Source organism: Clostridium sp. MF28 (genome assembly GCF_002969175.1).
GTDB classification, from domain to species: domain Bacteria; phylum Bacillota; class Clostridia; order Clostridiales; family Clostridiaceae; genus Clostridium; species Clostridium beijerinckii.
This window is the reverse complement of the sequence record NZ_CP014331.1, coordinates 2,016,618-2,074,288: the sequence shown is the minus strand read 5'-3', so window position 1 is coordinate 2,074,288 and position 57,671 is coordinate 2,016,618. Positions and strand designations below refer to the sequence as shown.

48 protein-coding genes, 3 pseudogenes and 1 other annotated feature (2 of these 52 cut by a window edge) are annotated in these 57,671 nt (G+C 29.1%); of the genes and pseudogenes, 48 read left to right on the top strand and 3 right to left on the bottom strand.

What is annotated here, in order from left to right; genetic code table 11:
- The 16 genes and pseudogenes from AXY43_RS09240 to AXY43_RS09170 all read left to right on the top strand — a co-directional run.
- Window positions 1–561: the 3' portion of an AzlC family ABC transporter permease gene (locus tag AXY43_RS09240; protein ID WP_105411441.1), read on the top strand. It extends 174 nt beyond the left edge of the window; the window shows 561 of its 735 coding nt (coding positions 175–735); the start codon falls outside the window, past its left edge; the stop codon is at window positions 559–561.
- Entirely contained in the window at window positions 558–878 is a 321-nt protein-coding gene (locus AXY43_RS09235; protein WP_012060333.1) for an AzlD domain-containing protein, read from the top strand. Before AXY43_RS09240 ends, AXY43_RS09235 begins: the two co-directional genes overlap by 4 nt.
- 124 nt (window positions 879–1,002) lie before the next feature.
- Window positions 1,003–2,247 (top strand): sensor histidine kinase, encoded by a 1,245-nt coding sequence (locus tag AXY43_RS09230; protein ID WP_241414913.1) that lies wholly within the window; start codon window positions 1,003–1,005, stop codon window positions 2,245–2,247.
- A 27-nt stretch (window positions 2,248–2,274) separates the two neighbouring features.
- Window positions 2,275–3,165: a response regulator gene (locus AXY43_RS09225; RefSeq protein WP_023973149.1), complete on the top strand. Its 891-nt coding sequence runs from the start codon at window positions 2,275–2,277 to the stop codon at window positions 3,163–3,165.
- 275 nt (window positions 3,166–3,440) lie between these two features.
- Entirely contained in the window at window positions 3,441–4,163 is a 723-nt protein-coding gene (locus tag AXY43_RS09220) for an amino acid ABC transporter ATP-binding protein (protein WP_012060330.1), read from the top strand.
- Between the two features lie 84 nt (window positions 4,164–4,247).
- Entirely contained in the window at window positions 4,248–5,060 is an 813-nt protein-coding gene (locus tag AXY43_RS09215; RefSeq protein ID WP_105411439.1) for a transporter substrate-binding domain-containing protein, read from the top strand.
- Window positions 5,060–5,788: an amino acid ABC transporter permease gene (locus AXY43_RS09210; protein ID WP_012060328.1), complete on the top strand. Its 729-nt coding sequence runs from the start codon at window positions 5,060–5,062 to the stop codon at window positions 5,786–5,788. Before AXY43_RS09215 ends, AXY43_RS09210 begins: the two co-directional genes overlap by 1 nt.
- A 2-nt stretch (window positions 5,789–5,790) precedes the next feature.
- Window positions 5,791–6,423 carry an amino acid ABC transporter permease gene (locus AXY43_RS09205; protein WP_012060327.1) on the top strand — a complete coding sequence of 211 codons (633 nt, stop codon included), beginning with the start codon at window positions 5,791–5,793 and terminating at the stop codon, window positions 6,421–6,423.
- Window positions 6,424–6,791: 368 nt separating this feature from the next.
- A complete protein-coding gene (locus AXY43_RS09200) occupies window positions 6,792–7,463 on the top strand; it encodes a response regulator transcription factor (protein ID WP_012060326.1) in 672 nt (223 codons plus the stop codon).
- A complete protein-coding gene (locus AXY43_RS09195; protein ID WP_023973147.1) occupies window positions 7,460–8,473 on the top strand; it encodes a sensor histidine kinase in 1,014 nt (337 codons plus the stop codon). Before AXY43_RS09200 ends, AXY43_RS09195 begins: the two co-directional genes overlap by 4 nt.
- Window positions 8,474–8,853: 380 nt before the next feature.
- The gene (locus AXY43_RS09190; RefSeq protein WP_017211416.1) at window positions 8,854–9,621 is read left to right on the top strand and encodes an ABC transporter ATP-binding protein; all 768 of its coding nucleotides are present in this window, start codon (window positions 8,854–8,856) and stop codon (window positions 9,619–9,621) included.
- Entirely contained in the window at window positions 9,611–10,486 is an 876-nt protein-coding gene (locus AXY43_RS27835; RefSeq protein WP_243099198.1) for an FtsX-like permease family protein, read from the top strand. The genes AXY43_RS09190 and AXY43_RS27835 overlap by 11 nt, the downstream gene beginning before the upstream one ends.
- Window positions 10,483–11,637, top strand: coding sequence for an ABC transporter permease (locus AXY43_RS27830; protein WP_243099197.1), 1,155 nt, complete (start codon window positions 10,483–10,485; stop codon window positions 11,635–11,637). Before AXY43_RS27835 ends, AXY43_RS27830 begins: the two co-directional genes overlap by 4 nt.
- A gap of 145 nt (window positions 11,638–11,782) precedes the next feature.
- Window positions 11,783–13,564: a sensor domain-containing diguanylate cyclase/phosphohydrolase gene (locus tag AXY43_RS09180; protein ID WP_039768342.1), complete on the top strand. Its 1,782-nt coding sequence runs from the start codon at window positions 11,783–11,785 to the stop codon at window positions 13,562–13,564.
- A gap of 501 nt (window positions 13,565–14,065) precedes the next feature.
- The gene (locus AXY43_RS09175; protein ID WP_012060321.1) at window positions 14,066–14,449 is read left to right on the top strand and encodes a GerW family sporulation protein; all 384 of its coding nucleotides are present in this window, start codon (window positions 14,066–14,068) and stop codon (window positions 14,447–14,449) included.
- A 73-nt stretch (window positions 14,450–14,522) separates the two neighbouring features.
- A pseudogene (locus tag AXY43_RS09170) lies at window positions 14,523–15,215 on the top strand (HD-GYP domain-containing protein); the annotation flags it as partial.
- Between the two features lie 181 nt (window positions 15,216–15,396).
- On the opposite strand, the gene AXY43_RS09165 reads toward AXY43_RS09170, so the two are convergent.
- Window positions 15,397–16,161, bottom strand: coding sequence for a MerR family transcriptional regulator (locus AXY43_RS09165; protein WP_023973144.1), 765 nt, complete (start codon window positions 16,159–16,161; stop codon window positions 15,397–15,399).
- A 216-nt stretch (window positions 16,162–16,377) separates the two neighbouring features.
- Here AXY43_RS09165 and AXY43_RS09160 point away from each other — a divergent pair, with 216 nt between their 5' ends.
- The 26 genes and pseudogenes from AXY43_RS09160 (at window position 16,378) to AXY43_RS09045 (ending at window position 47,050) form a co-directional block, all read left to right on the top strand.
- A complete protein-coding gene (locus tag AXY43_RS09160) occupies window positions 16,378–18,090 on the top strand; it encodes a methyl-accepting chemotaxis protein (protein WP_039768340.1) in 1,713 nt (570 codons plus the stop codon).
- Between the two features lie 213 nt (window positions 18,091–18,303).
- The gene (htpG, locus tag AXY43_RS09155) at window positions 18,304–20,238 is read left to right on the top strand and encodes a molecular chaperone HtpG (protein ID WP_039768338.1); all 1,935 of its coding nucleotides are present in this window, start codon (window positions 18,304–18,306) and stop codon (window positions 20,236–20,238) included.
- A gap of 249 nt (window positions 20,239–20,487) precedes the next feature.
- Window positions 20,488–22,956, top strand: coding sequence for a helix-turn-helix transcriptional regulator (locus AXY43_RS09150; RefSeq protein ID WP_105411438.1), 2,469 nt, complete (start codon window positions 20,488–20,490; stop codon window positions 22,954–22,956).
- A gap of 199 nt (window positions 22,957–23,155) precedes the next feature.
- Window positions 23,156–23,419: a PTS transporter subunit EIIB gene (locus AXY43_RS09145; protein ID WP_012060315.1), complete on the top strand. Its 264-nt coding sequence runs from the start codon at window positions 23,156–23,158 to the stop codon at window positions 23,417–23,419.
- 208 nt (window positions 23,420–23,627) lie between these two features.
- Window positions 23,628–23,765: a six-cysteine ranthipeptide SCIFF gene (gene scfA / locus AXY43_RS09140; RefSeq protein WP_003371542.1), complete on the top strand. Its 138-nt coding sequence runs from the start codon at window positions 23,628–23,630 to the stop codon at window positions 23,763–23,765.
- Between the two features lie 61 nt (window positions 23,766–23,826).
- Window positions 23,827–25,188, top strand: a complete 1,362-nt coding sequence (gene scfB, locus AXY43_RS09135) for a thioether cross-link-forming SCIFF peptide maturase (protein ID WP_039768325.1) — start codon at window positions 23,827–23,829, stop codon at window positions 25,186–25,188.
- Between the two features lie 366 nt (window positions 25,189–25,554).
- Window positions 25,555–26,799, top strand: a complete 1,245-nt coding sequence (locus AXY43_RS09130; RefSeq protein ID WP_023973139.1) for a M16 family metallopeptidase — start codon at window positions 25,555–25,557, stop codon at window positions 26,797–26,799.
- Between the two features lie 14 nt (window positions 26,800–26,813).
- Window positions 26,814–27,833: a threonine aldolase family protein gene (locus AXY43_RS09125; RefSeq protein WP_105411437.1), complete on the top strand. Its 1,020-nt coding sequence runs from the start codon at window positions 26,814–26,816 to the stop codon at window positions 27,831–27,833.
- A gap of 549 nt (window positions 27,834–28,382) precedes the next feature.
- A complete protein-coding gene (locus AXY43_RS09120; RefSeq protein ID WP_039768320.1) occupies window positions 28,383–29,810 on the top strand; it encodes an aminotransferase class I/II-fold pyridoxal phosphate-dependent enzyme in 1,428 nt (475 codons plus the stop codon).
- A gap of 124 nt (window positions 29,811–29,934) precedes the next feature.
- Complete coding sequence (locus AXY43_RS09115; protein WP_039768318.1) at window positions 29,935–30,234, top strand: ATP-dependent Clp protease adaptor ClpS; 300 nt, start codon at window positions 29,935–29,937, stop codon at window positions 30,232–30,234.
- A 3-nt stretch (window positions 30,235–30,237) separates the two neighbouring features.
- Complete coding sequence (gene clpA / locus AXY43_RS09110; RefSeq protein WP_023973135.1) at window positions 30,238–32,514, top strand: ATP-dependent Clp protease ATP-binding subunit ClpA; 2,277 nt, start codon at window positions 30,238–30,240, stop codon at window positions 32,512–32,514.
- A gap of 242 nt (window positions 32,515–32,756) precedes the next feature.
- Window positions 32,757–32,912 carry a zinc-ribbon domain-containing protein gene (locus AXY43_RS09105; protein ID WP_012060308.1) on the top strand — a complete coding sequence of 52 codons (156 nt, stop codon included), beginning with the start codon at window positions 32,757–32,759 and terminating at the stop codon, window positions 32,910–32,912.
- A 288-nt stretch (window positions 32,913–33,200) separates the two neighbouring features.
- Window positions 33,201–33,467: a binding site (T-box leader), on the top strand.
- Between the two features lie 55 nt (window positions 33,468–33,522).
- Window positions 33,523–34,002 carry an Lrp/AsnC family transcriptional regulator gene (locus AXY43_RS09100; protein ID WP_012060307.1) on the top strand — a complete coding sequence of 160 codons (480 nt, stop codon included), beginning with the start codon at window positions 33,523–33,525 and terminating at the stop codon, window positions 34,000–34,002.
- Window positions 33,999–35,171 carry an aminotransferase class I/II-fold pyridoxal phosphate-dependent enzyme gene (locus tag AXY43_RS09095; protein ID WP_012060306.1) on the top strand — a complete coding sequence of 391 codons (1,173 nt, stop codon included), beginning with the start codon at window positions 33,999–34,001 and terminating at the stop codon, window positions 35,169–35,171. Before AXY43_RS09100 ends, AXY43_RS09095 begins: the two co-directional genes overlap by 4 nt.
- A gap of 159 nt (window positions 35,172–35,330) precedes the next feature.
- A complete protein-coding gene (locus AXY43_RS27825) occupies window positions 35,331–35,567 on the top strand; it encodes a hypothetical protein (RefSeq protein WP_146145456.1) in 237 nt (78 codons plus the stop codon).
- Window positions 35,568–35,592: 25 nt separating this feature from the next.
- Window positions 35,593–36,609, top strand: coding sequence for a LacI family DNA-binding transcriptional regulator (locus AXY43_RS09090; RefSeq protein ID WP_017210104.1), 1,017 nt, complete (start codon window positions 35,593–35,595; stop codon window positions 36,607–36,609).
- A 258-nt stretch (window positions 36,610–36,867) separates the two neighbouring features.
- The gene (locus AXY43_RS09085) at window positions 36,868–37,926 is read left to right on the top strand and encodes a BMP family lipoprotein (protein ID WP_023973133.1); all 1,059 of its coding nucleotides are present in this window, start codon (window positions 36,868–36,870) and stop codon (window positions 37,924–37,926) included.
- 194 nt (window positions 37,927–38,120) lie between these two features.
- Window positions 38,121–39,671, top strand: a complete 1,551-nt coding sequence (locus AXY43_RS09080; protein WP_023973132.1) for an ABC transporter ATP-binding protein — start codon at window positions 38,121–38,123, stop codon at window positions 39,669–39,671.
- The gene (locus AXY43_RS09075) at window positions 39,646–40,773 is read left to right on the top strand and encodes an ABC transporter permease (protein ID WP_023973131.1); all 1,128 of its coding nucleotides are present in this window, start codon (window positions 39,646–39,648) and stop codon (window positions 40,771–40,773) included. The genes AXY43_RS09080 and AXY43_RS09075 overlap by 26 nt, the downstream gene beginning before the upstream one ends.
- Window positions 40,763–41,647, top strand: coding sequence for an ABC transporter permease (locus tag AXY43_RS09070; protein ID WP_023973130.1), 885 nt, complete (start codon window positions 40,763–40,765; stop codon window positions 41,645–41,647). Before AXY43_RS09075 ends, AXY43_RS09070 begins: the two co-directional genes overlap by 11 nt.
- Before the next feature lie 211 nt (window positions 41,648–41,858).
- Window positions 41,859–42,509: a deoxyribose-phosphate aldolase gene (deoC, locus tag AXY43_RS09065; protein WP_023973129.1), complete on the top strand. Its 651-nt coding sequence runs from the start codon at window positions 41,859–41,861 to the stop codon at window positions 42,507–42,509.
- Window positions 42,510–42,583: 74 nt separating this feature from the next.
- A pseudogene (gene deoD / locus AXY43_RS09060) lies at window positions 42,584–43,296 on the top strand (purine-nucleoside phosphorylase).
- 394 nt (window positions 43,297–43,690) lie between these two features.
- Window positions 43,691–44,038 carry an arsenate reductase family protein gene (locus AXY43_RS09055; RefSeq protein WP_023973128.1) on the top strand — a complete coding sequence of 116 codons (348 nt, stop codon included), beginning with the start codon at window positions 43,691–43,693 and terminating at the stop codon, window positions 44,036–44,038.
- 117 nt (window positions 44,039–44,155) lie between these two features.
- Window positions 44,156–44,314, top strand: a complete 159-nt coding sequence (locus AXY43_RS27820; protein ID WP_023973127.1) for a hypothetical protein — start codon at window positions 44,156–44,158, stop codon at window positions 44,312–44,314.
- Window positions 44,315–44,655: 341 nt separating this feature from the next.
- Window positions 44,656–45,722 (top strand): annotated as a pseudogene (locus AXY43_RS09050) (HD-GYP domain-containing protein).
- A 299-nt stretch (window positions 45,723–46,021) separates the two neighbouring features.
- Window positions 46,022–47,050 (top strand): alpha/beta fold hydrolase, encoded by a 1,029-nt coding sequence (locus AXY43_RS09045; protein WP_105411436.1) that lies wholly within the window; start codon window positions 46,022–46,024, stop codon window positions 47,048–47,050.
- Window positions 47,051–47,120: 70 nt separating this feature from the next.
- Here AXY43_RS09045 and AXY43_RS09040 read toward each other — a convergent pair whose 3' ends face one another.
- Entirely contained in the window at window positions 47,121–47,594 is a 474-nt protein-coding gene (locus AXY43_RS09040) for a hypothetical protein (protein WP_017209115.1), read from the bottom strand.
- A gap of 259 nt (window positions 47,595–47,853) precedes the next feature.
- On the opposite strand from AXY43_RS09040, the gene AXY43_RS09035 reads away from it, so the two are divergent.
- The 5 genes from AXY43_RS09035 to AXY43_RS09015 all read left to right on the top strand — a co-directional run bounded on the left by AXY43_RS09035 (window position 47,854) and on the right by AXY43_RS09015 (window position 55,603).
- Window positions 47,854–49,197, top strand: a complete 1,344-nt coding sequence (locus tag AXY43_RS09035; RefSeq protein ID WP_039771554.1) for an alpha-amylase family glycosyl hydrolase — start codon at window positions 47,854–47,856, stop codon at window positions 49,195–49,197.
- 99 nt (window positions 49,198–49,296) lie between these two features.
- Window positions 49,297–51,270, top strand: a complete 1,974-nt coding sequence (gene pulA / locus AXY43_RS09030; protein ID WP_105411435.1) for a type I pullulanase — start codon at window positions 49,297–49,299, stop codon at window positions 51,268–51,270.
- A 28-nt stretch (window positions 51,271–51,298) separates the two neighbouring features.
- On the top strand, window positions 51,299–52,069 hold the full coding sequence (locus AXY43_RS09025; protein ID WP_023973123.1) for a DUF4931 domain-containing protein: 771 nt from the start codon (window positions 51,299–51,301) through the stop codon (window positions 52,067–52,069).
- 233 nt (window positions 52,070–52,302) lie between these two features.
- Window positions 52,303–54,018, top strand: coding sequence for a ribonuclease J (locus AXY43_RS09020; protein ID WP_023973122.1), 1,716 nt, complete (start codon window positions 52,303–52,305; stop codon window positions 54,016–54,018).
- Window positions 54,019–54,427: 409 nt separating this feature from the next.
- The gene (locus AXY43_RS09015) at window positions 54,428–55,603 is read left to right on the top strand and encodes a DegT/DnrJ/EryC1/StrS family aminotransferase (RefSeq protein ID WP_041899261.1); all 1,176 of its coding nucleotides are present in this window, start codon (window positions 54,428–54,430) and stop codon (window positions 55,601–55,603) included.
- Between the two features lie 95 nt (window positions 55,604–55,698).
- Here the strand turns inward: AXY43_RS09015 and AXY43_RS09010 are convergent, their stop codons facing one another.
- Window positions 55,699–56,520, bottom strand: a complete 822-nt coding sequence (locus AXY43_RS09010) for a FlxA-like family protein (protein WP_041899259.1) — start codon at window positions 56,518–56,520, stop codon at window positions 55,699–55,701.
- A 189-nt stretch (window positions 56,521–56,709) separates the two neighbouring features.
- Here AXY43_RS09010 and AXY43_RS09005 point away from each other — a divergent pair, with 189 nt between their 5' ends.
- Window positions 56,710–57,671, top strand: the 5' portion of a protein-coding gene (locus AXY43_RS09005; protein ID WP_170816495.1) for a MerR family transcriptional regulator. Its footprint extends 199 nt past the window's final position; 962 of the gene's 1,161 nt are visible here — the first part of the coding sequence; its start codon is at window positions 56,710–56,712; its stop codon lies beyond the right edge, outside the window.

Sequence of the window (57,671 nt, the reverse complement as noted above, 5' to 3'; positions counted from 1 at the left end):
GGGATGAGTGCTTTTATATATGGAGGATCATCGCAATTTATAGCTTCGAGTATGATTTTATCATCCTCACCAATACCTAGTATAATATTTACTATTTTCTTTGTTAACTTTAGACATTTGTTTATGAGTGCGTCAGTAGCTCCATATTTCAAAGAAAATTCAGTCTTAAAAAACTTTTTTATAGGGATGCTTTTAACAGATGAAACTTTTGTAGTTGCATCAGCAGAGGGGTTGAGGAATAAGAAAATTAATAATTTATGGATTACGGGTTTAAACATTACTGCATATATAAATTGGATTCTTGCAACAGGAATTGGCGTTCTTATTGGCGGTTTTATTCCAGATTATAAGGCTTTAGGGTTAGACTTTGCATTAACAGCCATGTTTATAGGATTGCTAATTTCATCTGTAAAAGGAAATGTAAAGATAAGAAAAGCTTTAATAATTATTATTGTATCTTCCATAGTGTTAATAGTAAGTGCAATATATGTATCTACTAGTATTGGCATTATTATATCAGCAATTGCTGGTGCTTTAATTGGGGTGGTGATTAAAGAATGAATTCTTATGTATGGAGTGTTATCATAGGTGGTTGTATTGTAACTATGTTGCCGAGAGTTTTACCAATAACTATATTATCAAAGATAAAATTAAATAAGAAAGTGGAAGAGTTTTTGACATATATACCTATATCTATACTAGCTTCATTAATAGTGGCAGAACTTTTTATTACCGATAATAAATTTTTACTTCAAGGAAAATCTCCAGAATTGCTTGCTACAATACCAACAATACTGATTGCTCTTAAGAAAAATAATTTATTATTAACAGTATTAACAGGAGTTATTTCAATAGCAATTTTAAGATTAATATTTTAATTCGTAAAAACTTGAATTGACTTGATGATAATCTAAGCGTATTATTTTCTATAAATAAATTATAGAACAATAATGGATTTTCTTATATGGTGAAGGAACAAATATAATGATGTATAAAATTAAAATGACAGAGAGAACTAAGATTTGTTTAAAGAATAGTGTATTATTTTCTGTTTTGATAAGTATTTTTGCGCAAATATATATTTATCCATTTAATAGCAGGTTTGTTTTGGGAGTTGGAGTCATTGTAATTGGGCTTATATTTTCTACATCGGAAAATATATATCCTGTTTTAATTGGAATAATCGCAGGAACTATAACTGCCTCTATTCGTAGCATTGGATTATTAATGTCATCTTCTAACTATTCAAATGATATTATAATGCAGTTTATGCCGGCAGCTATTTTTTATATTATTTATGGTATTTTAGGAACTATATTTCCACTAACTAGGAGGAATAAGTCTATAATACATTTATACTTGTCATTAATAAGCTTTGATATAATATGCAACACAGCAGAAATACTTGTTAGAAATATGTTTTCTATATCAACTATAAAAGTTATTATAGTAACAGCACTTGTTAGAGCATTTATACAATGTTCAGCTTTTTTAATATATAAATATCAAAAATTATATATTAAGACACTAGAGCATCAAAAACGTTATGCTGAATTAAATTTAATGGTGTCAAAAATATATGCGGAGGCTTTTTATTTACAAAAATCAACAAATGATTTAAATACTATAATGAGGGAAGCTTACAATTTGTATGAAATGAATAAGGATAAAGAAGAATTTTCAGTTAAGGCGTTATCACTTGCACAAAATGCTCATGAAATCCGTAAAAATAATGACCGGGTTCTTAGAGGAATCAATCAATTAGTACAAAATGTTGAGAAGGCGGAGTACATGTCTATGTCAGAGATTTTCTGCATAATATCTGATAATACAAAAAGACAAATAGATAATGTAAATTCTAATATATTTATAAAATTCAAGCTAGAAGAAGATTATTCGATAAAAAGATATTATGATATATTTGCTATTCTAAATAATTTAATTATTAACGCAATTGAGGCATGCAGTGGCGATAATATGATAAATGTTATTGGGGAAATTTCGCAAAAAGAATTACTACTTGATGTTTCAGATAATGGGACAGGTATTGATAAAGATGTACTTCCGTATATATTTAATATAGGATTTTCAACAAAATTCAATGAGGAGACAGGGGCGATGTCTACGGGGATTGGGTTATGTCATGTAAAAAATCTTTTAGAGAATTTGGGAGGAAGTATAGAAGTTGAAAGTGATATTGATAGGGGCACTAAGTTTTTAGTGAAAATACCGTTATCTAGTATATAAATTATTTTCATAATAAGGGGGCTATTTATGGAAACAACGTTTGTTATTATTGATGATGATATGGCAGTATGTAAAATATTAGAGCAAGCAATTAAAAAAAATAACTTTGGAAAAGTATTATCCATTTTAACGACAGGAAAAGATGCCAAAGATCAAATAATGAAATTAAAACCTGATATCGTATTAATTGATTTGCTACTACCAGAAGTAGATGGAATTGAAATTGTGAAAAGGACATTTAACAGTGGATATACTGGTAAGATCATAATGTTATCCCAGGTTGAAGAAGGAAAAATGATTTCAAATGCTTACAAAAGCGGAATACTTTTCTATATTAACAAGCCAATTAATATGATTGAAACAATTAGCATTATTAATAATGCTAAAAAACAGATTGAATTAGAAAAATCTATATCAATGATTAAAAGTGTAGTTTTTGAGGGCAATATTGAGAAAGATAAAAAAGTTGAGAATGAAGCGGAAATTTATTCTCAGGAAGAAAAGCTATTGCGCATATTTTCTGATATTAACATTATTGGCACCGCAGGAATAGAAGAATTAAAACTCGTAATACTGAATATCATTAATAAAAAGAAAATGAATCCATCTAAACCTTATCAGCTAAAAGAGATTTATATGGATGTGGCACGAGTTCTATATGGAGATTCATTAGCAGCTATTAATTGCAGATCTATGGAGCAACGTATAAGAAGAACTATTATGAAGGCTATGGATTCAATAGCTAGTTTGGGAAGTGAAGATAGCGATAATAGCATATATAGAGAATATTCAGCATCACTTTTTGAGATAAAGCAGGTTAAACAGGAAATCAAGCATTTAAAAAATCCAATATACAGTCAAGGAAAAATAAATACAAAAAAATTTATTGAGGGTATATTAATAAAAATTCTAGGTTAACACATATATAAACTACAGAAAACTACAGAAAACACAGTATGTTAAAATTCATTGACTAGTGAAATGGAAAAATATATAATTTAATAAAGATTTAAAAAAGCAATGGAGCTTTGGTATATATGCCAGGGCTCCTTTTTGTATTTTAAAATTTACAGAGTCGAAATTACTATTGAAATAGAAATATTAGATAAACATAATCATCGAAAAAAATTAATAAAGCAAAAGTTGATTGATTTCTATTGAGTTAATATTGTGCCAAAATAGGGGGAGAATAAATGATTAAATTAGAGAATATAGTCAAGAACTTTGGAGATACTCATGTTTTGAAAAATGTGAATTTAAATATAAATGAAGGTGAAAAATTGGTCGTAATAGGGCCGAGTGGATCGGGAAAATCTACTTTGATTAGATGTATGAATTATCTTGAGGAGCCGACATCTGGGAAAGTAGTCATAGACGAATATGATTTAAGTCTGAAAAAAGATTTAGCTAAAGTTAGACAATCTACTGCAATGGTTTTTCAACAATTTAACTTATATCCGCATATGACAGTGCTTGAGAATCTTACTTTAGCACCAATAAAACTTCAAAAGGTAAGTAAAAAAGAAGCAGAGGAATCTGGATTGAAGTATTTAGAAAAAGTGGGATTAAAGGAAAAGGCCGATGCTTACCCAAATCAATTATCAGGAGGACAACAGCAAAGGGTAGCGATAGCAAGAGCACTTAATATGCATCCTAAAATAATGTTATTTGACGAACCAACATCGGCGTTAGATCCTGAAATGATACAAGAGGTATTGGATGTACTAATAGGATTATCTAAGGAAAATATAACAATGGTTGTAGTAACTCATGAAATGGGTTTTGCAAAGCAAGTTGCGGATAGAATTGTATTCATGGATGGAGGACAGATTATTGAAGAGGCTCATCCGGAAGAATTTTTTTCAAATCCTAAGAATGATAGGGCTAAAGCGTTCTTAAATAAAATTATAAGATAAGAAACATAATTCACAGTGTATAACGCATAATTAATGAAAAACTTCTACGAAGTTTTAAAAAAATTTAAATAGGGGGATAAATATATGAAATTGAGAAAATTATTTTTAGCGTTAGGATTAGGTGTATGTATGATGATGGCTGGATGTAGCTCATCAACACCAACAAATACAGGAGGAAATACTGCGGAAGCAAAAGAAATACAAGCAATAAAAGATAGAGGCGTATTAAAGGTTGGGGTAAAAGTTGATGTACCTAAATATGGTTACAAAAATCCACAGACAGGTGAAATGGAAGGTTTAGAAATTGATTTATCAAAAGCAATAGCGAAAAAAATATTAGGAGATGAAAGTAAAGTTGAATTTCAAGGGGTTACAGCTAAAACAAGAGGACCACTTCTTGATAATGGAGAAATAGATATGGTTGCTGCTACATTTACTATAACTGATGAAAGAAAAAAGAGTTATAATTTTTCAGATCCATATATAAAGGATGGCGTTGGATTACTTGTTAAGAAAAGCCTTGGTGCGTCTTCACTTAAAGATTTAGATGGAAAGACTATTGGAGTTACTCAAAGTGCTACAACTAAAACTGCGCTTCAAAAAGAAGCAGAAAAGGAAGGAATAACTCTTAAGTTTTCTGAGCTTGGTGGATATCCTGAACTTAAGGCAGCATTAGATTCAGGCAGAATAGATTGTTTTGCAGTTGATGCATCTATTTTGAATGGTTATGTTGATGATTCAACAGTAATATTAAATGATAGATATGATCCTCAAGAATATGGTATTGCAACTAAAAAAGATAATACTGAACTTGCGAAGGAAGTAAATGAAGTTATAAATGATATGAAGAGTTCAGGTGAAATAGATAAATTAATTGCAAAGTGGGATATTAAGTAATGAACGGACCTTTTGCAATATTTAAGTGGGAAGCACTTTTTAAAGATTTTAATATATTTCTTGAGGGATTCTTAACAACACTTGAAGTATCAATACTAGGGCTTATACTTGCCTTAATGCTTGGAATTATTTTTGGAGTACTTTCTACAAGCAAAATAAAAATTTTTAAGGTAATAAATAGAATATATGTAGAGGTGATTCAGAATACACCTCTTGTAATTCAGGTATTCTTTCTATTTAATGGATTACCATATATAAAGGTGGTATTACCGGTGTTTTTAATTGGAATACTTGGAGTAGGTGTATACCATGGAGCATATATATCAGAAGTTGTGAGAACTGGTATAACATCAATACCAAAAGGACAATTTGAGGCTGCAAAATCTCAAGGATTTTCTCATACTCAAACTATGAGGTATATAATATTACCTCAAACTGTAAAGATTATAATACCACCACTTGCGAATCAACTGGTAAATCTAATAAAGAATACTTCAGTATTAGCTATGATTGCAGGTGGAGATCTAATGTATACAGCTGACTCTTGGTCAAGTGCCAATATGTACTATGGACCAGCGTATGTTATAACTGGAGCATTATATTTTATAATGTGTTATCCATTAGCAATGATTTCAAGAAAGCTTGAACTTAGAGAGAAAAAGAAAGCATTAGTTGATATTGAAGATTCTATAACAGAACAATCCGTTGCAACAGAGGGAGGGCTATAATAATGTCAAGTGTATTTAATCAAGCAAATATGATGTTTCTTTTACAAGGAATGAAATTAACCCTAATTATAGCCATTATATCAATTGTATTGAGTATGTTTTTTGGAATAATTCTTGCCATATCAAGAAATTTCTCTAAGGGAATTATGGGGAGAATTGCAACAATATATATAGAGACATTTAGAAATACGCCTAATTTACTATGGATATTATCTATTAGGTTTTTGGTTCCAATAAAACCGATGTATTCAGGAATCTTATCTTTTACTTTATTTACTTCGGCGGTTATGGCAGAAATATTTAGAGGAGGAATGAATTCTGTAAGTAGAGGTCAATATGAGGCAGCATATTCTCAAGGTTTTACGAAGTTCCAAACATTAAGATATATAATACTACCTCAAAGCTTTAGGCGCTGCATTCCAACAGTTCTATCCCAATCAATTACGGTAATAAAAGATACATCTTTTCTATGGGCTGTTGGTATAGAAGAATTTACAGGAAAAGGTATGATTCTTATGGGAAGTTTTGTTTCATCATCTCAGATATTTTTATTGTTTGGAGCTATAGCTGCAACATATTTCATAATAAATTTTACAATATCGTGTTGCGTTAGAACAATTAAAACAGAGTACTAGATATAACCTAATTAATAGATTTGCAAATGTCTAACTTTAAATCTAGATTTATGAGTTCTAGTGAAGATATGAACTTAAAACTTTAGAAAATTTGCAAGTATTTTTTCTGATAAGTCAAAACCTTAAATTGAATAGAGATATAATTTTAGAGAATAATTTAAATTAGTCATTTAAATTATTCTCTTCTATTATTTGTATGCAAATAATGAAAACTATACTAAATAAATTAGTGCTTAGTATACATTTTTGTTATTAGGAATTTTATGCTAGAATTAGAAATAACTAAAATAAGATCTGATAATAAATTAAAGGTATTTTACAGATTATATTTAATTAACGATGAAGCAATAATTTTAAGGAGGATGTATATGCCTAAAATCATGATAATAGAAGATAATGAGAATATAAAAAAAGAGCTTGTAGAGTTTTTAAAAAGATATGGTTATGAAGCTTATGCACCAGCTAATTTTGAAAATATAGTAAAAGTAGCACTAAAGGATGAACCGGATTTAATTCTGTTAGATATAAATCTTCCATATTATGATGGCTATTATATCTGTAAGGAAATAAGGAAAGAAAAGAATATACCTATAATAATAGTAACTAGCAGAGATAGCGAGATGGATGAGATTATGAGTATGAATCTTGGGGCGGATGATTTTGTAACAAAGCCTTATAATACGCAAATACTTCTTGCAAGGATAACTGCTGTATTAAGAAGAACTCTAGGGAATAATTCAATTTCTGAGATAGTTGAACACAATGGTTTAAAGTTAAATGTCTCTAATGGAAGCGTGATATTTGGAGATGAAAAGATTGATCTTACTAAGAATGAATTTAGGATATTACTTTGCCTTATGAAAAATAAAGAGTGCATAGTTAGCAGAGAAGATCTAATGGATTATTTGTGGAATTCGGATCTTTATATTGACGATAATACTTTGTCGGTGAATGTTACTAGATTAAGAAAAAAACTTCAGGAAATTGGATTTAAAGATGGAATAGAGACTAAGAGAGGAATTGGTTATATATTACTATGAATATAAAGGAATATTCTATTTCAAAGCTGCCATACATAATAATTAATCTAATAATATACTCTTTATTTGCAGCTATAATGAGCATAGCTAAAACACCAGTTGTAATACTATTTGTAGTTTTTATTATTTGGTTTTTACCACTATCAATATATATAATCATTGAGTTTATAGCGAAAAAAAAATTCTATGATGATATTGTGGGAGTTAGTGGCAAATTAGATAAAAAGTATTTATTACCTGAAGTAATAAAAAGTCCAAATTATTATGAAGGAAAAGTTATTTATGAAGTGTTAAGCGATAGTAATAGGGATATGCATGAGCATGTTAACTTCTATAAAAATCTTCAAAAGGAGTATAGAGAGTACATAGAAACTTGGGTTCATGAGGTAAAAACACCAATATCATCTGCACGATTAATTGTAGAAAACAGCAATATTAATGAAAAGAAACCATTGGAAGATGAACTTAAGAAAATTGAAGAATATATAAATCAGGCTCTTTATTACTCGAGAAGTACAGATGTTAAGAATGATTATATTGTTAAAGAATTTGAAATAAAGAACATAATTCAGGAGGTTATTAGAAACAACAGGCGTGATTTTATTAGCAAAAAGATTTCAGTAAGTATTGATAATATTTATGGGGCAGTGGTTACGGATCCAAAGTGGGTAAAGTTTATTATAAATCAGATTATTATCAATTCAATAAAATATAGTAAAGATAAAAATGGAGAAGTGGAAATTTACACAAGTAAAGGTAAAGAGAATATAATATTAACTATTGAAGATAATGGTATAGGTATTTCAAAAAATGATTTAAATAGAGTCTTTGATAAAGGTTTTACAGGGGAAAATGGAAGAGTATATGGAAAGTCCACAGGAATAGGATTGTATTTATGTAAAAAGCTATGTGAAAAGCTAGGACTCGGGATAACTTTAGATTCAATAGCTGGCAAAGGAACTAAAGTTAACATAATATTCCCTATTGGAGGGTTTATGAGTTTTAAGTAAGACATGTGAAAGAAAATAATGATTCCAAAATGTCATAATTATTTTTCAGTAGGTAAATTGCCAGAGTAGTCTAATATAGGTTTATCAGAATTTTATGTATTTCTAAATTATATAAGACAGAAAGTCTAGGAGATTGGTTCCTAGGCTATTTTTGATAGTAGAAATAAAAATGTTTTATAAATGATATTCATTATTTGCAGTTTTTAATTAAATTCAATTAATATTTCAAATTGTTATCTACATCTTACGAAAATGTAAGTTAACTGAAAGATATTTCAATATGAGAAAAATATCAAAAGCTTTAAAATGTAGTCATGAGGTTAAATAAATTTGGACTGAATAGCGATTATAAAAGTTGCTATAAAAATAGGAGGAAGATTATGGAGAACATTTTAAACATTCAAAATGTAGAAAAATATTATGGGAATAAAGATAATGTCACAAAGGCACTTGATAATATAAGTTTTAGAGTAGAAAAAGGTGAATTTGTTGGTATAATGGGGCCTTCAGGAAGTGGGAAGACTACGCTTTTGAATTGCATATCTACAATAGATAAAGTGACTACCGGATCAATTATGATTGATGGAGAAGATATTACAAGGCTTAAAAGTAAGAAACTTGAAAGATTCAGAAGAGATAAGTTAGGCTTTATTTTTCAGGATTTTAATTTACTAGATACATTGACAGCATATGAAAATATTGCATTAGCATTAACTATTGCAGGAAAGAAAGGCAAGGAAGTCGATGAATTAGTAAGGAATTCAGCTAAAAACTTAGGAATACTCGAAGTATTAGATAAATATCCTTATCAAATGTCTGGAGGTCAAAAGCAAAGAGTAGCATCAGCAAGGGCAATAGTTAATAATCCAAAACTTATTTTGGCAGACGAACCTACAGGGGCTTTGGATTCTAAGTCAGCTAAATTACTTTTAAATTCTATTGAAACCTTAAATAAAGAATTAGAAGCAACAATTTTGATGGTTACACATGATGCGTTTACGGCAAGTTATGCACATAGGATATTATTCATAAAAGATGGAAATATATTTAATGAATTGGTAAGAGGCGAAGATTCAAGAAAAGATTTCTTTAACAAGATAATAGATATTGTTACACTACTTGGAGGTGATTCAAAAGATGTATTCTAGAATTGCTTTTAATAACGTAAAAAAGAGCTTTAAAGATTATACTATTTACTTTTTAACTTTAACTTTTGCAGTATGCATATTCTATAGTTTTAATTCAATCGATTCTCAGTCAGTAATGGCAGATATGAATTCTGGACAAACGGAATATGTTAAGATGATGGCGCAACTTATTTCGTTTATATCTATTGGCGTTTCTGTTATATTAGGCGGTTTAATAATATATGCCACAAAATTTTTGATTAGTAAAAGAAAAAAAGAATTTGGGGTATATATGATTTTAGGAATGGGAAAAAGAAAAATGTCACGGATATTGCTTTTTGAGACTTTATATATAGGCATAATATCCTTGGCAGCAGGACTTTTACTTGGAATGTTGTTTGCACAAGTTCTTTCTATATTCACAGCTAAGCTTTTTGCGGTGCAAATGACTAAATATAGTTTTTCAATTTCAATAAGTGCTATACTTAAGACTATATTATATTTTGGGATAATGTACCTATTAGTTATGATATTTAATGTGATTATAGTTTCAAAATATAAATTAATTGACTTATTGCATGCAGATAGGAAAAATGAAAAAATTAATATTAAAAATCCGTATATAGCTCTATTTATATTAATAGTTGCACTTATTGTTTTAGGTTATGCTTATTATCTTGTTAATTTAGCAGGGTTGAATTTTGATGACAGCAGATTTAAATTATCAATAGCATTAGGGATTGTTGGAACAGCATTTTTCTTCTATGGAATCGCATCGGTTACATTTTCTGCACTTAGAAAAAATAAGAATTTATATCTAAATGGCCTAAATGTTTTTAATATAAAACAAATTTCGAGTAAATTTAATACTATTTTATTTCTATGACAATAATTTGTTTAATGTTATTTGTTACTATAGGAACTTTGTCAACTGGATTGGGTGTAAAAAATGCTTCAGAAAGCTCATTAAAAAACCAAACTCCGTTTGATGCATCAGTACAAGTATTTGATAAAAATAATAGTAATAGAATTTCAGTTTTAGATGCACTAAATCAGCTAAATTATAATGTTGATGATAATGCTGACTATGTTGTGATTAGACAATATAAGAATAATATGAGAGCTAGGGATGTATTAGCTAAATATGCACTATCTAGCGATCAAAAAGAAATGTTAAATTTTAAAGTGTTTGATACTACAGATATGATTAAAATTTCAGAATACAATAAATTAAGAAAATTGAAGGGTGAATCTAGTATAGATTTAAAAGATAATGAGATATTAGTGTGTTCTAATTATGAGCCCTTAAAGGGATTACTAGAAAGCTTTATTAAAAATGAGAATTCACTACAGATATATAATAAGGAATTTGAAATAAAAGATAAAAAAATTGAAACTGGGGCTATTTCCACATCGCCTTCAAGTGATGCTATGTTTACCTTAGTAGTACCAGATGATTTAGTAAATGGAATAGATAAATATGATGAGGTACTAGATTTAAATTTTGTAGGTGATAATAAGGAAGATGCGAAAAAAGAATTAACTACTATATTTAATAATTTTAAGTTCAATGAAAATGAATATAAAAATTTAAACTTTAGTCTCTATGGTGGGACAAGAGAAATGGCATATGATGATAGTAGAGGATTATCTGCAATAATATTATTTGTAGCGGTGTATATGGGCATTGTATTTCTATTGTCAAGTGCAGCGGTACTTGCGCTTCAACAATTATCTCAGTGCAATGACTCTATAGGAAGGTATAGATCTTTAAGAAAGATTGGAGCAACAAAGAGCATGATTAATAAAAGTATATTCAAACAAGTTGCTGTATTTTTTGTATTGCCTCTAGCTCTTTCAATAGTTCATTCATATGTTGGAATTACTGTAGTAAATAAATACTTGATGGTATTGGGGTCTAGCAATAAAATACAACCGATTTTAATGACAGCATTAATGATGCTTATTGTTTATGGTGGATATCTGTATGCAACATATGTAGCATATAAAAACATAGTCGGAAATGAATTTAGATAGAAATAAAGTGACATTAATTGGTAAAATTATCAAATAATAAGTGTGATATTAATATTTGAAAATAATTGCTTCGGTAGACAATTATGTTAAGAGATAGTAAAATCAAATTATAATAAACTTAGCATAAAAGGGGAATACCGAAGCGATGGAAGAAAAGTATCTAGGGGAAATATATAAATCATTTTTAAGTAATATACCTTGGCCGGTTTGGATTGAAGGAATTGATACGACAATAATATTCTTTAATAGGTATTATGAAGATATGTATAATATAAAACTGGAAAGTGTTAAAGGCAAGACCAATAAAGAGGCTTTTCCTTTAGAGAAAGCAAAAATATATGATGAGCAAATAAATGAGTGCCTAAGGAAAAGGAAGACTTATGTTGTAGAAGGTATAGTAAATGACAACTGTGTTGAGTGTTTTATATTTCCCATACTAGATAATGATGGAGAGCCTAAAGCCATAGCTGGTATTATAATTGATATAAATGATAGAAAATTAAGAGAAGCAGAAATAGAAAAACAAAAAAACATATTAAGAACAATAATTGATGCAGTGCCAGAATCTATTTTTTATAAAGATAAGGAAAGCAGATTTCTTGGATTTAATAAGAAGTTTGAAGATTTTTATAAAAAGAGAGGCGTAGAAGAAATAATAGGTAAAACTGATTTGGAGATATATGGTAACTACAATGAAGCGAAAAAATTCATTGATCAGGATAATAAAATCATGGTAACAAAAAAGGCTACTTATTTTGAGCATAGGATACAAAATGAGAATGGTAGAGAAATAATTGAAGAGAATGTTAAAATACCTGTTGTAGATAAAGATGGACAAGTATGGGGATTGGTAGGGTTATCTAGAGATATAACGGAAAGAAAGATCTTAGAGGAAAGATTACGATATTTAAGTGAAATAGATATTCTCACAGGCTTATATAATAGATATAGTTTTGAAGAAAAGATTAAAGAATTAAACCATGAGCAATATTTGCCATTGGGAATAATAATGGGAGATGTAAACGGGCTTAAAATAGTAAATGATACTTTAGGACATCTAGAAGGAGATAATTTACTTAGAAGTATAGCTGGAGTTCTTAAAGAGATATGTCATCCTAATGGATATGTATTTAGATGGGGCGGAGATGAATTCATAATTCTTATACCTAATTGTGATGAATCAAAATGTGAAAAAGTTATTAGAAAAATCACAAAAAAATGCGAACAATCAGATTATAAATTTATGCAATTAAGCATTGCATTAGGTGAGGGAATAAAATATTCATTACAGGAAGATATATACGATTGCATAAACAAGGTAGAAGAAAAAGTATATCGACAAAAATTATTAGAAAAGAAAAGTATTAGAAGCTCAATTATGGATTCGTTGAAAAAAAGTCTAGAAGAGAAAAATATGGAAACAAATGAGCATACTGAAAGAGTAACAAAATATGCTTTAGAAATAGGAAAAAAATTGAGGTTAAAAATTTCAGAACTAGATGAGTTGGCATTAGTTGCAAGTTTACATGATATAGGTAAAATAGGTGTTAATGAAGATATATTATTAAAGCCAGGAAAGTTGACAAAAGAAGAATTTGAAATAATGAAGACTCATACAGAAAAAGGATACAGAATTATAAATGCATCGAGCGAGCTTGGAAATGTTGCTAAATGTGTATTAACACATCATGAGAAATGGGATGGAAATGGGTATCCTTTAGGATTAGTTGGAGAAGAAATTCCTTTAATGGCGAGAATAATTAATGTAGCGGATTCTTATGATGTTATGACTAATGACAGAGTGTATAAGAAGGCTATAGGCAAAGAAGAAGCTATAAAAGAGTTAAAAAGGTGCTCTGGGACTCAATTTGATCCCCAAATAGTAAAATGTTTTACTGATTATTTAAAAAATAAGATTCCATATTAATTATAATTACCTATGATTGGATAATATTAATTTTACCAAAAATAATAAATTAGATTTAATTAAGTAAAAAGTGTTTAGAATAAAATATGATTTAGAGGATATTTAGAGAAAAATATATCTTCTAAGTCATATTTTTTTATTTTTCGTGAATTAAAATTTTACAAAGGATGAGAGTGTCATAGAAGCTAAAAATAGTGATATTTTAAAATTTATTAATCAGAGAGAAGATTTAAATTTTGAGTTATTGGGAAATAATTACTAATATATTTATTTAAGTGTATAATGCTTATCTTTAAGCCGATTATACTAAATATTAAAATGCTGATATATATTACAAAAATAATTCTTCATGATAATTCTAAAAATATTACGAGAATTTTAGACGTAATGGTGAATTATGAAATGTGTACTATGAATTGAAATATATATAGTTTTATAGAAGTATTTAAAATAGAGGTATTAAATACTTCTAAGCTTATATTAAATCTAGGAGGGAACAATATGTATAATAGAGCTAAAAAAGAAGATATAGATGACTTATTTATTAAATCAGGAAAACATTTCATAACAGAAAGAGTTATAGGAAAACCGGTTATTTTAGAAGAAGTAATTCTTATACCTATTATAAGTGTTATGGTTAGTTGCGGAATAGTGGGAGAAAAATGTGATGGTTTTAAAGGAATGAAAGGTGTAGACATTGGCGAATGTATAGGGGTAAGTGTATCTCTAGATGCAATTTTAATAATTAGAGATGGTGAAACTACTATAATGAAACTAAGGGGACTAAATGATCTAGATGATATACTTAGCTGTATTCCTGACAGAGTTGGGAAATTTAATATTAATAAAGAAAATATAAAGGAAGAGATAAATCTTAGTTCATAAATAGGTATCGTATAGAACTAATTGATGAAATGCTATAAAGTATATTACATAAATATTTATTTAACTTAAAGGTCGGGAGGAAATACAAGGTTTGGATATATCTATTTCATTCGGTTATGAAACTAAATGTCATGAAGATGAAATGATTCAAGAAATATTTATAAAAGCAGAAGATTATATGTATAAGAGAAAGCTTTTTGAGAGTTCAAATATGAGAGGTAAAACTATTGATACAATAATAAACACTCTTAATGAGAAAAATAAAAGGGAAGAGCAACATTCTGTGAGAGTAGCTAATCTGTGTGAACTTATGGGAAAGAATATTGGAGTACCTAAAAGGAAAATCCAAGAATTAAAAAATGCCGGATTGCTACATGATATAGGCAAAATAGCAATAGAGGAAAATATTCTTAATAAGCCAGGGAGACTTACAGAGGATGAGTATAATGAAATCAAACGTCATCCAGAAATAGGGTATAGGATATTAAGTACAGTAAATGAAATGTCAGAAATTGCAAAGTATGTACTTTCTCATCATGAAATGTGGAATGGAGAAGGATATCCAAAAGGCATTAAGGATATAGATATACCTTTTGAATCTAGAATTATATCTATAGTAGATGCATATGATGCTATGACTAGTGAACGTCCTTATAGAAAAGCATTATCAGAAGAATTTGCTATAGAGGAATTAAAAAGAAATTCGGGAATTCAATTTGATCCTGAATTAGTAAATGTATTTATTGAAAAGGTATTGAATAAATAACAAAAAATAAGACATGTAAGAAATATGTAAACCGAATACAATAAACTCTTTATTTTCAATAAATTAAGATAACAATAATTAAATTATAATATATAGTACAATCATTTAATAGGCTGTCGATAAAATCGACAGCCATTAATTTTTGAACAATATTGTTACTCATATATTTGAATTTGTAAAATTATTTTTTTATTCCAGTGTATATAAAAATAGCATTTCTTAAAAAAGCGGCCAGACCAGGTTGATCCTTATCATAATAGGCAGTAAATCGTTCATCATCAACATACATTTGGGCAAGACCTGCATGGGCTTCCTTTGAGTAATCGCTCCAAGAATAAGTTAACCATTGGCGGTGCAAATCAGCAGCTTTTTGTGCAAGTTCGCTTGAAGGATCGTTAGTTTTAAAAGCGTCCTTGAGTGTATCCATAAGTTTGATACCTAACTTTTCGAATTCTTCATATTGTTCTTTACTCATACTTTGAAATTTTTTATTTGATTTATTTATAATATCATTACCATATTTGGTACGTATTTCATCACCATATTTATTTTCATTTTCATCTATCATCTTTTGTTTAAAACCTTCAAATTTTTCTTTATCGCTCATTATAATTCTCCCTTCTGATGAAGCTAGTGTCTTATCAACATTAGCTATTAATATATCTAATTGTTTGCGTTTTGCAAGAAGCTTTTCTCGATGCTCTTTGAGTGCATTGGTATTATTGAAAGCTGGTGATAACAACATACTTTTTATACTTTCAAGATCTACTCCTAATTCCTTGTAAAATAATATTTGTTGTAACCTATCTATTTCTTTTTGGCTATAAATCCGATATCCAGATGAATTAATTCTTGCCGGCTTAAGAATCCCTATCTCATCGTAATATCTAAGTGTTCTTGTGCTGATACCAGCCAGTTTGCTTAGTTTTTGCACTGTATATTCCATGTGATTGCCTCCTTACAAGATTAATTTACACCTTTACGTAGCGTTAATGTCAATAGTATTATTTGTAATTGTTTTAATAAAAAATAATATTGTACAAATTAATTTTTGGAATTTAGTGAAAAATACAAAAAATAAGTGCAAAAATGGGTAAATTATGTTAAGATTTTAATAAGAATTATTAGTTGATTACAAATATCAACAAAGGGGGAAAGCGGTGTGAGATGGTTTAATAATTTAAAAATAAAATATAAATTACAGATCAGTTTCTTTATAATATCTATATTTATTGCAGTAGTTGGAGTTATAGGAATACTTAGTGTAAGTAAAATAAATTCTAATTCTAATGCGTTATATGAAAAAGATTTCCAAGTGCTAAAAAATCTACAAGATTTTAACTCAAATACATTACATTCTAGATTAGAAATTTTGAATTTATTAAACAGTAAGGATTTTAGTGAAGTTAGCCAGACAATAAGCAATATAGATGGTTATAGAGATAAAAACAATGAGATCCTTAAAATATATGAACAATCAGACATGAATGAAGATGAAAATAAAATATATAAACAGATAAAAAGTGACTTAACAGATTATAGAAATTCATCTGATAAAATAATAAGTCTAGCAAGTGATGGAAAGTACGACGAAGCTATGAGTTTTAGCAAAGAAAGTGCAAACATAAGAGAGAAGCTAACTAATAATATTGATAAATTAGTTAAAATTACTGAACAGAAAGCATCAGATAAAAGTTCTTCAAATAATAATGTCAATAATAAGTCTTTTTATATGATGGTAATAACAATTATTTTAGGTTTTATTACTGCAGTTTTATTAGGAGTTATAATTTCTACAATTATATCAAATAATTTAAAGAAAGTATTATTATATGCACAGCACTTAGAAGAAGGAGATTTAACTCAGGAAATAGAGATAAGCTCTAAGGATGAAATTGGCAGTATGGCAAGAGCCTTAAATAAAGCTAATGAAAACATAAGAAGATTAATAAGCGTAATAATAGATGGATCCAATGATATAAGTTCATCAGGACAGGAACTATCAGCTACAACACATGAGGTCTCTTCTAAGATGAATGATATGAATGAATCAATTGAACAAATATCCAAAGGAGCCCAAGATTTGAGTGCTATAACTGAAGAAGTAAGTGCATCAGCAGAAGAAATTGGAGCGACAACAAATGAACTCGCTAATAGAGCAAACGATGCGGCTGTTTCAGTAGGGGAAATAAAGAATCGCTCTCTTGAAATAAAGAAAAAGGCTTCAGAAAATATAGAACAAGGAAACATTATTTATGAGGAAAAGAAAGCAAATATTATAAAAGCCATCGAAGATGGTAAAGTAGTAAATGAGGTGAAATTGATGGCTAATGCTATAGGAGATATAGCATCACAAACTAATTTACTTGCACTTAATGCAGCAATTGAAGCAGCAAGAGCTGGTGAAAACGGAAAAGGATTTGCTGTGGTTGCAGACGAGGTAAGAAAACTTGCAGAACAATCATCAGAGGCAGTTTCAAGTATACAGGGTATGGTTTTACAGGTGCAGGCTGCATTTGAAAATTTATCTCAAAGTGGAGAAGATATACTTAACTATATAGCTCAAAATGTAAAGCCAAGCTATGAATTACTTATGAATACTGGTATTCAATATGAAAAAGACGCTGAATTTGTTAATGAAATGACTGAAGAATTTGCATCTTCATCTAATCAGATAAATGAAGTTATAGAACAAATAAATCAAGCTATGCAAACTGTATCTGCAACAGCAGAAGAGTCAGGTGCAGGTTCTGAAGAAGTACTAAATAGTATTAGTGAAATAACATTAGCTGTTAGTGATATTGCAAAATCTTCGCAAAGTCAAGCAGAACTATCTCAAAAGCTTAATGAAGTTGTGTTAAAATTTAAGATATAATAAGATTTTGCTTCTAATATATAATTTAGAATATATGTTGTACTATATCAAAATGATAGTTTTAGGCTATTGTGAGAGAAATACATTTTACAGCATATATTCTTTCTTTATTAAATTAATGTATAAGTTTAAAATAAAGTTATAAGAAGAATTTGACAATAAATATTCTTTGCATTAAAATATTTTCTAGAAAAAATAACAGGAGGTAATATCATGATAAAAGAAAATGGTAACATATCAATTGACACAGAAAACATATTTCCTATTATTAAAAAATGGCTATACTCTGATAAGGATATATTTATCAGAGAAGTTATAAGTAATGCATGCGATGCAATTAGTAAATTTCAAAGATTAGTTTCCATAGGAGAAGCAACAACAAACGGAGATGAGCAATACAAAGTTGTTGTATCAATAAATAAGGAAAAGAAGACTCTTAAATTCATAGACAATGGTATTGGTATGACAGAGGAAGAGGTTAAAAAATATATAAATCAGGTTGCGTTTTCTGGAGCAACGGATTTTATGGAAAAATATAAAGATAAAATGGATGAAGGTAAGGATATAATTGGTCACTTCGGGCTTGGATTTTATTCAACCTTCATGGTATCTACTAAGGTAGAAATAGATACACTATCATTTAGAGAAGGCTCTGAAGCCGTTAAGTGGGAATGTACAGGTGGAACAGAATATGAAATTGGATCTTCTAGCGAAAGAACAACAAGGGGTACAACAGTAACTCTATATATAGATGATGAAAGCTCAGAATTTTTGGAAGAATATAAGGTAAGAGAAATAATCAAGAAATACTGTTCTTTCTTGCCTACAGAAATATATTTAGAAGATGAAAATAAGCCAAAAGAAGAACCTAAATATGAAACAAAGAAGAAAGAAGATGGAACTGAATATCAAGAATTAGTGGAACCAGAAGCACCAAAGCCATTAAACGATACAAATCCATTATGGGTTAAAGCGCCTAAGGATTGTACAGATGAGGAATATAAGGATTTCTATAGAAAAGTATTCATGGACTTTAATGAACCATTGTTCTGGATTCATTTAAATGTAGATTATCCATTTAATTTAAAAGGAATATTATATTTCCCTAAATTAACTCATGAATTTGAAGCAACAGAAGGTCAAGTTAAGTTATATAATAACCAAGTCTTCGTTGCAGATAACATTAAAGAAGTAATACCTGAATTCTTATTACTCTTAAAAGGTACTATTGATTGCCCAGACCTACCTTTAAATGTATCAAGAAGTTTCCTTCAAAATGATAAGGAAGTCTCAAAAATATCTAATCATATAGTTAAAAAGGTAGCAGATAAATTAGTTGACCTGTTTAAAAATAGCAGAGAAGAATTCAATAAATTTTGGCCAGATATACAAATATTTATTAAATACGGCTGCCTAAGAGATCCGAAATTCTATGATAAGATAAAGGAAATAGTAATCTTTAAGAATTTAAAAGGTGAATTCGTAACATTAAAGGATTACCTTGAAGCTAATAAAGAAAAGCATGAAAACAAGGTATTTTATGCTAATGATGAAAAACAACAATCTCAATATATAAAGATGTTTAAAGAGAATGATTTAGATGCTGTTATATTAGATTGTTCACTAGATGATCATTTTATTTCGTTCTTGGAAATGCATGAATCAGGAATTAAATTCAATAGAATTGATTCTGATATTTCAGATACATTAGGAAGTAAAGAAGATGAAAATGATGAGACTATAAAAGCTTTAAATAAGGAAATAGAGGATCTATTTAAAACTGCATTAGGAGACAAAATTAAGAATTTGTCTATTGAAGGATTGAAGAATGAAGAAATTCCAGCACTTATTTTAGTTTCAGAAGAGTCAAGAAGAATGGCTCAAATGAGTAAGATGTATGCAAAATCAGGAATGAGCTTCCCAGGTATGTTCGATGAAGAAAAAACTTTAGTTATAAACAATAAGAGTGCAATAATTAAGAGGCTTCTAGAAGTTTCTAAGAATGAAAGCAAAAAAGAAGATGTTAAATTTATCTGTGAGCATATTTTAGATTTAGCTAAAATTGCAAATAAGGAATTAGATGCAGCTGAAATGGATGAATTTATAAAGAGAAATAATATGCTTTTAAATAAAGTAGTTGCTCTTTAATATAGTGTTAATAAAGTTCCAGGTTTAAGTACTTGGAACTTTATTTTTCTTTGGGAAATTATTAATTAAGTTAAATCTGCTGATAACTTTTGAAAGTATTAGAAATACACAGTCTACGAAACAGATTTTTATATGAAGTTTAGTATAATTTTAACAGTAAAGGTTAAATTTGAAATGAGAATTTAAGTATGATAAAATATTCTAATGTAGTTTTCACATACATTTGCTTAAATGAAGGGATACTTATATATGAAAAATGAAATTTTTAGACCTAAACTATTATATAGAAAGCGCATTAATAAGCTATTGCTAGAAATTTTTCGAGTACCTGTATATTTTATATCAGCATCTATGGGTTACGGAAAATCCATTGCAGTTAGAAATTTTATAGAGAAGAATAAACGAGTGCAAACAATTTGGCTTGATATAACAAACGATGAAATTGATGATATGTGGATATGGAAAAAATTTTGTGATTTGATTAAAAATATCGATTTTAAGTTAGGTGAAATGTTATATGCCTACGGGGTTCCTAATAATAATAAAGATGTTTATAAGATAATAGATATAATTAGAAATGAGATAAGGCAAGAAACCATCATTATTATTGATGACTGGGATGAAGAAAAAATAGTTTATATTAATCATTTAATAAAAGCTATAATATTGGAAGATATAAGTAATTTGCACATAGTTATAATAAGTCGAAAAAAGCCTGCAAATGAGTATGTAGAATTTGAGCTAAAGCAAAAATGTATGATAATGCGTCAGGAGGATATTGCATTCACCTTTGATGAAACGATAGAGTTCTTTAAGATTAATGGAATAATACTCACAGAAGCAGAAAAAAAAGAACTATACGAATATACTGGTGGATGGACTTCGGCTATGTATCTTGCGTTAATTCAATATTACAGTCAAAATACATTTGATGATATACCAAAAGCAACAGAGTTAATTAAAATAGCTGTATATGATAAATTTGATGAAGTTACCAAGCAGATTTTATTAAAACTCGCATTGGTTGAGAATTTCACGATCGAACAAGCCGTGTATATTACGGAAGATGAAAGATCCAAGGAGGTAATTAGAAGAGTATGTTCCAATAATTGCTTTATAAGATACGATAAGAAGGAAAAAATATATAGACTACATTCAATCCTTAAAAATGCATTAGAAGAAGAATTAGCATTATCGAATGTAGATTTAATGAAAGTAAATAGCATTTGTGGTGATTGGTATGCTAAAAATTTTAATGACATATATGCAATGGAATACTATTATAAGGCGAAGAATTACGAGCGTATACTAGATTTAATAGAGAGAAATTATACAATAGATCTTACTAATTTATATAAAGGAATTATAAAACCAGTTTTTAACGAGCTTACTATCAGTGAGAAGATAAAAAGGCCTATAGCTTATTTAACTTATTTATTTTTTTATATTCTTTACGGAAATAGAATAGCTGGTGCTAAGTTATTGTATGAGGCTAAAGCTATCTATAAAGAAGATAAAAAGCTTAAATATAAAAATCAAATACTAGGTGAAATTGCATTTTTAGAGAGCATATTAGTCTTTTATAATGTTAGGAGAATGATAGAATATCATAAAAATGCTTACGAGCTCTTTAAAGGAGGTGTTTCAAGAATAGCAAATAATAAAATGCCAGCAACTTTTGGATCACCTCATTTTTTGTACTTATTTCACAGGAAAGTAGGTCATTTGAAAGAGTTGGTTGAATTTTTTCAACAAGGAATAAATTATTTTATTCATATATCAAATGGTGGAGCAGCAGGTGCAAATTATCTCATGATGGCTGAATATTTTTATGAAACAGGAGATTCTAAAAATGGAGAATTGTTTGCATATAAGGCATTTCATAAGGCTAAAACAAAAAAACAGACAAGCATAATAATTTGTTCATTATTTCTGTTAACAAGGATTTGTGTGAATAAAAATTATAAAAATGAGGTTAAAAATAATTTCTATAATCTGATTAAAGAGTATGAAAATCTTAATATTCCAATCTTTCTTAACGGCTCACAGATAGCTATAGGATATATTGATGGAATTACTGGTAATTTAGAAAATTTAAATAAGTGGATTAAAAATATAGAAAACCATGAATCAAAAGATATTATGCCTGTTATAGGAATGAACCATGTTATAACAGGTTTAGCGATGATACTTAAGGGGAGTTACATAGAGTTAGAAATCCAAGTAGAAATTATGTTGGAAGTTTATACGGGTAAAAAAAGTATATTTGGAATAGTATATGCATACATATTTGATTCAATCGCAAAGTACAAGCTATATGGAAAAGAAATCGCTAAAAAGTCACTGCTAAAAGCCATTGAGCTAGCAGAAAAAGACCACATTGTAATGTGTTTTGTTGAATTAGCCCCACATATATTGCCATTACTCGAATCTATTAAAAATGAAAGTGCGTATGTAAAATGTTTAATCCCAAAGTGCAAAGAATATAATCAGATATATCTAAAAAGATATTGCAATTTAGAAAAAATAGAGTTGACTCCAAGGGAAATTGAGATAATGAAATTGGTATATCGTGGATATAAGCAATCTGAGATTTCAGATAAACTAAATATTGCTTTAGTTACTGTAAAAAAACATATTGCATCTGTTTATTGCAAGTTAAATGTGAGAAACAAAACAATAGCAATTAATCAATTGAAAGAAAAAGGTATAATATAAAATGCTACAAATTAAATCAAAATTATACTTTAGTATAATACACAAATCATTTATATGTATGTATAATCATCTCATGAGATATTAATAATACTTTAAAACTGAATAGAGTTATAAAAGCCAGCAATTTTTAATATTTAATTTATTGAGTGTTGGCTATTTTTATTATAGATTGCTAATTGAAGGATGGGGGAAAAGAGAGATGATCACAGATTTTGGTAAGATAGCAAGGGAACTTTTTAATTTGGTTGGATCAGAAGAAAATATTTTGTGTGTAGAAAATTGCATGACTAGATTAAGATTGAGATTAAAGGACACTAAAAAAGTGGATGTTGGAATTTTAAAAAAGATAGAAAGTGTACGTGGCATTGTAGAGACAAGGGAACAATTTCAAATTATTATTGATGGTACTGCTGCAAGAATATTAATTAGTGAGTTTATTAATATATATAAGACAAGAAAGTAATATTGTGGTAGCAGTTTGAAGATATAGTGATTTAAATAAAAAATATGGAACAACCTCTAGCTAAGAACCTTTGACAGTTTATTTAGTATTTCTATTTATAATTTCATATAAACAGAAATATAAATAAAAAGAGGGCCAGCAAATCTTTTATACTTTAGTATATTATGATATAATAGCTAAGGATATATTTAAAATGGAGGATTTTGTAATGAAACATATAAAAACTATAAACAAAACAAACATTAAAAATAGTTTATGTAAGCCAGGATGCAAAGAATGTGCAAATTCATGTCAATCAGCTTGTAAGACATCTTGCACAGTTGCAAACTTAGAATGTGAAAACTAATAATCTTCAAGCAGTAACTATATAGTTACTGCTTACTTTATATGTTTAGGAGGAAAAAGAATTGTCTTTAATACATAAATTTAAACAAGGCGAAAATTATTTTGTTTTAGATGTGAATACAGGAGCTGTTCATGTTGTAGATGAACTAGTTTATGATATATTAGATGATAGCCAATTAAGAAATAAGAAAGAAATATTACAGGAACTTAAGGGAAAATATAATGAAGAAGAGATTTCAGAGGCTTATGATGAAATTCAAGAGTTAGCTGAAGAAGGGATTTTATATTCAGAAGATCAATATGAAGAAATAGCTCATAGCTCTATGGATGATAGAGATTACATAAAGGCTATTTGTTTAAATGTAATTCATGGATGTAACCTTAGATGTAAGTACTGTTTTGCTGACGAGGGTGAATATCATGGACATGGCGGAGTCATGAGTGCAGACACAGCAAAAAAAGCAATTGATTATGTGATTAAGAGAAGTGGACCAAGAAAAAATATAGAAATAGATTTATTTGGTGGAGAGCCAACTTTAATTATGGACACAATAAAAGAAATAATTAAGTATGCTAGGGATAACGAAGAAAAATGGGGAAAGAGAGTAAGATTTACAATGACCACTAATGCTACTCTATTAACTCCAGATATGATGGATTATATGGATAAAGAAATGGGAAATATAATTCTTTCTTTAGATGGCAGAAAAGAAGTTAATGATAATGTTAGAATTAAGCCAGACAAAAGCGGTTCTTTTGATGATATAGTTCCAAATATAAAGGAAATGATTAAGAGAAGAACTAAAGGAAAAACTTATTATGTAAGAGGAACGTTTACAAGAGAAAATACAGATTTTTATGAAGATGTAATGGCAATGGTTAATGAAGGGTTTAGAGAGTTATCTATAGAACCAGTTGTTTTAGAAAATGGACATCCACTTTCATTAAGAGAAGAAGATATAGATACAATCTTTGAAAACTATGACAAGCTATATGAAGAAATGGCAAGAAGAAAACGAGAAGGAAATGATGAATTTAAATTCTATCATTTTAATATAGACCTTCAAGGTGGACCATGTGTTTACAAGAGAATTTCTGGATGCGGTGCAGGATTTGAATATGTAGCTATAACTCCTCAAGGAGAAGTGTATCCATGCCATCAATTTGTTGGAAAAGAAGAATTTAAGTTAGGAAGTATACACGAAGATACTTATAATGGAGAATTAGCTCAAAAATTTAAGAAAGCACATATATACAATAAGCCTAAATGTAGAGAATGCTGGGCAAAATTCTACTGTAGTGGTGGATGCCAAGCTAACAATTTTAATTTTAATGGGGACATGAACATTCCTTATGAAATTGGATGCAAGATGCAAAAGAAGAGAATTGAATGTGCAATTGCGCTAAAAGCTGAAGAAAATTAATATTTATATAATAATATACTAAAAAGAAGGGGAACTCCATTGCCTTTGCTACTGAGAGAATCTTATTTGGGACATACTGATAAAAGCTTTAACAATCTGTACTTGTTTCTTAAATTAATTAAAATAAGTATAGATGAAATAGCTTCCACTTAGTAATTTCTATAGATGATTTTTTTATCGAGCACTTCGCAAGAGGGGGTCTCTTTTTATATAATAACATTTTAAATGCACATCTTTGAATTAAATATAATATATATTGCAATTGAAGCTCACAGCATTTCAGCTCTAACTGAGAAATTTTTATCAATAAGATTTTTAATGTAAATCTACTATTGCAATGTATAAGAATGTGAGGAGAATAGATACTTGGAAGAATACATTTTGGAAAATGATTTGAGATTAATTTATAAACATACAGATTCAGAACTATCATCAATTTGTATTTCTTTAAATGCAGGAGCTGGAGTTGAGAAGGAAAAGTTTGGAGTAGCTCATGCAACTGAGCATATGGTTTATAAAGGAACAAAAAATAGAACTGAGAGAGAAATAAATGAAGAGCTAAGTAACATTTTTGGATTTAATAATGCTATGACAAACTATCCATATGTAATCTATTATGGAACTCTGCTCGGAGAAGATTTACAAAAAGGTGTGGAAATTTTAAGTGATATAATAATTAACCCGGAATTTGGAGAAAATGGATTCAAAGAAGAAATGGATGTCATAAAAGAAGAATTAAAAGAATGGGATGAGGATGTAGATCAGTATTGCGAGGATAATTTATTTTTTAACTGCTTCAATAATAGAAGAATAAAGTATCCTATAATAGGAACATTTGATGATCTTGAGAATATAACTTTAGATAATATTAAAGAATTTTATGATAAATATTATTTTCCGGGAAATACTTCAATTGTTATAATTTCATCAGTAAAGTTTGATATAGTTAAGGAAATTATATATAAGCATTTTTTCGCATGGAAGAAAAAGAATATTATTCAAGAAGGTATTAGTGGACCTGGTAATAAAAAATTAATAGAATATGAAAATCCTCAAAAGGGAACTTATAACAATGTAAGAGGTGGAATAAGGGCATGTAAAGTTGAAATGATATTTCCAATTGATGATTTGAGTGAAAAAGAAATTAAGGCACTTAGAATTTTCAATCAATATTTTGGAGAAGGGGTTAATTCAATTCTCTATGATGTTTTAAGAACTCAAAATGGTTTGGTATATGATGTACTTACTAAAATTTCACATGAGAATTATATAAAACTATATAAAATCACATTTAGTACATCAGAAGAAAATGTAAATAAAGCTATATCTTTAATAGAAGGATGTATAGCAAAGTTAGATTTATTGCAAAAGAAACTTGACAATGATCAGATAGAACGTTTAATTAAGAGTTTTAAATTAAAAAGATTATTTAGAGAAGAGCAGAGTATAATACTGGCCAAAGAGCTTGCTACATATGATTGCATGTTTAGAGATTATAAAATTTATATTAATGAGATTAAAGAAATTGAGTTACTAACAAAAGAAATGATTTTTCAAGTAGGTAGGAAAGTACTGAAGAATTTTACAACACAGATAATTGAGAGAGCATAAAAGGAGGCAGAATTATGTACAGTTTTAAAAATGATTATAGTGAAGGCGCACACTCAAGAATATTAAATGCATTAGTTGAAACAAATTTGGAACAAACCGATGGTTACGGTACTGATCAGTACACAGAAAGATCAGTTAATCTGCTGAAGAAGAAAATTGATAGAGAAGATGTAGATATACATTTACTAGTTGGTGGCACACAGGTTAACCTTACAGCTATATCAGCTTTTTTAAGACCGCATCAGGCAGCAATAGGAGCAGATACAAGTCATATAAATTGTCATGAAACCGGGGCAATTGAAGCAACTGGTCATAAAGTAATTACAATGAAAACTAACGATGGAAAACTTACTCCAAATTTAATTCAAAATGTTGTTGATTCTCATAGCGATGAGCATATGGTTCAGCCTAAATTAGTATATATATCAAATTCTACAGAACTTGGAACTCTATATACGAAAGCAGAGTTAATTGATTTACATGATTGCTGTAAGAGGAATAAACTGTTATTATATTTGGATGGTGCTAGACTTGGATCTGCACTTGTAGCGGAAGAAAATGATTTGACTTTAGCTGATATAGCAAAATTAGTTGATGCATTTTACATTGGAGGAACTAAAAATGGAGCGCTTTTTGGAGAATCACTTGTAATATGCAATGATGAATTAAAAGAAGATTTTAGATATTTTATTAAGCAAAAAGGTGGATTATTAGCAAAAGGAAGGTTGCTTGGAATTCAATTTGAAGAATTATTCAAAGATGATTTGTATTTTGAACTTGCAAAACATGCAAATAAAATGGCACTCATGTTAAAAGGCGCAATAGTAGATGAAGAATATAAGTTTTTGACTGAATCTTTTACAAATCAACAGTTCCCTATATTCCCTAATAATTTAATTGAAAAGTTAAGTGAGAAATATTCTTTTAATATTGAAAGAGTAATTGATTCTAATTATACTGCAATTAGATTAGTGACATCATGGGCAACTAAAGAAGAAATTGTATTAGAATTTATCGAAGATCTACATCTATAAATAAGGCATGAAGTATTAATTAGAATCTTTTAAGAACAATTAAGTATTTTTAAAAAGATTAAGGAAAAAGGCATAAGTGTAGTATAGAGTATTTAATTTATGAAATAGAAAGTATGTTTTAAGCTTCATATCGTTTGATCGTCGATATGAAGCTTTTGTCCATGGTTATAGATAAACAATATATAACCTAGACTTATGCAATAATCCACCGAAAGTAAAAACATTGTTATTTCACAGGACTATGAAAATTTCGCTGAAAGTTCTAAATTGCAGGTTGCACCACTAAGGCTTGCTCCCAATTTCATTGTGACAAGCATTAGTTGAACCAACCGTTAGCGGAAACTCGACTCACATACGTTCGCTGAGTAAGTGATTCACACCGAATCAAAGATTCGGGTTCACTACTTAAGAGCTTTTAACAGCTCATTTTCAATGCATGCTGCATAAAAATGTTTCTACTTTCTAGTATGGTATTTATTGAAAAGTATAGATCAAATTCTTAAGTTGTTTATCTATAATTATATCTGAAATTAGATAGGAGCGGTATTTTTGAAGTTACCATTATTAGAAGGATTACTTAAATACAATGATGAAGAAAATCTACTTCTTTCCATGCCAGGAAACAAGGGGGGGATTGGATTTGCTAGAGATGAAATTGGGCTGGAGTTTGTTAATAGAATGGGATTTTTAGATATAACAGAGGTCGACCCATTAGATAATTTGCATTATCCAGAAGGGATAATAAAGGAAGCTCAAGAGCTATTAGCTAAAACTTATAAGGCTAAGAAAGCCTATTTTTTAGTAAATGGAAGCTCATCAGGAAACTTAGCAGCTATGTTTTCAGCATTTGATGAGGGGGATGAAGTTTTAGTTGAAAGAAACTGCCATAAGTCAATTTATAATGGATTGATTATGAGAAAGTTAAAAGTTAAATACATAGAACCTATTATTGATGATGAATTAGGACTATTTTTACCACCTAATAAAGAGAATATATATAAAGCGTTAGAGAATTGCTCAAAACCAAAGGGGATTATAATAACATATCCAAATTATTTCGGAATTACATATGATATAGAAGAGATTATATGTAATTTGAAGGAAATAGGATTAAAAGTTATAATCGACTGTGCTCATGGAGCTCATTTTGGAATAAATAAAAGATTGCCAAAGTCTCTTGCGAGTTTAGGAGATTATGTGATTTTAAGTGCACATAAAACTTTACCAGCTCTAACTCAAGGCGCATATCTCTTAGTAAATGAAGATAATGACATAATAGATTTTTACATAAAGTTATTTACTACAACTTCACCATCTTATCTGATAATGGCATCTTTAGATTATGCAAGATATTATTTAGATACATACGGGAAAGATGATTATGATAAATTAATAAATGAATCTGAAAAGTGGAAGAAAAAAATTAATAAACTAGGAAAAGTTTATATATTAAGTGAAAGTGACTTAGATAAGCATAATGATAGAATAGAAGGATACAAAATTGATCCTAGTAGATATATAGTTATTCTTCCTAAAGGATATAATGGGCATAAATTTCTAGATTATCTAAGAGATAATAAGATACAGGCTGAGATGAGTTTTTCAAGAGGAGTTGTTTTAATCCTGTCACCATTTAATACAGAAGAAGATTTTAAAATTATATACGAAACTATTTTAAATTTAGATATGAGAAATATGTCTAGAGAAATAGAGATAAAATATTCTAGAAATATACCTATTAAAAAATTTGAGCCTTATGAAACTTTTAAATTAAAAAGCAGATGGTGTGAAATAGAAAAGTGTGAAGGTTTAGTAGCTAAAGAATCAATAATACCATATCCTCCAGGAATACCTTTGGTTTGCCCAGGAGAAATAATATCAAAAGATGTTATAGCAATAGTAAGGGACTATATTATAAATAAAAAAAGTATAATTGGAGTAAATAATAATAAAATTCTGATTTTAGATATAAATTAATATAAATGATGAATCTATAATTTACTATAATCCTATTGGTATAAGCTTAAATATTGTGTTAAAATATATCTATTTAGAATAATATATATGATGATAATATGCGGGGAGGGATAGACAATTATATATGGAAACAAATATTGTAACCAAACCAAAGAATAAAGTTAATGTGAAAAAGCCTAAGAATTATAAAGTTGTTATGTATAATGATGATTATACAACAATGGAATTCGTTATTAATATACTGGTAGTTGTATTTAATAAAAAGTTAATAGATGCTGAGAAGATAATGTTAGATGTGCATGAAAGGGGTAAGGGAATAGCAGGAATATATAGTTATGATATAGCAGCTACTAAAGTTTCAACTGCAATGTCAATGGCTAAAGAAAAAGGCTTTCCGTTTAAGCTTACTGTAGAGGAGGCGTAAAATATGAAAATTACGAATGAAGTTAATTTGATATTACTTAAAGCATACCAAGAAGCAAAAGAGAAAAGCAGCGAATATATTACACCAGAGCATTTACTGTATGCTGCAACTTTTGATAAGAATGTAGAGTATGCTATTAAAGAATGTGGTGGAAGTTTAGAAAATTTAAGATATAATTTGGCAACTTACGTGAAAACATATATAAATAAAATTGGTCAAGGAGAACCACAAGAGAGCATAGAGTTTCAAAGAGTCATTTTAACAGCAAATGAACAAATTAAGTATAGCGGGAAAGATGCAATTGACGTAGATCATATACTCTCTGCAATTTTTAATCTAGAAGATAGTTATGCACGATATTATCTAGAGCAAGAAGGCGTTACAAGAAGAGATTTGCTATATTCTTTGTGTCATAGTATAGATGAAGATACTCGAAATTCTTATGATGATGAAATGCAAGAAAATTTTAAAGAAGATGAGAATGAATTTACTGAGAATGAAAGTAAAGAAAAAGTGGAGAAGAAAAAAGAAGATGCATTTCTTAATAAGTTTACAATAGACCTTATTAAGAAAGCTACAGAAGAAGAAAATGATCCATTGATAGGACGAAAAGATATTTTAGAAAGAAGTATACAGATACTCTGTAGAAGGATAAAAAATAATCCTATACATGTAGGTGAGTCTGGAGTTGGTAAAACTGCTATAACTTTAGGACTTGCAAAGTTAATAAGTGAAGACAAGGTGCCAGAAAAATTAAAAGGAAGTTCTATGTTTTCTTTAGATATTGGATCTGTTATAGCAGGAACTAAGTATAGAGGAGATTTTGAAGAAAGAATAAAAAGAGTCTTAGATTTGATTAGCAAACAAGATAAGCCAATTGTATATATAGATGAAATTCATAATATTGTAGGTGCTGGAGCGTTAAATGGTGGCGCATTAGATGCGTCCAATTTGTTAAAGCCTTATCTTACAGAAGGAAAAATTAGATTTATTGGAGCTACTACTTTTGATGAATATAAAAAGTTTTTTGAAAAAGATAAAGCATTAAGTAGAAGATTCCAAAGAATAGATGTTAAAGAACCATCTATAAAAGAAGCTATACAAATATTAGATGGACTTAAAAAGAATTATGAAGAATATCATAATGTAAGTTATACAGATGAAGCAATTGGAGATGCAGTAACTCTAAGCGATAAGTATATTAATGACAGATATCTGCCAGATAAGGCTGTAGATATTATAGATGAAGCTGGAGCTTATGTTCGTATGCATAATGAAGATATGAATGAGCAGATTATAGTTGACAGAAAAACTATTGAGGAAATAATATCAAAGATTTGTAATATTCCAAAGCAAACTGTGGAAAGTAGCGAGATAAGTTCTTTAAAGCACTTAGAAAAGGACTTAAAGGAAAATATATTTTCACAGGATAAAGCCATTGAAGAAGTTGTAAGATGTATAAAGATGTCTAGATCTGGATTAAACGATGAAGATAAGCCAGTAGCATCGATGCTTTTTGTTGGGCCTACTGGAGTTGGAAAAACAGAGATTGCTAGATGCTTATCTAAAACTCTAGGAATAGATTTGATTAGATTTGACATGAGTGAATATACTGAAAAACATTCAGCTGCAAAACTCATAGGATCACCTCCAGGATATGTAGGTTATGAAGAAGGCGGACTTTTAACTGATTCAATAAGAAAAACGCCACATTGCGTATTATTACTGGATGAAATAGAAAAGGCACACCCGGATATTTTGGGTGTATTGCTTCAGGTTATGGATTATGCCACACTTACTGATAATAAAGGCAGGAAAGCTGATTTTAGAAACTCAATAATAATAATGACCTCTAATGCTGGAGCGAGAAATATAGGTAAAAAGCTTATTGGTTTCGGAGATAGAGAAGTCAAAGGTGAAGCTATAATGGAAGAAGTTAAAAAGTTCTTCACACCTGAATTTAGAAATAGACTGGATAAAATAATAGTATTTAATGGAATGACTGATATTATGGCAGCAAATGTTGCTAAAAAGCAATTAAATAACTTTAAAGATAAATTGAATTCTAAAAATGTTGAAATAGAATTTAGTGAAGAATGTGTAAATCACATTGCTAAAATAGGAACATCAGAGGAATTTGGGGCAAGAGAAATAGCAAGAGTTATAGCTTCGAATATAAAACCATTACTTGTTGATGAAATTTTATTTGGAAAGCTAAGCGAAGGTGGAAAGTGTGTAATTGATTTTGTAAATGAAAAATTTGAGTTGAAGATCAATTAAATCTACTTAAAGTAATGTGATTCATTATTATATATGAAAAAATAAATGTAAAAGAGTCCTAGTCCTATGTAATATCATCTGGAGAGATTACATGATAATTAAATATAAACTATATAATAACATGTTTTTGAATAAAAATTATGAAGATAGACATAATATTAAATGACAAAAAGAAATTTTTAAGCAAAAAGAGGAGGTGAACTATTGCAAAGTTATTTTAACTTGAGCAATGGAACATTAGAATGGAAGATAAGACATTAATATGCAAAGATTGTGGAAGAGAGTTCGTTTTTACTGTAGGAGAACAAGAATTTTATAAGGAAAAAGGTTTTGAAAATGAACCAGTAAGATGTCCTGACTGCAGGAGAGCTAGAAAGCAACAAAACAATAGAAGATAGAAAGTAATAAATTTTCTATTGATTGAGTAAGAAGCATAAGAGTGATTAAATCTTATGCTCCTTTTTATTTCCGTATGATATAAATATATTTTTTAGGGTCAATTTTAGTTAATTCAATAGAATATTCTGCATTTAAATAAAAAAATATAAAAAATATATTGAATTTTTTATACTTTTGCTAGTATAATATAAAGAAAGATTTGAATAAAAAGTGATTTGATTTTTCGTATAATCTTTTTTATTTAAAATTTTATAGTCATATTGGATAGTAATTTTAAAAATAAAGTTTTAAAGATAGTGATAAGGAAGAGTATATAAATGGTAAACTTTTAAGAGAGCTAGAGGTCGGTGGAATCTGGTAAGTATCCTTTATAGAAGCAGCCTTTGAATTTTATAGCTGAGAAATAAAAATTTTTAGAAAATAAGAATTTTTAATTAGGCTATAACGTGTTCCTCACGTTATAGAGGTGGAGTATAATATGTACTCTAGCTGAGTGAACAATTTTTAAGTTGTTTATTAGGGTGGTACCGCGAAGTAGTTCTTTCGTCCCTTATGTGGGATGGAGGACTTTTTTTATTTAATTATATTAAAATAAGGGGGTTATTTTCAATGGAGGAAATACTTGAGATATTAGAAAAAAATAGCAGATACAGTGATGAACAAATAGCAGTTATGACAGGTAAAACTGTTGAAGAAGTTAGAGAAGCAATAAGAGATTATGAGGAAAAAAGCATTATAGCAGGTTATACAACGCTTATAAATTGGGAAAATACAGGTAGTGAAACAGTAACAGCGTTAATAGAAGTTAAGATAACACCGCAGAGAGGTGTTGGATTTGATAAAGTTGCAGAAAGAATATATAAATTTTCAGAAGTTAAAGCATGTTACTTAATGTCTGGAGGTTTTGATTTAACGGTTATTGTTGAAGGAAAGACTATGAAGGAAGTTGCTCTTTTTGTATCAGAAAAACTAGCAGTGCAAGAATATGTATTAAGTACAGGTACTCACTTTGTATTGAAGAAATATAAAGATCATGGAAAGATATTTAAAGAAAAGAAGATAGAAGATAGGGAGGCAATATTTATATGAGATTAGAAGACATGATTTTAGACAACGTAAAAAATATGCCTCCGTCAGGAATAAGAAAATATTTTGATATAATAAATGAAATGGATGACGTTATTTCTCTAGGTGTAGGAGAACCAGATTTTGTAACTCCGTGGAATGTAAGAGAAGCTGGAATTTATTCTTTAGAGCAAGGACATACTCATTATTCTTCGAATGCAGGATTTATTGAGCTTCGTAGTGAGATATCAAAGTATCTTCATAGAAGATTTAATCTTAACTATAATCCAGAAGATGAAATAATAGTTACTGTTGGCGGAAGTGAAGGAATTGATATAGCACTTAGGGCATTAGTTGGGCCTGGAGATGAGGTTATAGTTCCAGAGCCAAGCTTTGTTGCATATAAGGGATGTACTGCATTTACTGGAGCAACAGCTAAGGTTTTGAACCTTAAAGCAGAAGATGAATTTAAACTTACTCCTGAGGATTTGGAGAAAGCAATTACACCTAGAACAAAGGTAGTTATAATACCGTTTCCTAATAACCCAACAGGTGCAATAATGACTAGAGATGAACTAGCAGGAATAGTAGAAGTTCTTAAAGATAAAAATATTATTGCAATTTCAGATGAAATATACTCAGAACTCTGCTATGGAGAGAAACATGTTTCAATAGCATCTTTTCCAGAAATGAGAGATAAGACTTTAGTTATAAATGGATTTTCTAAATCATATGCTATGACAGGATGGAGACTTGGGTATATCTGTGGACATCCGATTCTAATAGAAGCGATGAAGAAAATTCATCAATATGCTCTTATGTGTTCACCAACAACTGCTCAGTATGCAGCGATTGAAGCTTTAAAAAGTGGTGATAGAAGTGTAGAAGAAATGTGTAAGGAATATAATAGAAGAAGAAGAGTTCTATTGGATGGATTTAGAAAGATGGGATTAGAGTGTTTTGAGCCTCTTGGAGCATTTTATTTATTTCCAAGTATTAAATCTACAGGTATAACATCGGATGAATTCTGTGAACAACTGCTTATAAATGAAAAAGTATTAGTTATTCCGGGAAATGCTTTTGGTGATTGTGGAGAAGGATTTATAAGAGTTTGTTATGCGTCATCAATGGAAGATATTATGGAAGCATTGAAAAGAACAAAGAGATTTCTTGATAAATTGAGAGGAAAATAATAAAAATGGAGTGGTTTAAGTATAAAAATACTTTAGATCACTCCTTTAATATATACCTAGAGAAGAGTGAAATAAAATTATATTAATAAAAAAAGTTTGTAAATATACATATCATAAATTATACTAGTATAGACATAGAATGGCTTAAACTGAAGATAAATGGCATGTAGTATTGATAAATATTATAGTGAAATCAATAAAACTATGAATATTGACATCATATTCCTAATATATTATTATAAGTGTGGAAGCGATACCATAAATAGTTCGACTTTAAAAATAACTTGGCTTAAAGCCTTAGAAATTAAGAATTTAAGTTGTAAATTAATCTGGTCTATAAATAATAGTATTTCACGATTTAGTTTTAATAATGGAATAAATTTTGATGGATTATGAAAAAAATTTGACGAGGTGGGGTGTTATGTCAGTTACTATAAATGATATTGCGAAAAGGGCTAAAGTATCCTCGGCAACAGTTTCAAGAGTTCTTAATAATTCAGGTTATGTAAAAGAAGAAACTAGGCAAAGAATATTAGTCGCAATAAAAGAAATGAATTATACACCGAGTGCAATTGCAAGAAGTTTGTCGAAATGCGAGACTAATACTATAGGAGTTATCGTTCCAGATATAACTAATGCATATTTTGGAGAAATTATAAAAGGAGTAAGTGAGAGAGCAGAAAGAAATAATCTGAATATAATTTTGTTTAATACAGATAATTATTTAGAGAAGGAAGTGCGTGCTCTTAAATTGCTTAAAGAACAAAGAATTAAAGGAATTATAATGACTCCAGGATTTGGTGAAGAAAAGTTTAATGAAAATTATATTAAAACAATAAATACTTTAAATATTCCTATAATATTAGTTTCGGCTGATGTTAAATTTACAAAGTTAAATGGAGTTTTTGTAGATAATATAAAAGGTGGATTTGAGGCAACAAACCTGCTAATTAAAGAAGGTCATACTAAGATTGGAATAATGACAGGATTATTGAGTTCAGAACCAGTAATGGATAGATTAGAGGGCTATAAAAGAGCGCTAAAAGAAAATGATATTGATTTTTGCAGTAAATATGTTTTATATGGAGATTTTAAATTAGATAAGGCATATGAATTAACTAAAAAATTACTTAAAGAAAAAGACCGTCCTACAGCATTAGTTGTTTGCAGTAACATGATGACGATGGGAGTTATAAAAGCTCTAAAAGAAGAGAATAAGGATATTCCTAGAGACTTGGCTATAGTGGGATTTGATAAAATTGACTTTTTAGATATGGTGGGATTAAATATTACATATATGGAAGATTGTCCAATTGAGCTAGGGAGATCCTCCATGGATATGCTGTTTGATATTATTAGCAGCAATGAGGATGATAGTGTAAGAAGAAGGATAATTGCACCACAAATTGTAGTTAAAGGTTCAGAGAAAAAGATATAAATTTATATATACGCTGCAAAAGTAATTCTTCATCATAATTTTAAAAAAGATTGCAAAAATTTTAGTGGTAATTATGCATTGTGAATTACAACATATATACATAGTCACAAGTTGAATACATATTCGTAATATTAAAGTCAACATATTATAAATATAATTAATTAGAAGAATATTTATAATAACTGTTTTATTAAATTTAAATCGTGGATATTATCCATGAGTTTAAATATTAATTCTTATATTTTAGGAGGAAGGTTAATGAAAAAGAGATTATTATCATTATTAGCAGTTTCAGCAATAACAGTAACGTTATTCGCTGGATGTGGATCAAGTGGAAGCGGTACTAGTACAGCTGACAAAGGAAGCAGCAATGCAAAAGAATATCAAGTTGCTATGGTAACTGATACAGGTGGGGTAAATGACCAATCGTTTAATCAATCTTCATGGGAAGGCCTACAAAACTTCGAAAAAAACAATAAGGGTGCAAAAGTTAGTTACTTAGAATCTAAGCAAGAATCTGATTATGCTACTAATCTAGATAAAGTTGTAGATAGCGGCAATAAATTAGTTTGGGGTATTGGTTTTGCAATGTCAGATGCAATAACAAAGGCAGCAAAATCAAATCCAGATGTTAACTATGCTATAGTTGATAATTCATATGGAGATGATACTCCAGCTAATGTTACAGGAGTTATGTTTAATGCACAAGAACCTTCATTTATAGTTGGATATATAGCAGCTAAAACAACAAAAACAGGTAAAGTTGGATTTGTTGGTGGTATAAAAAGTGGAATTATAGATCAATTCCAATATGGATACCAAGCTGGTGTTCAATATGCAGCAAAAGAATTAGGTAAAGATATTACTGTAGATGTTCAATATGCTGAAAGTTTCTCTGATGCATCAAAGGGGAAAGCAATTGCAAATAAAATGTTCTCTTCAGGATGTGATATTGTATTCCACGCAGCAGGTGGAGTAGGTGTAGGTGTAATTGAAGCAGCTAAAGAAGCAAATAAGTTTGCAATAGGTGTTGACCGTGACCAAGCATATTTGGCTCCTGACAATGTATTAACATCAGCATTAAAACTTGCAAATGTTGCAGTTGAAAATCTTTCAAAAGAAGCTATGAGTGGAAATAAAATCGGTGGAAAAACATATACTTATGGTTTAAAAGAAAATGCAGTAGGAATTCCAACTGAAAATAAAAACATGGATCCAGAAGTTTATAAGGCAGCTATGGCAGTTCAAGACAAAATTAAGAACGGTGAAATAGTTCCACCTTATAATGAAGATACATTTAAAAGCTTCGGTAAATAAGGATAATTAAATAATATATGTGTGACAATGATAAATTTACATTTAAAGTTCTAGGAAGCTATGTGCAATGGCTTAAGGCTAAAATGCAGAAAATGAATTGTAATATATATATGGCAGATATGAAATAGGGATGGCTTTGCTAGCTAGTGATTCACTGTTAGCAAAGCATATTATTAATTAAGGGAGGACTTGGTATGGAAATTAGCAAACAATATGCAGTGCAGATGCGTGGAATTACAAAAATGTTTGGTTCATTCTGTGCCTTAGATGATATCAATATCGATATTAAAAGAGGTACAATTCATGCACTATTAGGAGAAAATGGAGCAGGTAAGAGTACACTGATGAATATACTTTACGGATTATATCAAGCTGACCGAGGAGAAATATATCTTAATGGTGAAAAGATAAATATTAAAAACCCTAATATAGCCATTGAAAATGGAATAGGAATGGTTCACCAACATTTTATGTTAGTTGAAAATTTTACAGTAACACAAAATATAGTATTAGGTAGTGAAATTACAAGTAAATTTGGCATATTAGACATGAAAAAAGCCCGCGCGGAAATATTAAATATTGTTAAAAAGTATGGATTAGAAGTAGATCCAGATGCAAAAATTGAAGATATTTCAGTGGGTATGCAACAACGTATTGAGATATTAAAAGCCTTATATCGTGGAGCTGATTTATTAATATTAGATGAACCGACAGCAGTGCTTACTCCTCAGGAAATTCAAGATTTAATAAAGATTATGAATAATCTTGTAGCAGATGGAAAAACAATAATTATAATTACACATAAATTAAAAGAAATAAAGGAATCTTCTGATGTCTGTACAATAATACGTAGAGGAAAATATATAGATACTGTTAATGTTAAAGAGGTAACAGGATCAGAGCTTGCCACAATGATGGTAGGTCATGCAGTTAAGTTAGTTGTTGATAAAGAGCCTGCAAAGCCAGATGAAGTTGTCTTTGAAATAGATAATTTAACTGTAAAAGATGAAAGAAAGTTAGATGCAGTTAAAAACTTATCACTTAAAGTACATAAAGGTGAAATTGTTGGTATTGCTGGAATTGATGGCAATGGACAAAAGGAATTGATCGAAGCAATTACATGCCTAACAAAATGTGAAAGCGGTACCATTAAAATAAATGGAGTAGAGATACAAAATACTACAACAGAAAATGTTATTAAGAATAAAGTATCAACAATACATGAAGATAGACAAAAGCGAGGACTTGTATTAGATTTCAGTGTTGCTGATAATGTAGTTATAGAAAAATATAAAAGCGAACCATATTGCAAAAATGGTTTCCTAAATAAAGACGAAATTATATCTCATACTAAAGATATGATAAAACAATATGATATAAGACCTGACAATTGTGAATTAATTCCTGTTAGAGGGTTATCAGGGGGAAATCAGCAAAAAGTTATAATTGCAAGAGAAGTAGCTAATGATCCAGACTTATTAATTGCAGTGCAGCCAACTCGTGGGCTTGATGTAGGAGCAATTGAATATGTTCATAAAACATTAATAAGGGAAAGAGATAAAGGCAAAGCGGTTTTGTTAGTTTCATTTGAACTTGATGAAGTTATGAATGTTTCTGATACTATAGCTGTAATTTATGCAGGGACTATTGTAGATACATTTAAGCAGGGAGATGTTGATGAAAATACAATAGGTTTATTAATGGCAGGAGGTAAAAGAAATGAAAACAGTGGCAAAGATTCTTAAAAAACCAGTTACTTCAACATTCATTGCAATATTTTTTGGCTTTATAGTTTCTGCAATAGTTCTTGGTATTGCAGGATATAACCCAATAGATGCTTTTAGTGCACTTTTTAACGGAATTTTTTCAAAACCTAAATATATATCTAATACAATTATTAAGGCCACTCCTATTATTTTAACTGGTTTAAGTGTTGCATTTGCTTTTAAAACAGGATTATTTAATATTGGAGCGGAAGGTCAATATATAGTAGGTACAATTGCATCAACTATAGTTGGAATCAAATTAAATTTGCCAGCAGTATTAGAAATTCCTTTAGTAATTTTAGCTGGTGTAGCTGCTGGAGCAGTATTTGGTGGTATTGTGGGAATTCTTAAGGCGAAATTCGGAATACATGAAGTTATAACCAGTATAATGCTGAATTGGATTGCATTATATTTATCTAATTTTGTTGTATCAACAGATGTATTTCACCAACCAGATTCAACAAGTACTTATATGATTAATGAATCTGGATTTACTACTATACTTGGCAATTGGAAGACATCTGATGCTGGAATGGAATTTCTTTCTCATCACAAATGGTTATCAGAAGTTTTGCTAAAAACAGATGTTAATATTGGAATTATCGTTGCTATTATAATGGCTGTGGTTATATCAATCTTATTATATAAATCAGCAAAAGGATACGAATTACGTGCAGTTGGATTAAATAAAGATGCAGCAGAATTTGCTGGAATAAATGTTAATCGTAATATAATTCAATCAATGGTAATTGCAGGTGCATTATCAGGTCTTGCTGGAGCATTAGCTATCACAGGCACAGCACCTCATAAGCTATCAACTATGGCTGCTTTTGAAAATAACGGATTTAATGGATTATCAGTTGCATTAATTGCAGGAAGTTCACCTATTGGATGTATATTTGGAGGATTGTTATATGGTGGATTACTATATGGAGGTCAATCTGTACAATCTGCTATAGGTGCACCATCAGAAATAATAAATATAATGATAGGTACTATTGTATTTTTCGTAGCATTAACTAAGATTGTACCTGCTTTAGCTGACAGACTTTTAAAGAGAGGTGAGAAGAATGTTAAATAGTATTGCACTATTAATAGGTATTACACTAATGTATTCAGCACCATTAATATTTGGAGCATTAGGTGGAGTTGTTTCTGAGCGTTCTGGAGTTGTAAATATCGGAATTGAAGGTATGATGACTATAGGTGCATTTACTGGTGCGGCAGTAGGATATTATTCTGGAAATGCATGGCTTGGATTTTTAGCTGCAGGAATTGCAGGGGGAATAATGGCTTTATTACATGCAGTTGCATCTATAACATTCAATGCTGATCAGACAATATCAGGTATTGCTATAAATTTATTAGGTGCAGGTTTCTCTTTATTTACATGTAGATTATTATTTGAAGGAGCTACTATGACTAAACCAGTAGCTACTAAATTACCTAAAGTATTTGGCGTAGATATTACAGTTTTTATAGCGATTTTAATTACAGTAGTCATTTGGTTTATTTTATATAAAACTAAATGGGGATTACGTATTCGTGCTGTAGGAGAGCATCCAGCAGCTGCAGATACTCTTGGAATAAGTGTAACTAGAACTCGTTACGTGTGTGTTATGATCTCTGGAATACTTGCAGGGTTTGGTGGAGCATCTATGACACTTGCAATAATAGCGCAATTCACTCCAACAGCAATCAGCGGTCAAGGCTTTATTGCATTAGCAGCAGTTATTTTTGGTAAATGGACTCCGCATGGCGCTTACGGAGCTTGTTTATTATTTGGATTTGCTCAAGCATTAACAGTTGTATTAGGTGGTGGAAACTTTGCTATTCCTTCGCAAATACTTGCAATGTTACCATATATTTTAACAATTGTAGTATTGATTCTTTTTGTTGGAAAATCAGTTGCACCAAAAGCTGATGGAGTTCCTTACGAAAAAGGTACTCGTTAATAGAAAGAAGAAAGATTGTTATTATCACAGGACTGCGAAAATTTCGCTGAAAGTGCTGATTGTTAATTCAAATTATCGTTATATATATGTTGTAGAATAATTCTACATCATAATTCTAGAAACATTGAAAGAATTTTAGCCGTAATTGTGAAATGTGCATTGTGAATTGTAACATATATAGTTATAAAATAAATTTAAGGAGTAATGAAATATGGATATAGCTAAATATATAGATCATACAATATTAAAACCAGAGGCAACAGTAGAGGATGTAAAAAAATTATGTAAGGAAGCTAAAGAATACAATTTTGCTTCAGTTTGCGTAAATGGATGTTATGCAAAATTAGTAAGTACTGAACTTATGGGGACTGATGTGAAGACATGTGTAGTTGTTGGATTTCCATTAGGTGCAATGACAAAGGAAGCTAAAGCTTTTGAAACAAATCAAGCCATTGAAAATGGAGCTACTGAAATAGATATGGTAATAAATGTTGGAGCATTAAAAGATAAAAATTATAGTTTACTTAAAGAAGATATAGAAGCAGTTGTAAATGCAGCCAAAGGAAAAGCATTAGTAAAGGTAATTATTGAAACATGTCTATTAAGTGATGAAGAAAAAGTTAAAGCTTGCGAAATAGCTAAAGAAGCTAAAGCTGATTTTGTTAAGACATCAACAGGATTTTCTAGTGGTGGAGCAACTAAAGAAGATATTGCTTTAATGAGAAAAACTGTTGGGTCAGATTTAGGTGTAAAAGCATCTGGAGGAGTAAGAGATTTTAAGACGGCTATGGATATGATAAATGCAGGAGCAAGTAGAATTGGCGCTAGTGCTAGTATATCTATAGTTAGTGAAAGCAAATAAATTATTATTATAAAATAGTTTAAATATATTAATCATTAATTGAGATGATGTGGTTAAAATTATGGAGGTAAAAAATGAGTGTTCATATTAATGCACCTGAAGGTGCTATTGCAGAAAGCGTATTATTACCAGGAGACCCTTTAAGAGCAAAGTTTATAGCAGAAAACTTTTTAGAAGATGTAGTTTGCTATAATGAAGTTAGAGGTATGTATGGGTTTACAGGAACATATAAAGGTAAGAAAATTTCAGTTCAGGGAACAGGAATGGGAATACCTTCAATTTCAATATATGCAAATGAATTGATACAAAGTTATGGAGTTAAAAATCTTATAAGAGTTGGAACATGCGGTGGATATAGCGAAAAAGTTAAGGTTAGAGATCTTATAATAGCTATGTCTGCATCAACAGATTCAAATCTTAATTTAGTAAGATTTCAAGGTAGAACATTTGCGCCAACAGCAAGTTTTGAATTATTGAAACCAGCATACGATATAGCGGTTGAAAAAGGTTTTGATCCTAAGGTTGGTAGCATATATAGCTCTGATGTATTTTATGGCGATGATGATGAAGATTGGAAGAAGTGGGCTAAGTTTGGTTGCTTAGGAGTAGAGATGGAAGCAGCAGCGTTATATACAATTGCAGCTAAATTTGGAGTTAATGCATTAGCTTTACTTACAGTAAGCGATCACTTTGTAACTGGAGAAGTTACAAGCGCAGAAGAAGACAATTGACATTTACAAATATGATGGAAGTTGCTTTAGATACTATAGCAAAAATAGAGAATTAGTATCAAAGAGTTAAAATAGTAATTTGAAAGAGAAGATTCTTACTTGAGGTTAGAGATAATCATATGCTAGTAATTAGTATATAATTAAAAGTAAGGATTTTCTTTTGTTATAATGCAAATTTTACATTGTTAATACACAATATAAAGTCAAAATATATTTGTTTTTTGTCCATAATCAAACTATGATTTAGTCATCAATATATTGCAAAAATAATGCTTCATAATAATTCTAAATATAGTGCATGAATTTTAACCATTATTGTGAATTATGAAATGTGCATTGTGATTGCAACACATATTTTAAATCTATATATAATTTAAAATAATGCATAGATTAGAATATTGTATGAGGCGACCTAAAGAAAATTAAAATGAAAGTAAGTGAAATGGATTTATGAATATACAAGTATTTGGAACTAAGAAATGCTTTGATACTAAAAAGGCAGAAAGATTTTTTAAAGAAAGAAATATAAAATTTCAGTTTATCGATTTAAATGAAAAGCCTATGAGCAAAGGCGAATTTAATAACATAATTAAAGCGGTGAGTATTAATGAATTAATAAATACGAAGGCAAAGGAATATGTAAAATTAAACTTTAATAATATACGAAGTGCAGAGATTAAAGCAGAATTATTATTAAAAAATCAAAAAGTTATAAATACTCCTATAGTAAGAAATGGTAAAGAAGCAACAGTTGGATATAAAGCAGAAGAATGGAATAGATGGATAGAAAACAACTAAAATAATGTTTGAAGATGATGCTACTATACCAACAGTTTCTATTTAATCTCATGTATACTATAGAATTTTTTTAGAATACTAAAATTGAGATTATTTTAGAAAGGATATGAAGTAGTTATGGCAAAAGCAGGAATGAGAAGACCAGACCCAAGTGAACCACATGGAACAGAAAGCAATCATAAAACACATTATAAAAAAAATGATGTAAAAGATGTTCCAATAGAGATACAAGGAAAAGCTAAGACTGGAAATAAGAAAGCGTCTTCCATAGAATAATGTGTGTATAAATAGAGTCATAGTAGAAGTGATGTAGTGTAAGGATGGAAGTTAAATTTCATCCTTATATTATATACATATATTTTCTCAATATTATGGAAGAACTACAATTCAAAATAAATTAAAACTTATTTTGACAAAATATAAAAGATATAGAATAATATAAATAATAAATAAATTTTTACTCGAATATTGTTTTATAAGTTTAATATAATCTTATTTATTATTGTTCTTATATATTTAATTAGGGGATTTTTTAATTTTTAGGTCATAGAGATAGATATATATATTCTGTCTATACTTAGAAACATAAAATTTGTTATATGATGGGTGTGAGTATTATGGAGAAGAGTACAAAAGTAATAAGCTTTAACCAGTTAAAAGAAGGAATGGTAATAGCTAAAAATGTAGAGCAAAATGGGAGTGTATTACTTAAAAAGGATATTTCGGTAACTGAACAAATTATAGAAAAAATAAAAAAGTTATATGTTATTGGGAATGTAGAGATATATTGTGAAAATATTGCTGTAAAAAGTATTGAAGTAGAATTAAAGAAAGAGACACAATGTAAAAAGATTGAAGAAGAATTCAATGAAATTTCTTTAGCATTAAGAAAAACTTTTAGACAACTTGTCAATAACAATGAAGAAGCTCTAAATGAAGTGAGGGAATTTTCTAGAAAAATTCAAAATGAGATACAGCCAGGTAGTTTGGTTATAAAGAATATAGTTCTTTATGGAAGTGGAACAGATTCAATATATAGACATGGAGTAAATGTAGCAGCACTAAGTGCACTCATAGGAAAATGGACAGGATTAGAAAAGGCGAAGTTAAATTTATTAGTATATTCAGCAATTCTTCATGATTTTGGAAAGACAAAAATAGCAAGAGAATTATTAATGAAAGAAGTAGGATTAACACAAAATGAATTTAATACAATAAAAACCCATGCTCAGAAAGGATATATGGTAATAAAAGAACTTTCGTTTTTGGACAAGGCTGTGAGCTATGGGGTACTGATGCACCATGAAAGATTAGATGGGTCTGGTTACCCGCTTGGGTTAAAGGGGAAGCTATACATCCTTTTGCAAAAATCATCGCTATAGCTGATGTATTTGATGCAATTAATTCTAATAGAGGATATAAGAAAAAAAGGCTTCCATTTGAAGCATTGCAAATAGTTAAAAACGAAAGTTTAGGAAAACTAGATTACGAATATGTAAAGATATTTTTAGAGCATGTTATAGATTATTATACAGGTGAAGAGGTATTATTAAATACTAATGAAAAATGCAAGATAATACAGATGAATGTAAATAATTTAGAAAAGCCTCTGATTTTGAAGGGCGAAGAGTTTATAGATTTAGAAAAAGAAAAGAAATTATATATTAAAGAGATATTATTATAAAATAGAAAGTTTATGTAGTTTATAACTATTACGAAAATATAATTAGAGATTAATATAATTTAACTAGAAATAAATAAATTTAAAATAAAAATATGATAAATAGTATATAATAAGGTAGTTGTTTTAAAAAATTTCTAATAAGTAAATTTTATTTAAAATATTTACCTTATTTTTGTATGTAAATTTATAAATCGATCTATATTTTAACTTGAAATTATAATGGATTTAAAATAAGTAATTTATAGTAATAGTTAAGATAAATTTTGATTCCAAAATTTATAGGTAGGGAGGGGAAGATTATGAATGAAGATAACTTAGCATTAACGGCATCTTCATACTCAAATTTTAAGGATAAGTATCTTGAAATATATATTTCACAAGATAATTATAAGGAAAAAATGATAAATATAGTTGAACCTTATCTAAAGAAGAATCTAGAAAGTGGCTATATTCTAGGAGCAAATGACTTAAAACTTTATTACGAAAAATTTATTGTAAAGAAGCCAAAAGCTAATATAGTCATTTGTCATGGATTTGGAGAATTTACTGAAAAATACAATGAACTAATTTATTATTTTATAAAGGAAAACTACTCTGTTTTTATTCTTGAACATAGAGGGCATGGTAGATCACAAAGACTTGGGATGGATAATTATCAGATTAATGTTGAAAACTTTGATTACTATGTAGAAGATTTCAAAAAGTTTATAGATGAAATTGTTATTCCAGATAGTAGGAATAAGAAGTTGTTATTATTTGCACACTCTATGGGAGGATGTATAAGTACTGTTTTTTTAGAGAAATATAATAGTTATTTTAATGCTGCAGTGTTAAGTTCGCCAATGCATGAAATTAATACTGGGAAAGCACCTAAGATTTTAGCAAATATTATTTCTAAAGCAATGAGGGCTTGCGGAAAAGGAAATTCATATCTTCCAGGTCAGAAGCCATATGTTGAAAAGAAGGATTTTTACAGTAGATCGACTAGTTGTAAGGAGCGATATCAATATCTTTTGGAAAAGATTAAAAAGAATGATAATTATCATAGTGGTGGATCATCGGCTTTATGGTATATCGAAAGTTTAAAAGCAACTAAAGAACTAATCAGAAGAAAGAATATATCAAAAATAATGATACCAATACTATTATTTCAAGCTGAATATGATACACATGTTATCCCAAAAGCACAGAATAGGTTTGCGCATTATGCTAAAGATTGTAAGGTGGTTTATATGAAAGGATCTAAACATGAATCGTATTTTGAAAGAGATGAAATAGCTTTTTCTTTCTTTAATAGGGTGTTGTCATTCTACGAAAATAGCATTTAATAATAATATAACGTTAAAAGAACAAATTCTATCGATTAGAGTTTGTTCTTTTATAAGCATGAGATGTAATTTATCTTAGAAATTGACTAAGTATATCTTTGGTTGAAAGTTTGTTACCATTAATAATATCTGTATAATCCTTTAATCGTTCATTTTCTTCATCTGTTAAATTCTCATTAGAACGTTTTTTTTCAACTAAACTTTTAAAATCTACATAGTCCTTATCTCCAAGTTTTCCTTTGATGATAGAATCTATAAGTGAATGTAGAGTTTTCTGTTGCTCTTCTGAAAGATCCTGACCTTTATTTTTACATTTTTTTAATTCAAGCAATTCCTTTTTTTGTTCGGCAGAAAGATATTTATAATTTTCCTCTCCAAACACATTAAAACCATTAGATTTATCTTTATGAGCATAGTAAGTTGAAATCTTTAAGCCGCCAAGTGAGTAAGAAGCTGCACTTGCAACTGTTGGTTTAGGAAGAAATGTTAGGCAATTTATTGCCAATAAGAAAGTTGTTATGTATTTTATAGCTTTTGTATTCATTCTTATACCTCCGTAGATATTTAATTTCAATATCTAGTATGTGACAAAAATGATAATAATATTTATATAAATTTTCTTATTATAGAAATAAAATATATAAACTTCCAATATGTATTTCTAATTATGGAGAGTTTTTATATAATTAGGAAGGTGATAAATATAAGGGCGTCTAAAAATCAGGTTTATTATTTATAAACTAGTGGTGTAAAAAAATGGCGGCAAAGTGGTATAATGTATATAAACTAAAGGGGATGAGATTATGAATTTATGGATTAGGGAAAGTATATTTTATCAATTCTATACACTTGGATTTTGTGGTGTTTTAGAACCAGGTAAAGTATATGATAAAAAAAATAGGTTAAACAAAATTGAAAAATGGATACCTCATTTAAAAGAAATGAGAATTAATGCTGTTTATTTTTCACCAATTTTTCAGTCGAGTTATCATGGTTATGACACCAAGGATTACTACAAAGTTGATGAAAGACTTGGAACTAATGCGGATTTTAAAGAAGTATGTGAGCAGTTACACAAGAATGATATAAGAATAATCTTAGATGGGGTATTTAATCATGTAGGAAGAGAATTTTGGGCATTTAAAGATGTTCAGATAAACGGAGTAAATTCTAAGTATTGTAGCTGGTTTGCAGATTTAAATTTCAATAGCAAAAGTCCGATGGGGGATGAATTTAATTATCAAAGCTGGAATGGCTGTTATGATTTAGTCAAACTTAATTTGAAGAATGAAGAAGTTAGAAATCATTTGTTACAGGCTGTAAGTACATGGATAGATGAATTTGATATAGATGGGTTAAGGTTAGACGCAGCTGATAGCATTGATTTTGAGTTTTTTAAAGTTTTAAAGAGATTTGTAGAAGGAAAGAAGAAGGATTTTTGGCTAATGGGTGAGGTTATTCATGGAGATTATAATAAATGGGCTAATCCTGAAAATCTCGATTCTGTGACAAATTATGAATGTTATAAGGGAATTTATTCAAGTCATAACGATAAGAACTATTTTGAAATTGCATATTCATTAAATAGATTATTTGGTTTAGGCGGAATTTATAAGAATCTATGTCTATATAACTTCGTTGATAATCATGATGTTAACAGGCTAGCAAGTACATTAAAAAAGCCAGAATATATATATAATTCATATATATTGCTTTATACAATGCCAGGTGTGCCTAGTGTATATTATGGGAGTGAATATGGTCTCAAGGGAGTTAAAGGAAATGGTACAGACTTACCTTTAAGACCAGAATTAGAATTTGGAAAAATAGATGAACAAGATGATAAGTTATTTGAATTAATTAAAAGGTTAGGTAATATTAGAATTAATAGTGAAGCATTAAGATATGGGGATTATGAACAAGTTGTTGTTAAGAATGAACAATTCATATTTTCTAGAAATACTGATAATGATAGAGTTTTTGTAATATTAAATTTATCTGATAAAGAAAGTGTTTTAGAATTTAAATTACCCTTCGAAAAAGGTATTGATTTATTAGATGAAAATGAAATAGTGATTAATGCTAATGAAACAAGCATAGTGGTCCCAGCATTTTCGGGTAAAATAATAACAGAATTAAGAAAGTAACATGGAGATAATCTGCTAGAATTTAAGAATATATGGATAGGGTAAATATTATTTACATGAAAAACATTTAATAAAACTAGTAAAAGGGGTAATAATATAATGAATTTATTAGATAATGAGTACAATAACTATGATGGGAATCTTGGTGCAGAATATTGTAAAGATGGTACAAGATTTATAGTTTGGGCACCAAATGCAAATAATGTCCGACTGGCGCTATTTGGAAAGGATGAAAAGAATTATACAAATGCACCAGAAGAAATATTAGACATGAATCGAGGAGTACAAGGAACTTGGAACATAGAGGTGAAAAGAGATCTTGAGGGTGAATTTTATAATTACTTAATAATTAATAGTGGAAATGAAAGAGAAGTTGTAGATCCATATGCAAAAGCCCTTGGGGTTAATGGAAACAGAGGAATGGTAATAGATCTTAAAAAAACAGATCCAATAAATTTTGAGGAAGATAGAAAACCAGAGCTAAGCTCCGCAACGGCAGCTGTAATATACGAGGTTCATGTAAGAGATTTTTCAATAAATGAGAATTCAGGAATAAGCTCAAATAAAAAAGGAAAGTATACCGCGTTTTGTGAGCATGGGACTACAATTCCAGGAAAATATACAAAGACAGGAATAGATTATTTAATGGAATTGGGAATAACTCATGTTCATTTACTTCCGGCATTTGATTATGAAACTGTTGACGAAAGTAAACCAGATATGCCACAATATAATTGGGGATATGATCCAAAGAATTATTTTGCGCCAGAAGGATCGTATTCAACAAATCCTTTTAATGGAGAAAAGAGAATTAGAGAATTTAAGGAAATGGTTAAAAGTATACATGAAGCTGGACTTAGAGTTGTTATGGATATGGTTTATAATCACACCTATAAAAGTCATGAATCTAATCTTAATCTGGCAGTACCAGGATATTATTATAGACAGGATCAAAATGGAAATTTTTCAAATGGATCTGGTTGTGGCAATGAATTAGCTTCAGAACGATATATGGTAAGAAAACTTATTGTTGATTCAGTAATTTATTGGGCTAAGGAATATCATATAGATGGATTTAGATTTGATTTAATGGGTTTACATGATATTGAGACTATGAAGCAAATTAGAGCTGAGTTAGATAAGATTGATACATCTATACTTATGTATGGTGAAGGTTGGACTGGAGGCTGGACTCCATTAAGTGGTGAAGAGTCATCAGTAAAGCAAAATATAGTGAAATTTGATAAAATGCAAATTGCAGCATTTAGTGATGATACTAGAGATTCAGTTAAAGGACATGTGTTTAATATAAATGAAAAAGGATATGTAAATGGTAGAACAGGGCTTGAAGAAAGTATTAAATTCTGTATTGTAGGAGCTACTGGTAAACAAGGCATTAACTATGATAAAGTCATATACTCACGCTTTGCATGGGCAAATGAACCTTATCAATGTATAAATTACATTTCGGCTCATGATAATTATACATTATGGGATAAACTATATTTAACTAACAATGAGTCTTCTCAAGAAAAACGTAAGAATATGAACAAGTTAGCAGCGGCTATAGTTTTAACATCTCAAGGGATACCTTTCTTTCAAGCGGGAGAAGAATTTTTAAGGACTAAGAAAAATGATGATGGAAGCTTTAGTCATGATAGTTATAATGCTCCTGATAGCGTAAATAATTTAGAGTGGGATAGAGTTTTTGAATATAAAGAAATTGTAAATTACTATAAAGGTCTAATTAAATTAAGAAAGAAATATAAAGCGTTCAGAATGAATTCAAGTGAAGAAATTAGAAAGAATTTAACATTTTTAGAGTATGGAGAGGATTTTTACAAAGAAAATGTTGTAGCATATAAGATAGAAGATAACAGTGAGAAAAACTTGTGTAATACTATAGTTGTAATATTTAACCCAAATGATGAGGAAGCATTTATAGATTTAAAGGAATGTGGATGGAGTGTCCTTGTTAATAAGGAAAGAGCTGGAGTAGATGAAATTTACGCGATAGAAGGTAATAGTATAACTGTTCCTTCAAAGTGTGCACATGTATTAATTAAAAAATGATTTTGATGGAAGGTTTTTGGTGATATAAATGGAAAACGATAAGTATTTAGTATTTTTAAATGAAATTAATAAGGATAAGCCAAATGAATTTAAAAAAATAAATATAAAGGAATGTCCGTTTTGCAATAGAGAGACACTTACAGATGTTATTGATGAAGACGGGCCATTTGTATTACTAAAAAATAAGTATCCGACTATAAAAGATACTTATCAATTAGTTATTATAGAAACGTATAATTGTAATACTGATATGGGACAGTATTCTGCAGAGTATATGGAGGATTTAATAAGATTTAGTGTTAAACATTGGCTAAGAATAGAGGCAAGCGGAGAATATAAATCAGTAATATTTTATAAAAACCATGGTCCAAATTCTGGCGGAAGCTTAAAACATCCTCATATGCAGATAGTAGGTCTTGATGACATTGATTATAAATTAAATATAAAAGATGATTATTTTGAAGGAATAGAAATTCATAAAAGTGATAATTGTTTAGTTAATCTATCACATAAACCATTTAATGGATTTACTGAATTTAATATAATTATAAGTGATGATTTATATGCATTAAATGAGTTGGCATATAATCTTAGAAAGGTAGTTCATTACCTTTTAAATAATTATTTCGTGAAGTGTGATAGTTTTAATATATTTTTCTATCATATAAAAAATAAAATTTTATGTAAGGTCATGCCAAGATTCAGCAGTTCACCATTGCTTCTTGGATATGGAATCAGACAAATATCAAGTTGTGAAAATGAAATAGCTGATAAATTAAAAGCAATGTATTTTCAGTAAAAATATTAAGATATTATTCCATGCATATTATATATATAAATATAATTTATGGGCTTAATATCGAAATAATTTAATGATATTTAAAGACGAATATAACTATAAAAAGTAGCATTATAATTTTTAAATTATGATGCTACTTTTTAGGTTAAAATAAATTTTAAAGTTTACTTATATATTTAAAGTTAATTGTAAATAATTAAAGCATAGAATAAAAACTTTTGAGGTGTGATAATATGGAGAATAATGAAATTGGAATTAGTAAAAATAAAATCAATAAAAAAACAAAATCTAAACAAATTCCACTTAAGATAATTCCATTAGGTGGACTTGGTGAAATAGGAAAAAATATGACTGCCTTTGAATATGATAATGAAATAATAGTTATAGATTGTGGATTAGCATTCCCAGATGAAGACTTATATGGAATTGATATAGTAATTCCAGATGTAACATACCTGATTAAAAATAAGAATAAAGTTAAGGGGATCTTTATCACCCATGGACATGAAGATCATATTGGTGGACTACCATATGTATTAAAGCAAATTAATGTTCCTATATATGGAACTAGATTAACACTTGGATTAATAGAAGGTAAATTAAAAGAGCATACTATGCTTAGTGACTGTACATTAAATGTTGTTGAACCGGGAGAACTAATAAAATTAGAGCAAATAAAAATTGAATATATAAGAAATAACCACAGTATACCTGATAGCTGTTCTATTGCATTGCATACCCCAATAGGAGTTATTGTTCATAGCGGTGATTTTAAAGTGGATTTCACACCAATAGATGGGAAGGTTATGGATCTGCAAAGATATGCTCAGTTGGGGAAGAAAGGTGTACTTCTCTTAATGGCAGATAGCACTAATGCTCTTCATAAAGGCTACACAATGTCAGAAAAAACAGTTGGAGAAACACTAGAGAATCTTTTCAGTAGGGCTACTGGTAGGATTATAGTATCTACATTTGCATCAAATGTTCATAGATTACAACAAATTAGTGATTGTTCAATAAAATATAATAGAAAAATAGCTTTTAGCGGTAGAAGCATGGAAAATATATCTGAAGTTGCTATGGAACTTGGATATTTACTTATTCCAGAAGATATGATAATAAGTCTAGATGAAATAAAGAATTATCCAGATGATAAGCTAACTATTGTTACAACTGGAAGCCAGGGAGAATCTATGGCAGGATTATCAAGAATAGCTGCATCAACACATAGGCATATACAAATAATAGAAGGAGATATGGTTATTATCTCTGCAAGTCCTATACCTGGTAATGAGAAGGCGGTATCTAACTTAATAAATGATCTAATAAAGAAAGGTGCTAATGTAATCTATAAATCAATAGAGGATATACATGTTTCAGGGCATGCTTGTGAACAAGAATTAAGGCTGATTCAAGCTTTATTAAAACCTAAATTTTTTATACCAGTTCATGGTGAGTATAAGCATTTAATTACTCATGCTAAAATAGCAGAGAGTATGGGAGTAGATAAATCTAAGACATTTATTTTAGAAAATGGTGATGTTTTTGAATTAACTAGAGCTACTGGAAAAGTATCAGGAAAAGTGCCATTTGGAAGAGTTCTTGTAGATGGTATGGGGGTTGGAGATATAGGAAGTATGGTTCTTAGGGATAGAAAGAATCTAGCAGAGAATGGTATAATCACAGTGGTTATAGCTATAGACATAAGAAATAAAATTATAATATCCGGTCCAGACATAGTGTCAAGAGGTTTCGTATATGTAAGAAACTCTGAAGAATTAATAGACGAAGTTAGAAATATAGTTACTAACGTTGTAGAAAAATGCTTAGATAGAAACATAACTCAATGGGCGGAAATAAAGAATGGAATAAGAAGAGAAGTTGACAATTATGTTTATACAAAAATGAAGAGAAAGCCAATGATATTACCAGTAATTGTTGAATTATAATTAGGTAGTTCCATGAAACAGGGATAATAAATAGTTAAAAGTTATTATTGTATGTAGAAAGGGCTTCTTGATTAAACAACCACCTATTTTTAGAAAAAACTAGTTTATAAATAGACTAGCTGAAAATGGTGGTTTATTTATTATTCTAAGATAAATATTTTTAACTTGACTCTTACCTAAGGGTGGAGTTTATAATAATATAAAAGAGAGTCTAATATAAAAGTTATTTCCTATAAATTACTTTTAGAGATTCTATTATATATATGTTACAAAAATAATTATTCATCATAATTCTAAAAATATTGAAAGAATTTTAGCCGTAATTGTGAATTGTGAATTGTGAAATGTGCATTATGGATTGCAACATATATATTAAAATTTTGTGCTTAAATTAGAGAGGATGAATTGTATGAAAAAGATACCATTTTCACCACCAGATATAACTGAAGAAGAAATAGAAGCAGTAGGTAATGTATTAAGATCTGGTTGGATTACTTCTGGACCAAAACTCGCAGAGTTTGAGGAAGGAATACAAAATTATCTAAATGTTAATAAAGCATTAGCATTAAATAGTGCGACTGCTGCAATGGAACTAGTCCTTAAAGTATTTGATATAAAAGAGGGGGATGAAATTATTTCTACTCCATATACATATACTGCTACTTCAAGCGTTGGTATTCATAGAGGGATTAAACCTATATATGTTGATGTTAAAAAAGATACTTTCGAAATGGATATAGATAAAATTGCTGATAAGATTACAGATAAAACAAAGGCAATTATGCCAGTGGATATTGCAGGAGTACCGTTTGATTATGATGCTTTAAAGAAAGTTTTGAAGGATAAAAATAGAGAAGATATTATAATACTTTGCGATTCAGCGCACTCTTTTGGTGCTAAATATAAGGGAGAACCAGTTGGATCTCAATGTGATTTTCACTCATTTTCGTTTCATGCAGTTAAAAATCTAACTACAGGAGAAGGTGGAGCCGTTACATTTAATGACAACCACTTTGGTGATCATGAGGATTTACTTAAATATATGAGATTTACTGCTATGCATGGACAATCAAAGGATGCTCTAAGTAAGCTAAAAGCAGGTGCATGGGAATATGACATTATAAATGATGGACTTAAGTGTAATTTGACAGATATAGGGGCAGCCATAGGTTTAGTTCAATTAAAAAGATATGAGAAAATGTTGGAAAAGAGAAGACAAATATTTAAGATATATAGTGATATTTTATCAAAAGAAGAATTTTCAATAATTCCATTTACAAAAGATGAGAATGGAACTGAGACATCATATCATTTATACCTTTATAGAGTTAAAGGATTTGATGAGAAAAAGAGAAACGAAGCTATTCAAAAGTTAGCAGATAGAGGAATAGCAACAAACGTTCATTACAAACCGCTTCCTATGCTAACTCTATATAAAAACCTTGGATATGATATTAAAGATTATCCTAATGCCTATGCACAATATGAAAATGAGATCACACTTCCAGTATATACTACATTATCTTTAGAAGATGCTGAATATATAGCAAAAGAAGTTATAAAAGTAGTTAAAGAATTATTATAATTATTCTTACAAATATAAAACAGCCCATACAATGAGGCGGGCTGTCTTATATTTTTTTGAATCTGATGGAATATTTTAATATGTTTTTTAGAAGCTTAAACTATAGTTTCGGTAGTTTTATTATATGGATTATTATTAGGTTCCGTATCTAATTTACTATTGGTTTTATCTTTTGAACTTTTATCTAATTTATTAGTATTATTATCTAAGTCTTTTGTTTCTCCATTTAACTTATTGTCATCTTTATCTTTGATTTGTTTAAGCGCTAATTCTGTTTTAGCTTGAATGCGTTCAGCACTTTTATTTATGTCTCCAATCTTTTTAGAAATGGTCATGTTTATATTGGCTATGCTTGCGCCTATTTGCGATAAACGATTATTATCGTAGCTGTTTTCGATATTATTTGGTTTGATATATTCAGCTTCTACTTTTTGCCTGTTTTTACTATCCTTTAGTAAATGTATAGTTTTTTGTGAGCCACTAATCTTAATAAGTTCACCTAAGCTAGCAGAAATTATTACATCGCCTTTTGTTTTATTATCGTCTTTGTTAGGTGTTTCCTCTTTAGCTTTTTTCTTTGAAATTTCATCTTGTTTCTTTTGAAGTTCTTCTTGTTTTTCTTGAATCTTTAGTTGTTGAATCTGAGAATCAACATCCTTTATTTTTTGATTTAATTCATCCATTTTAGCTTTTTTCTCTTTTGCGTCCATTTCTTTAGCCATCAATGCTTGTTTTTCTTCTTTAAGTTCTTGTTTTTGCTTTAGAAGATTTTGCATTAAACCGCTTTCTTTTTTATCTTGTTTATTAGTAATACTAGAATTACCATTAACAACATTTTTCTTTTTGTCATCAGTTGAATTGATATTAATATTTTTGAATAAATTGGTTCGATTTGAATTTATAGTTATACTGCTCATTGTTAATTATTCCTCCTTCAATTATTTTATCGGAATTATATGGAAAAAAATAAGAGTATAACGTATAAAATAGTTAATAATATTAATTAAAATTTATCGGAAAGGTCATGAAAGATAGTGTGTCTTTAAAATTAGAGTTGACTATACCCTAAGGTAATGGATTAGAATAATGTTATGGAGGGAAATAAATTGAAAATTGGTGAATTTGCTAAGAAATCAGGAGTGACAGTGAAAACATTACTTCATTATGACAAAATTGGATTACTTAAACCTAGTGAAAAAACTGATTCAGGATATAGAATTTACTGTGAAGAAGACCTATTAAAGCTTCAGCAGATTACAACCTTAAAATTCATTGGTTTGTCATTAAATGAAATAAGTCATATATTACATGAAAGTGGAGAAAACCTAGAGAATATGATAAGTATTCAAAAGAAAGCTTTGGAAGAAAAGAAGAAACATATTGAGGCTGTAATTGATGTTTTTAATAAAGCACAAAATACAGCAAAGAAAAATGGCTTTCTAGATGCAAGTAATTTGATTGATATCATAAAAGTAACTAATATGGAAAGTAGGGTTAGGGAACAATATAAAACAGATAAGAACTTAAATATTAGAAGTAATCTTCATAGCTATAATGTAAATAAAATAGATTTTGATAAATGGTGTTTTAATCAGATGAATTTTTTATTAAACGCAAATGTACTTGAACTTGGATGTGGAACAGGAAAGCTTTGGTTTAAGAATAAAGATTATATAGAGAATACTTTAAATATTACAATATCTGATTTTTCTAGAAGTATGATTAGAATCGCAAGAAATAGATTGAAAGATGTATATCATGATTTTCATTATGAAGAAATTAATGCTGAAGAAATACCTTATAATGATGAAACTTTTGATATAATCATCGCTCAACATATGATTTATTTTGTTCCAGATATAGAAAAGGCTTTAGCTGAGATACAAAGAGTACTAAAGCCTAATGGTGTATTTTATGTGACAGCTAATTCTTGTAATTCTATGAAGGAATTAAATAGACTTTCAGAAAATTTTGCGCCTAATTCTGGGTTAGATAACAATGGGTATTCAGAAAGATTTGACCTAGAGCACGGAAGAGGAATGCTTGAAAAATATTTTCATAAAGTAGA

Coding starts and splice junctions, on each gene's coding strand:
- AXY43_RS09025 (WP_023973123.1), top strand. CDS start 51,299: ATGGAAAACGATAAGTATTTAGTATTTTTAAATGAAATTAATAAGGAT.
- AXY43_RS09225 (WP_023973149.1), top strand. CDS start 2,275: ATGGAAACAACGTTTGTTATTATTGATGATGATATGGCAGTATGTAAA.
- AXY43_RS09015 (WP_041899261.1), top strand. CDS start 54,428: ATGAAAAAGATACCATTTTCACCACCAGATATAACTGAAGAAGAAATA.
- AXY43_RS09035 (WP_039771554.1), top strand. CDS start 47,854: ATGAATTTATGGATTAGGGAAAGTATATTTTATCAATTCTATACACTT.
- AXY43_RS09095 (WP_012060306.1), top strand. CDS start 33,999: ATGAGATTAGAAGACATGATTTTAGACAACGTAAAAAATATGCCTCCG.
- scfA (WP_003371542.1), top strand. CDS start 23,628: ATGAAACATATAAAAACTATAAACAAAACAAACATTAAAAATAGTTTA.
- AXY43_RS09075 (WP_023973131.1), top strand. CDS start 39,646: ATGAAAACAGTGGCAAAGATTCTTAAAAAACCAGTTACTTCAACATTC.
- AXY43_RS09220 (WP_012060330.1), top strand. CDS start 3,441: ATGATTAAATTAGAGAATATAGTCAAGAACTTTGGAGATACTCATGTT.
- AXY43_RS09180 (WP_039768342.1), top strand. CDS start 11,783: ATGGAAGAAAAGTATCTAGGGGAAATATATAAATCATTTTTAAGTAAT.
- AXY43_RS09210 (WP_012060328.1), top strand. CDS start 5,060: ATGAACGGACCTTTTGCAATATTTAAGTGGGAAGCACTTTTTAAAGAT.
- AXY43_RS09200 (WP_012060326.1), top strand. CDS start 6,792: ATGCCTAAAATCATGATAATAGAAGATAATGAGAATATAAAAAAAGAG.
- AXY43_RS09040 (WP_017209115.1), bottom strand. CDS start 47,594: ATGAATACAAAAGCTATAAAATACATAACAACTTTCTTATTGGCAATA.
- AXY43_RS09090 (WP_017210104.1), top strand. CDS start 35,593: ATGTCAGTTACTATAAATGATATTGCGAAAAGGGCTAAAGTATCCTCG.
- AXY43_RS09045 (WP_105411436.1), top strand. CDS start 46,022: ATGAATGAAGATAACTTAGCATTAACGGCATCTTCATACTCAAATTTT.
- AXY43_RS09080 (WP_023973132.1), top strand. CDS start 38,121: ATGGAAATTAGCAAACAATATGCAGTGCAGATGCGTGGAATTACAAAA.
- pulA (WP_105411435.1), top strand. CDS start 49,297: ATGAATTTATTAGATAATGAGTACAATAACTATGATGGGAATCTTGGT.
- htpG (WP_039768338.1), top strand. CDS start 18,304: ATGATAAAAGAAAATGGTAACATATCAATTGACACAGAAAACATATTT.
- AXY43_RS09190 (WP_017211416.1), top strand. CDS start 8,854: ATGGAGAACATTTTAAACATTCAAAATGTAGAAAAATATTATGGGAAT.
- AXY43_RS09070 (WP_023973130.1), top strand. CDS start 40,763: ATGTTAAATAGTATTGCACTATTAATAGGTATTACACTAATGTATTCA.
- AXY43_RS27820 (WP_023973127.1), top strand. CDS start 44,156: ATGGCAAAAGCAGGAATGAGAAGACCAGACCCAAGTGAACCACATGGA.
- AXY43_RS27830 (WP_243099197.1), top strand. CDS start 10,483: ATGACAATAATTTGTTTAATGTTATTTGTTACTATAGGAACTTTGTCA.
- AXY43_RS09115 (WP_039768318.1), top strand. CDS start 29,935: ATGGAAACAAATATTGTAACCAAACCAAAGAATAAAGTTAATGTGAAA.
- AXY43_RS09215 (WP_105411439.1), top strand. CDS start 4,248: ATGAAATTGAGAAAATTATTTTTAGCGTTAGGATTAGGTGTATGTATG.
- AXY43_RS27825 (WP_146145456.1), top strand. CDS start 35,331: ATGGCATGTAGTATTGATAAATATTATAGTGAAATCAATAAAACTATG.
- AXY43_RS09205 (WP_012060327.1), top strand. CDS start 5,791: ATGTCAAGTGTATTTAATCAAGCAAATATGATGTTTCTTTTACAAGGA.
- AXY43_RS09100 (WP_012060307.1), top strand. CDS start 33,523: ATGGAGGAAATACTTGAGATATTAGAAAAAAATAGCAGATACAGTGAT.
- deoC (WP_023973129.1), top strand. CDS start 41,859: ATGGATATAGCTAAATATATAGATCATACAATATTAAAACCAGAGGCA.
- AXY43_RS09145 (WP_012060315.1), top strand. CDS start 23,156: ATGATCACAGATTTTGGTAAGATAGCAAGGGAACTTTTTAATTTGGTT.
- AXY43_RS09085 (WP_023973133.1), top strand. CDS start 36,868: ATGAAAAAGAGATTATTATCATTATTAGCAGTTTCAGCAATAACAGTA.
- clpA (WP_023973135.1), top strand. CDS start 30,238: ATGAAAATTACGAATGAAGTTAATTTGATATTACTTAAAGCATACCAA.
- AXY43_RS09165 (WP_023973144.1), bottom strand. CDS start 16,161: ATGGAATATACAGTGCAAAAACTAAGCAAACTGGCTGGTATCAGCACA.
- AXY43_RS09175 (WP_012060321.1), top strand. CDS start 14,066: ATGTATAATAGAGCTAAAAAAGAAGATATAGATGACTTATTTATTAAA.
- AXY43_RS09235 (WP_012060333.1), top strand. CDS start 558: ATGAATTCTTATGTATGGAGTGTTATCATAGGTGGTTGTATTGTAACT.
- AXY43_RS09055 (WP_023973128.1), top strand. CDS start 43,691: ATGAATATACAAGTATTTGGAACTAAGAAATGCTTTGATACTAAAAAG.
- AXY43_RS09125 (WP_105411437.1), top strand. CDS start 26,814: ATGTACAGTTTTAAAAATGATTATAGTGAAGGCGCACACTCAAGAATA.
- AXY43_RS09105 (WP_012060308.1), top strand. CDS start 32,757: ATGGAAGATAAGACATTAATATGCAAAGATTGTGGAAGAGAGTTCGTT.
- AXY43_RS27835 (WP_243099198.1), top strand. CDS start 9,611: ATGTATTCTAGAATTGCTTTTAATAACGTAAAAAAGAGCTTTAAAGAT.
- AXY43_RS09230 (WP_241414913.1), top strand. CDS start 1,003: ATGACAGAGAGAACTAAGATTTGTTTAAAGAATAGTGTATTATTTTCT.
- AXY43_RS09010 (WP_041899259.1), bottom strand. CDS start 56,520: ATGAGCAGTATAACTATAAATTCAAATCGAACCAATTTATTCAAAAAT.
- AXY43_RS09020 (WP_023973122.1), top strand. CDS start 52,303: ATGGAGAATAATGAAATTGGAATTAGTAAAAATAAAATCAATAAAAAA.
- AXY43_RS09195 (WP_023973147.1), top strand. CDS start 7,460: ATGAATATAAAGGAATATTCTATTTCAAAGCTGCCATACATAATAATT.
- AXY43_RS09150 (WP_105411438.1), top strand. CDS start 20,488: ATGAAAAATGAAATTTTTAGACCTAAACTATTATATAGAAAGCGCATT.